Annotated in this window: 53 protein-coding genes and 2 riboswitches (2 of these 55 cut by a window edge); of the genes, 16 read left to right on the forward strand and 37 right to left on the reverse strand. The window is 70.7% G+C overall.

Annotated elements, in window-relative coordinates; all coding sequences use genetic code 11:
• On the reverse strand, positions 1-198 hold the beginning of the coding sequence (locus tag ACGFI7_RS24170) for a hypothetical protein (protein WP_393408298.1). Its footprint begins 705 nt before the window's first position; only the first 198 of its 903 coding nucleotides appear in the window; the start codon lies at positions 196-198; the stop codon falls past the left edge of the window.
• Between the two features lie 62 nt (positions 199-260).
• On the opposite strand from ACGFI7_RS24170, the gene ACGFI7_RS24175 reads away from it, so the two are divergent.
• Positions 261-1784, forward strand: coding sequence for a hypothetical protein (locus ACGFI7_RS24175; RefSeq protein ID WP_393408300.1), 1524 nt, complete (start codon positions 261-263; stop codon positions 1782-1784).
• A 473-nt stretch (positions 1785-2257) separates the two neighbouring features.
• Here the strand turns inward: ACGFI7_RS24175 and ACGFI7_RS24180 are convergent, their stop codons facing one another.
• The 7 genes from ACGFI7_RS24180 to ACGFI7_RS24210 all read right to left on the reverse strand — a co-directional run bounded on the left by ACGFI7_RS24180 (position 2258) and on the right by ACGFI7_RS24210 (position 9108).
• Positions 2258-2539: a metal-sensitive transcriptional regulator gene (locus ACGFI7_RS24180; RefSeq protein ID WP_393408302.1), complete on the reverse strand. Its 282-nt coding sequence runs from the start codon at positions 2537-2539 to the stop codon at positions 2258-2260.
• A 29-nt stretch (positions 2540-2568) separates the two neighbouring features.
• On the reverse strand, positions 2569-3630 hold the full coding sequence (locus ACGFI7_RS24185; protein ID WP_393408304.1) for a glycosyltransferase: 1062 nt from the start codon (positions 3628-3630) through the stop codon (positions 2569-2571).
• A complete protein-coding gene (locus ACGFI7_RS24190; protein WP_393408306.1) occupies positions 3627-4451 on the reverse strand; it encodes a hypothetical protein in 825 nt (274 codons plus the stop codon). Before ACGFI7_RS24190 ends, ACGFI7_RS24185 begins: the two co-directional genes overlap by 4 nt.
• Before the next feature lie 117 nt (positions 4452-4568).
• Positions 4569-6677, reverse strand: a complete 2109-nt coding sequence (locus ACGFI7_RS24195; RefSeq protein WP_393408309.1) for a (Fe-S)-binding protein — start codon at positions 6675-6677, stop codon at positions 4569-4571.
• A 139-nt stretch (positions 6678-6816) separates the two neighbouring features.
• On the reverse strand, positions 6817-7401 hold the full coding sequence (locus ACGFI7_RS24200; protein ID WP_393408311.1) for a TetR family transcriptional regulator: 585 nt from the start codon (positions 7399-7401) through the stop codon (positions 6817-6819).
• A gap of 4 nt (positions 7402-7405) precedes the next feature.
• The gene (locus tag ACGFI7_RS24205) at positions 7406-8287 is read right to left on the reverse strand and encodes a class I SAM-dependent methyltransferase (protein WP_393408314.1); all 882 of its coding nucleotides are present in this window, start codon (positions 8285-8287) and stop codon (positions 7406-7408) included.
• An 11-nt stretch (positions 8288-8298) separates the two neighbouring features.
• Positions 8299-9108 carry a sugar phosphate isomerase/epimerase family protein gene (locus ACGFI7_RS24210; RefSeq protein WP_393408316.1) on the reverse strand — a complete coding sequence of 270 codons (810 nt, stop codon included), beginning with the start codon at positions 9106-9108 and terminating at the stop codon, positions 8299-8301.
• A gap of 56 nt (positions 9109-9164) precedes the next feature.
• Between ACGFI7_RS24210 and ACGFI7_RS24215 the strand changes: the two genes are divergently transcribed.
• The 6 genes from ACGFI7_RS24215 (at position 9165) to disA (ending at position 16524) form a co-directional block, all read left to right on the forward strand.
• Positions 9165-9863, forward strand: coding sequence for a class I SAM-dependent methyltransferase (locus ACGFI7_RS24215; RefSeq protein ID WP_393408319.1), 699 nt, complete (start codon positions 9165-9167; stop codon positions 9861-9863).
• Between the two features lie 42 nt (positions 9864-9905).
• Positions 9906-10280 carry a MerR family transcriptional regulator gene (locus tag ACGFI7_RS24220; RefSeq protein ID WP_393408321.1) on the forward strand — a complete coding sequence of 125 codons (375 nt, stop codon included), beginning with the start codon at positions 9906-9908 and terminating at the stop codon, positions 10278-10280.
• Positions 10277-10582 (forward strand): thioredoxin, encoded by a 306-nt coding sequence (trxA, locus tag ACGFI7_RS24225; protein WP_393408323.1) that lies wholly within the window; start codon positions 10277-10279, stop codon positions 10580-10582. Before ACGFI7_RS24220 ends, trxA begins: the two co-directional genes overlap by 4 nt.
• 71 nt (positions 10583-10653) lie before the next feature.
• Positions 10654-13080: a M20/M25/M40 family metallo-hydrolase gene (locus ACGFI7_RS24230; RefSeq protein WP_393408325.1), complete on the forward strand. Its 2427-nt coding sequence runs from the start codon at positions 10654-10656 to the stop codon at positions 13078-13080.
• A 38-nt stretch (positions 13081-13118) separates the two neighbouring features.
• Positions 13119-14525: a DNA repair protein RadA gene (radA, locus tag ACGFI7_RS24235; protein ID WP_393408328.1), complete on the forward strand. Its 1407-nt coding sequence runs from the start codon at positions 13119-13121 to the stop codon at positions 14523-14525.
• A 916-nt stretch (positions 14526-15441) separates the two neighbouring features.
• On the forward strand, positions 15442-16524 hold the full coding sequence (disA, locus tag ACGFI7_RS24240) for a DNA integrity scanning diadenylate cyclase DisA (protein WP_393408331.1): 1083 nt from the start codon (positions 15442-15444) through the stop codon (positions 16522-16524).
• Positions 16525-16698: 174 nt separating this feature from the next.
• Here disA and ACGFI7_RS24245 read toward each other — a convergent pair whose 3' ends face one another.
• Positions 16699-17583 carry a sigma-70 family RNA polymerase sigma factor gene (locus tag ACGFI7_RS24245; protein WP_393408334.1) on the reverse strand — a complete coding sequence of 295 codons (885 nt, stop codon included), beginning with the start codon at positions 17581-17583 and terminating at the stop codon, positions 16699-16701.
• Positions 17584-17708: 125 nt separating this feature from the next.
• Between ACGFI7_RS24245 and ACGFI7_RS24250 the strand changes: the two genes are divergently transcribed.
• A complete protein-coding gene (locus ACGFI7_RS24250) occupies positions 17709-18197 on the forward strand; it encodes a carboxymuconolactone decarboxylase family protein (RefSeq protein WP_393408336.1) in 489 nt (162 codons plus the stop codon).
• A gap of 16 nt (positions 18198-18213) precedes the next feature.
• On the opposite strand, the gene ACGFI7_RS24255 is transcribed toward ACGFI7_RS24250, so the two are convergent.
• Positions 18214-18882: a hypothetical protein gene (locus ACGFI7_RS24255; RefSeq protein ID WP_393408339.1), complete on the reverse strand. Its 669-nt coding sequence runs from the start codon at positions 18880-18882 to the stop codon at positions 18214-18216.
• A 79-nt stretch (positions 18883-18961) separates the two neighbouring features.
• Between ACGFI7_RS24255 and ACGFI7_RS24260 the strand changes: the two genes are divergently transcribed.
• Positions 18962-19834, forward strand: a complete 873-nt coding sequence (locus ACGFI7_RS24260) for an A/G-specific adenine glycosylase (RefSeq protein WP_393408342.1) — start codon at positions 18962-18964, stop codon at positions 19832-19834.
• A gap of 167 nt (positions 19835-20001) precedes the next feature.
• On the opposite strand, the gene ACGFI7_RS24265 is transcribed toward ACGFI7_RS24260, so the two are convergent.
• Positions 20002-20409: a cupin domain-containing protein gene (locus ACGFI7_RS24265; RefSeq protein ID WP_393408345.1), complete on the reverse strand. Its 408-nt coding sequence runs from the start codon at positions 20407-20409 to the stop codon at positions 20002-20004.
• Positions 20410-20469: 60 nt separating this feature from the next.
• Here ACGFI7_RS24265 and ACGFI7_RS24270 point away from each other — a divergent pair, with 60 nt between their 5' ends.
• Complete coding sequence (locus ACGFI7_RS24270) at positions 20470-20940, forward strand: MarR family winged helix-turn-helix transcriptional regulator (protein WP_393408347.1); 471 nt, start codon at positions 20470-20472, stop codon at positions 20938-20940.
• A 220-nt stretch (positions 20941-21160) separates the two neighbouring features.
• On the opposite strand, the gene ACGFI7_RS24275 is transcribed toward ACGFI7_RS24270, so the two are convergent.
• From ACGFI7_RS24275 to ACGFI7_RS24300, 6 genes are all read right to left on the reverse strand, one after another.
• Entirely contained in the window at positions 21161-22099 is a 939-nt protein-coding gene (locus tag ACGFI7_RS24275; RefSeq protein ID WP_393408350.1) for a TIM barrel protein, read from the reverse strand.
• 301 nt (positions 22100-22400) lie between these two features.
• Positions 22401-24902 carry an ATP-dependent Clp protease ATP-binding subunit gene (locus ACGFI7_RS24280; protein WP_393408352.1) on the reverse strand — a complete coding sequence of 834 codons (2502 nt, stop codon included), beginning with the start codon at positions 24900-24902 and terminating at the stop codon, positions 22401-22403.
• Between the two features lie 1018 nt (positions 24903-25920).
• Positions 25921-26253 (reverse strand): Lsr2 family protein, encoded by a 333-nt coding sequence (locus ACGFI7_RS24285; protein WP_393408354.1) that lies wholly within the window; start codon positions 26251-26253, stop codon positions 25921-25923.
• A gap of 513 nt (positions 26254-26766) precedes the next feature.
• The gene (locus ACGFI7_RS24290) at positions 26767-27255 is read right to left on the reverse strand and encodes an RDD family protein (RefSeq protein WP_393408357.1); all 489 of its coding nucleotides are present in this window, start codon (positions 27253-27255) and stop codon (positions 26767-26769) included.
• A gap of 108 nt (positions 27256-27363) precedes the next feature.
• Positions 27364-28536: an RDD family protein gene (locus tag ACGFI7_RS24295; RefSeq protein ID WP_393408359.1), complete on the reverse strand. Its 1173-nt coding sequence runs from the start codon at positions 28534-28536 to the stop codon at positions 27364-27366.
• 205 nt (positions 28537-28741) lie between these two features.
• Positions 28742-29299 carry an amino-acid N-acetyltransferase gene (locus ACGFI7_RS24300; RefSeq protein WP_393408362.1) on the reverse strand — a complete coding sequence of 186 codons (558 nt, stop codon included), beginning with the start codon at positions 29297-29299 and terminating at the stop codon, positions 28742-28744.
• 287 nt (positions 29300-29586) lie between these two features.
• A riboswitch (cyclic di-AMP (ydaO/yuaA leader) is annotated at positions 29587-29739 on the forward strand.
• 7 nt (positions 29740-29746) lie between these two features.
• On the opposite strand from ACGFI7_RS24300, the gene ACGFI7_RS24305 reads away from it, so the two are divergent.
• Positions 29747-30733, forward strand: coding sequence for a C40 family peptidase (locus ACGFI7_RS24305; protein WP_393408365.1), 987 nt, complete (start codon positions 29747-29749; stop codon positions 30731-30733).
• A gap of 15 nt (positions 30734-30748) precedes the next feature.
• On the opposite strand, the gene ACGFI7_RS24310 is transcribed toward ACGFI7_RS24305, so the two are convergent.
• On the reverse strand, positions 30749-30961 hold the full coding sequence (locus ACGFI7_RS24310) for a LuxR family transcriptional regulator (protein ID WP_393408367.1): 213 nt from the start codon (positions 30959-30961) through the stop codon (positions 30749-30751).
• A 191-nt stretch (positions 30962-31152) separates the two neighbouring features.
• On the opposite strand from ACGFI7_RS24310, the gene ACGFI7_RS24315 reads away from it, so the two are divergent.
• Positions 31153-32334, forward strand: a complete 1182-nt coding sequence (locus ACGFI7_RS24315) for a cytochrome P450 (protein ID WP_393408370.1) — start codon at positions 31153-31155, stop codon at positions 32332-32334.
• Here ACGFI7_RS24315 and lysX read toward each other — a convergent pair.
• Positions 32331-33788 (reverse strand): bifunctional lysylphosphatidylglycerol synthetase/lysine--tRNA ligase LysX, encoded by a 1458-nt coding sequence (gene lysX, locus ACGFI7_RS24320; RefSeq protein WP_393408611.1) that lies wholly within the window; start codon positions 33786-33788, stop codon positions 32331-32333. The two genes, ACGFI7_RS24315 and lysX, sit on opposite strands and share 4 nt — an antisense overlap.
• Positions 33789-33951: 163 nt before the next feature.
• On the opposite strand from lysX, the gene ACGFI7_RS24325 reads away from it, so the two are divergent.
• The gene (locus ACGFI7_RS24325) at positions 33952-34446 is read left to right on the forward strand and encodes a hypothetical protein (RefSeq protein WP_393408374.1); all 495 of its coding nucleotides are present in this window, start codon (positions 33952-33954) and stop codon (positions 34444-34446) included.
• A gap of 75 nt (positions 34447-34521) precedes the next feature.
• On the opposite strand, the gene ACGFI7_RS24330 is transcribed toward ACGFI7_RS24325, so the two are convergent.
• The 4 genes from ACGFI7_RS24330 to ACGFI7_RS24345 form a co-directional block, all read right to left on the reverse strand.
• On the reverse strand, positions 34522-35304 hold the full coding sequence (locus ACGFI7_RS24330; protein ID WP_393408377.1) for a type III pantothenate kinase: 783 nt from the start codon (positions 35302-35304) through the stop codon (positions 34522-34524).
• A 3-nt stretch (positions 35305-35307) separates the two neighbouring features.
• Positions 35308-37833, reverse strand: a complete 2526-nt coding sequence (locus ACGFI7_RS24335) for an L-aspartate oxidase (protein WP_393408379.1) — start codon at positions 37831-37833, stop codon at positions 35308-35310.
• 75 nt (positions 37834-37908) lie between these two features.
• Positions 37909-38742, reverse strand: a complete 834-nt coding sequence (gene panC / locus ACGFI7_RS24340; RefSeq protein WP_393408382.1) for a pantoate--beta-alanine ligase — start codon at positions 38740-38742, stop codon at positions 37909-37911.
• 42 nt (positions 38743-38784) lie between these two features.
• Positions 38785-39675, reverse strand: a complete 891-nt coding sequence (locus ACGFI7_RS24345) for a Rossmann-like and DUF2520 domain-containing protein (protein WP_393408385.1) — start codon at positions 39673-39675, stop codon at positions 38785-38787.
• 327 nt (positions 39676-40002) lie between these two features.
• Here ACGFI7_RS24345 and ACGFI7_RS24350 point away from each other — a divergent pair, with 327 nt between their 5' ends.
• Positions 40003-40965: an SAM-dependent methyltransferase gene (locus ACGFI7_RS24350; RefSeq protein WP_393408387.1), complete on the forward strand. Its 963-nt coding sequence runs from the start codon at positions 40003-40005 to the stop codon at positions 40963-40965.
• 103 nt (positions 40966-41068) lie between these two features.
• On the opposite strand, the gene ACGFI7_RS24355 is transcribed toward ACGFI7_RS24350, so the two are convergent.
• The gene (locus ACGFI7_RS24355; RefSeq protein ID WP_393408389.1) at positions 41069-42259 is read right to left on the reverse strand and encodes a cytochrome P450; all 1191 of its coding nucleotides are present in this window, start codon (positions 42257-42259) and stop codon (positions 41069-41071) included.
• Complete coding sequence (locus ACGFI7_RS24360; RefSeq protein WP_393408392.1) at positions 42259-43002, reverse strand: TerC family protein; 744 nt, start codon at positions 43000-43002, stop codon at positions 42259-42261. The genes ACGFI7_RS24355 and ACGFI7_RS24360 overlap by 1 nt, the downstream gene beginning before the upstream one ends.
• Before the next feature lie 103 nt (positions 43003-43105).
• A riboswitch (SAM riboswitch) is annotated at positions 43106-43221 on the forward strand.
• Positions 43222-43266: 45 nt separating this feature from the next.
• Between ACGFI7_RS24360 and ACGFI7_RS24365 the strand changes: the two genes are divergently transcribed.
• Positions 43267-44559: an aminotransferase class V-fold PLP-dependent enzyme gene (locus ACGFI7_RS24365; protein WP_393408394.1), complete on the forward strand. Its 1293-nt coding sequence runs from the start codon at positions 43267-43269 to the stop codon at positions 44557-44559.
• A gap of 111 nt (positions 44560-44670) precedes the next feature.
• On the opposite strand, the gene ACGFI7_RS24370 is transcribed toward ACGFI7_RS24365, so the two are convergent.
• Complete coding sequence (locus tag ACGFI7_RS24370) at positions 44671-45315, reverse strand: DoxX family protein (RefSeq protein ID WP_393408397.1); 645 nt, start codon at positions 45313-45315, stop codon at positions 44671-44673.
• A 138-nt stretch (positions 45316-45453) separates the two neighbouring features.
• Between ACGFI7_RS24370 and ACGFI7_RS24375 the strand changes: the two genes are divergently transcribed.
• Positions 45454-46599, forward strand: coding sequence for an NADH-quinone oxidoreductase subunit D (locus tag ACGFI7_RS24375; protein ID WP_393408399.1), 1146 nt, complete (start codon positions 45454-45456; stop codon positions 46597-46599).
• 1 nt (position 46600) lies between these two features.
• Here the strand turns inward: ACGFI7_RS24375 and ACGFI7_RS24380 are convergent, their stop codons facing one another.
• From ACGFI7_RS24380 to dacB, 11 genes are all read right to left on the reverse strand, one after another.
• On the reverse strand, positions 46601-47056 hold the full coding sequence (locus ACGFI7_RS24380; protein ID WP_393408401.1) for a DUF3180 domain-containing protein: 456 nt from the start codon (positions 47054-47056) through the stop codon (positions 46601-46603).
• Complete coding sequence (gene folK, locus ACGFI7_RS24385) at positions 47053-47556, reverse strand: 2-amino-4-hydroxy-6-hydroxymethyldihydropteridine diphosphokinase (protein ID WP_393408403.1); 504 nt, start codon at positions 47554-47556, stop codon at positions 47053-47055. Before folK ends, ACGFI7_RS24380 begins: the two co-directional genes overlap by 4 nt.
• The gene (folB, locus tag ACGFI7_RS24390) at positions 47553-47918 is read right to left on the reverse strand and encodes a dihydroneopterin aldolase (protein ID WP_393408406.1); all 366 of its coding nucleotides are present in this window, start codon (positions 47916-47918) and stop codon (positions 47553-47555) included. Before folB ends, folK begins: the two co-directional genes overlap by 4 nt.
• The gene (locus ACGFI7_RS24395; protein WP_393408408.1) at positions 47908-48354 is read right to left on the reverse strand and encodes a nuclear transport factor 2 family protein; all 447 of its coding nucleotides are present in this window, start codon (positions 48352-48354) and stop codon (positions 47908-47910) included. Before ACGFI7_RS24395 ends, folB begins: the two co-directional genes overlap by 11 nt.
• Positions 48351-49157, reverse strand: a complete 807-nt coding sequence (folP, locus tag ACGFI7_RS24400) for a dihydropteroate synthase (RefSeq protein WP_393408613.1) — start codon at positions 49155-49157, stop codon at positions 48351-48353. The genes ACGFI7_RS24395 and folP overlap by 4 nt, the downstream gene beginning before the upstream one ends.
• A gap of 158 nt (positions 49158-49315) precedes the next feature.
• Positions 49316-49894, reverse strand: a complete 579-nt coding sequence (gene folE / locus ACGFI7_RS24405) for a GTP cyclohydrolase I FolE (protein ID WP_148035629.1) — start codon at positions 49892-49894, stop codon at positions 49316-49318.
• Positions 49891-51885 (reverse strand): ATP-dependent zinc metalloprotease FtsH, encoded by a 1995-nt coding sequence (gene ftsH, locus ACGFI7_RS24410; RefSeq protein ID WP_393408411.1) that lies wholly within the window; start codon positions 51883-51885, stop codon positions 49891-49893. Before ftsH ends, folE begins: the two co-directional genes overlap by 4 nt.
• A 251-nt stretch (positions 51886-52136) precedes the next feature.
• Positions 52137-52688, reverse strand: a complete 552-nt coding sequence (hpt, locus tag ACGFI7_RS24415; RefSeq protein WP_393408414.1) for a hypoxanthine phosphoribosyltransferase — start codon at positions 52686-52688, stop codon at positions 52137-52139.
• A gap of 10 nt (positions 52689-52698) precedes the next feature.
• A complete protein-coding gene (tilS, locus tag ACGFI7_RS24420; protein WP_393408416.1) occupies positions 52699-53691 on the reverse strand; it encodes a tRNA lysidine(34) synthetase TilS in 993 nt (330 codons plus the stop codon).
• Positions 53692-53746: 55 nt separating this feature from the next.
• On the reverse strand, positions 53747-54823 hold the full coding sequence (locus ACGFI7_RS24425) for a zinc-dependent metalloprotease (RefSeq protein ID WP_393408419.1): 1077 nt from the start codon (positions 54821-54823) through the stop codon (positions 53747-53749).
• 73 nt (positions 54824-54896) lie between these two features.
• Positions 54897-56010: the 3' portion of a D-alanyl-D-alanine carboxypeptidase/D-alanyl-D-alanine-endopeptidase gene (gene dacB / locus ACGFI7_RS24430; RefSeq protein ID WP_393408421.1), read on the reverse strand. The gene runs 296 nt beyond the window's last position; only the last 1114 of its 1410 coding nucleotides appear in the window; its start codon lies beyond the right edge, outside the window — the gene reads right to left on this strand; it ends in the stop codon at positions 54897-54899.

The following is a 56010-nucleotide window of genomic DNA, read 5'->3' on the forward strand; positions in this document are numbered from 1 at the left end:
CTTGAGCCACATCGACAGGTCCTTGGCGGTGGCGAACTCGGTGGAGGCGCCGCCCACCTCACCGCCCGGCGTGGGCGGCTGGGCCTTGTCGAGGGTGAGCACACCGGGGCCTTCCAGCGGTTGCTGGGCCGCCGTCACCGTCCCGCACGCGCTCACCACGCCCACGACCGCCATCATGCCCGCCAGTCTCGCCCTCATAGCGGACATTCTGCCGTGTACTGCCACCTGCCGGTTGCGGACGGGCTACTACGATGGCCGCCGTGCGCCCCTGGAATGCGTTCAACGCCGCCGAGGCCGAGATCCGCGCGATGGTCGAGGACCCGCGCTGGCAGGAGCTGCCCGACCACACCCGCGCGCACGCGATCGCCGCCAGGACCCTCGTGACCCGTGACGGCGACCGGTGGCTGTTCGGCGCGCACGCGCGCTGGCACCTGCACGACCCGGCCGACGGCCGCTGGCACCCGGCGCCGCCGCCCCGGCGGGTGCGAGCCCGTCAGGTGGGCCACTCCGCGGCGGCGCTGCCCGAGCCGGTGGTCCCGCGTGGTCCCGACTTCGCCGCCGAGCCGGGCTCCACCCAGGCCTTCGTCGGCCCCGACGTGCCGCGGCGGCTCTGCGAGCAGATCAGCGAGGTGCTGCGGGCCAACTGCCGCAAGAGCGAGCTGGACTACCCGCTCGCCGCCTTCGACGACATCTTCGCCGCCGACGTGCCGAGCACGGTCGCCGCGATCTGGGGCACGATCATGTGGTGCGCCTACGCGCCCGCCTTCGACGGCAACGAGCGGCTGATCACCATGTTCGGCGAGTTCCTGCGCCGGTCGCTGCCGGGCGACGAGTGGGTGCGCTGGCTGCCCGCGCCGCCGCTGTCGGGCCTGGTCACGCTGGTCGCCGAGCGGCAGCGGGCCGGTCATCCGCGCACCTCCCTGCGCCTGGCCGCGCTGATCGCCGACACCGCGCACCTCCTGCTGTCCGACACCCGGTTCAGGCCGCGGGCGCTGGCGCTGCTCACCATGGTGGAGCCCGCGCTCAGGAAGCCCGGCCTGGACGACGAGGCGGCCGCGCGCGGCGACGAGGAGCTGCGTGCGGCCTGGCTGCGCCGCTGCCCGCCGCGGCTGGCCCGGGCGGTGATGGTGGAGACCGACCCGGAGGCCCACCTGGCGCACACGGTCTACGACCTCGTCGAGGCGCTGGCCTACACCCCCGACCCGCCCCGGGCCGCCGCCGCCTACCTCGCCGACCTGTCCGACTCCAAGGGGAAGCTGCCGCCCCGGCTCGACCACCGGCTCCGGCACGCGTACGAGGAGCTGCTGCGGGCGGGGCTGACGAGCACGGCGGCGGGCGAGCACACCGAGCCCGAGGGTTTTCCGGTGCGGCCCGCGGCGTCGTATTCCGATCAATACCCGCATACCGGTTCCTTTAGCGGGCCGCTTCCCGCGCCCGGGGGGCCCGATACACGAACGGGCGGCTTTACGGGGCCCAATAAGTTGAGTACAGGTCACATTTCGGGCACGACTTCGGACGGCACCGGGGAGGGGCGGCTCGGGCTGCCGGGAATCGCGCTGCTCGACCAGCGCGGCGGGTTCACTCATGTGCGCGACGAGGCGGGCACCGGCCTGATGCCGCCCGACCGTGACAGCACGGCCGCGGTGCTGGGAGCGGCGTACGCGGTAGGGCTGGCCTGGCAACGGATCACCGGGGCGCGGGTGCCGGAGCGGGGGTTCGCGGGGTCGGCGGCGCTGGTGCGCCGGTTGATCACGGAACGCGATGACCCCTGTGGTCCCACGTAAACCACTAATGCCGCTATTTCACCCTAACTCCGCCTATATCGTTCTAACACTTAAGATCACGCGTTATTAGCTGAATTGTGATCTCTACTCGGGGAAATGATCCTCCTGGGGCCTCAGAGGCGACGAAAGGAATGACTCCGATGGGCCATGTCGCCGGAAGGGCCCGCGCCGTAACCTCGAAGAGGGTGTGGGCTGCGGAAGGAAGGACGACGCGGTGGGGCACGAAGACTTGGACACTCGGGTCCATGACCGTGTCGCGTTGGACGAGATTGCGCTTTACGCCGAGGTGCTCACCGCCGTCGCTATCAGCGAGCGGCGGCTGACCTTGGACGAGCTCGACGACGCGCTCGGATTGCGGACTTCGGCGAGTCGCTGAAGACGATCACATGACTTGGTCCCGGACTCCTCAGGGGTCCGGGACATGTCATGTCCGGGGTGACTCACGATGACTAGTCCTCCCGGGGGGTGTCCTCCTACGAGCGGACGAGACGCGCGATGGCGGCCGAGGCCTCCTTGACCTTCGCGTCGGCCTCGGGGCCACCGGTGGCGATGGCGTCGGCCACGCAGTGGGAGATGTGCTCCTCCAGGAGCCCCAGCGCCACCGCCTGCAACGCCCGGGTGGCCGCGGAGACCTGGGTGAGCACGTCGATGCAGTAGGCGTCGTCCTCGACCATGCGCTGCAGGCCCCGGATCTGCCCCTCGATCCGCCTGAGCCGGGTGAGATAAGCCTGCTTGTCTCCGCTGTACCCATGCATGCTTCCAACATACCCGCTACCGGTATCACTCAGCGGAGTCCGGCGAACAGCTTCTCCCACTGCTCGCCCACCTCGTCGGCGGCGTGGCGGATGGCGGTGTCGAGCGCCCCGGCGGCCAGCGAGCGCCGCCTGCGCTCGTCGCCGATGAGCGCCAGCATGGCCCCGGCGAACGTCTGCTCGTCGGCCTCCGGCACCAGCACCCCGTTGTAGCCGGTGGCCACGAACTCGGCGGGCCCGTGGGCGCCCTCGAACGCCACTACCGGCACCCCGCAGCCCATCGCCTCCAGCACGGTCATGCCGAGGTCGGCGGCGTGCGAGGTGTTGGCGACGATGGACGCCTTGGCGAACTCGCCGGTCAGGTCGGGGGTCGTGCCCATGAAGTAGACGTGGTTGTGCAGGCTCAGCTCGTCGACCAGGGCGCGCAGCCGCCGCTCCTCGGGGCCGCTCCCGTACAACCTGAGCCGCCAGTCGGGACGCTCGGCGGAGACGAGGGCGAAGGCGCGGATCAGTCTGTCGTACGACTTGGCCGCCACCCACCGGCCGCCCGCCGCCACGATGCGGTTGTCCATCCGCGAGCGCGGCCACGGCGAGCCGGGCAGCGCGTCGGGGATGGCGTGCACCGGCGGCCCGGAGTCGAGCAGCCCGGCCCACTCGTCACGGGCCGGCTCGGTGGCCGCCACGACCGCGTCCAGGCGCGGGTAGAGCTTCTTGACCGGCCCGGGGACCGCGGGCCTGCCCCACTCGCGGGCGATGCGCAGCGTCTCGCGCGGGGCGTGCCTGGCGACCTGCACGCTGAGACCCGGCCTGGCGGTGATGAGCACGTCGCACTTGAGCGAGCGCAGCACCCGCCACAACGCCACCTCGGTACGGACCTGACCCTGCGGGAACAGCCGCCTGACGCCGGGACGGGCGTCGACGACCGAGCGCATCCCCACGTCCGCGGCGACCGGGAAGAACGGCTTCTCCCGGTGCCTGCGCAGACTGATCACCTCGACCTCGTGCCGCTGGGCCAGCGCGCCGGCGAGGTTGAGCATGGAGCGCACGTCCCCCCGCATGGCGTAGGCGGAGGAGAGCAGGAAGCTGACCTTCACCCGCCCACCTCGATGCGCAGCTCATCGTCGGCCGTGTAGGAGGGCCGGATGGGCACGCCGTCGACGCGGGCCGACGGATACTGCAGGCGCCGCCGCTTGCCGTCGACGTCGTCGAGCCAGCCGCCCAGCCGCAACGGCTCGCCGACCCCGTCCACCTCCAGCGACGGCTCCCACGTACCCGAGGCCTCGGGGTCGGCGGCGAGCACGTCGACCAGCGAGACCGCGGCGTGGAAGCGCACGCCCTGCACGGTGGCGGTGGCCGACACCCGGGCGCCCGTCTGCCTGCGGTGCAGCGCCAGCATGGCCTCGTGGCGGGACTCGTCGTCCTCCAGGCCGGTGAAGGCGAGCAGGCCGGTGACCTCGAAGCGGCCCTCCCTGAACCAGACCGCGCGCACCTCCGCCACCGGCGTCGCGTCGTCGATCTTCAGCGCGAGATAGCCGTTGCGGGTGCGGTAGGAGCGGTAGGCCAGGGTGCGCTTGCAGAGCGCGTACGCGTCGAGATGGTCGAGCGAGAAGCCGGGGTCGATGCTGCGCAGCCGGCTGCGCTTGCCCTCGTGGCGCAGGTAGGTGTCCCAGCGCCCGGCGGTGAGCAGCAGCGGGGCCAGCGACACGGCGACGGTCGCCTCGCGGGCCACGGCGCCGGGCGTGCCGAGCGTCACCTCGCGCTCGACGCCGCTGGTGCGGTGGCGCAGCACCAGCTCGGTGCCGCTCTTCAACGGCTCCTCCATGGCCAGCCGCAGGGAGAGGACATCGGCGAGGGTGACTTCCGCGTCTGTCACCACGACGCTCACCGCGACCCCCTCCCCGTCGAATAGAGCCATGCGACGTTGAGGTTACCGTGATTTTCCCGTTATGTGGATGCCGGATTTCCCGGGATCACCCCTCTTGACCGGCGAAACTCCTCCACACGGGCGTGTGGAGGAGTTTCACTTTCCGAGTCAGGCAGGGGTCTTGACCGATTTGATCAGGAGCTGCGCGACGTCCACGACTTCGAGCGACTCCTTGGCCTCACCGTTGTTCTTCTTCTCATTGATCGCGTCGCCCAGCATGACCATGCAGAACGGGCACGCCGTCGAAACGGTGTCGGGATTCGTGGTCAGCGCCTCGTCCACCCGCTCGGTGTTGATGCGCTTGCCGATGCGCTCTTCCATCCACATCCGGGCGCCGCCCGCGCCGCAGCAGAACCCGCGGTCCTTGTGGCGGTGCATCTCCTGGGTCTGCACGCCCGGCACCTTCGCCATGATGTCGCGGGGCTGGGAGTAGACCTTGTTGTGACGGCCCAGGAAGCACGGGTCGTGGTAGGTGATCTTCTCCTCGATCGGCGTGACCGGGGTCAGCTTGCCCTCGTCCACCAGCTTGGCCAGCAGCTGGGTGTGGTGCACGACCTCGAAGGTGCCGCCGAGCTGCGGGTACTCGTTGGCCAGGGTGTTGAAGCAGTGGGGGCAGGTGGCCACGATCTTCTTGACGCCCGCCTCGTTCAGCGTCTCGATGTTCTGCTGGGCGAGCATGTTGAAGAGATACTCCATGCCCAGGCGGCGGGCCGGGTCACCGGTGCAGGCCTCCATCGGGCCGAGCACCGCGAACTTCACCCCGGCGATGTGCAGCAGCTCCGCCACGGCCTTGGTGGTCTTCTTGGCCCGGTCCTCGAGCGCGCCGGCGCAGCCCACCCAGAACAGGTACTCGGTGTCCTCGGGCATCTTGTCGTCGATCAGCTGGACCTCGAAGTCGAGCTCCTCGATCCAGTCGGCCCGCTTCATCTCGGACATGCCCCACGGGTTGCCCTTGTTCTCCAGGTTCTTGACCATCACCCCCGCCTCGGACGGGAACGACGACTCGACCATCACCTGGTAGCGGCGCATGTCGATGATGTGGTCGATGTGCTCGATGTCGACCGGGCACTGCTCGACGCAGGCGCCGCAGTTGGTGCACGACCACAGCACGTCGGGGTGGATCACGCCGTCCTCGCCGACCAGCGGCTTCTCCAGCAGCGCGAGCACGTCGGTGTCCTTGTGCTCGGCGCCGCCGTTCTGGGCGGCCATGAGGTAGGGGGCGACGGCGAAGGCGTGGTCGCGCTGGTCGAGGATGAGCATCTTCGGCGACAGCGGCTTGTCGGTGTTCCAGGCCGGGCACTGCGACTGGCAGCGGCCGCACTCCGTACAGGAGTAGAAGTCGAGGAAGCCCTTCCAGGTGGTGTCGCCGATCTTGCCCCGGCCCAGCCGCTCGGGGTCGAGGTCCTCGTCCTCGAAGTCGACCGGCTTGCCGTCGACCCGCATCTCGGGCACCGCGCCCATGCCGTCGGGCCGCCGCGAGAACAGCACGTTCAGCGGCGCGGTGAAGATGTGCAGGTGCTTGGAGTTCACCACGATGACCAGGAACACCAGCATGAAGCCGATGTGCAGGAGCAGCGCGATGTCCTCCAGCAGGGCGCTCTGCGGCAGCACCTCGCCCAGCGGGATCGACACGAACGCGCCGGAGGTGTAGGGCAGGTTGCCGTTGGCCGAGGCCGCGCCCCTGGCCAGGAAGAGCGTCCAGATGATGTTGAAGATCATGAACAGGACGAGCCACGCGCCGCCCAGGTGGGAGCCGGAGAACCGGGACTTGCGGCCCAGCGTCTTCGGCGAGTTCTTCACCCGGATGATCCCGAAGGCGACCAGGCCGAGGAGACAGGCGACGGCGATGAAGTCCTGCAGGAACCCGAGGACCGGCCACTGCCCGATGAGCGGGATGTGAAAGTTCGGCCGGCCGGTGAACGCACCCTGGATGATCGCGCCGTACGCCTCGATGTAGACGGTCAGCAGGATGAAGAACGCCCACATGACGAAGAAGTGCGCCACGCCGGACGGCGTCCACTTCAGCAGCTTCTTCTGGCCGAACACCTCGACCAGCTGTGCCTTGGCCTCGGCTCCCGCGTTGGCCTTGGCGTACTCGACGCGCTCAGGGGCCGGCGGGCCCACCGTGGCGAGTCTGAACAGGAATAGAGCCCTGCGGCCCGCCACGGCCACCGCCACGACGGTCATCACGAGCCCGATGATGGCTACCCAGAGCACGGGTCCTCCCACAACGACGTTGGCTTGCCAGCGTACGGTCACCGCGCTGACCTGGCCCCTCCGGGATCCTACCCGCGAGTAACTTCCAGAGGGTAACCGCGTTTCACCTTATGGGGCGGAGTCACTCCAGAACAATGCTCTACGTTGTGAGATAGCGCTGAATCGTCGGCGCCAGCAGCTCCACCAGCTCCTCGCGGCCGGCGCTCGCCATGGGCTCCAGCCGGAGCACGTAACGAGCCATGAGCACGCCGAACATCTGCGCGAACGCGGCCTCCACCCGCAGGTGCGGGATGCCGAGCCGGTCGGCCACCCGGTAGAGCATGGCGTTGGTGATGAACTCGCGGAACATCGTCCGCGCCTGCTCGTGGGTCATGGCCGAGCGGATCAGCGCGACCAGCGGCTCGCGGGTCTCCGGCTCGCTCGTCACCGTCAGCATCATCGTGACCAGTCGCCTGCCGAGCTCCTCACGAGGGCCGTCGAGCACCACGGAGTAGACCAGGTCGGGCGAGAACGGCAGCTGCATGGCCGCCGCGAACATGCCCTCCTTGGTGGAGAAGTAGTGGTGCACCAGCGCCGGGTCGACCTGCGCCTCCCTGGCGATGCCGCGCACCGTGGCCTTGTCGAAGCCCTTCTCGGCGAACACCTTACGGGCCGCCGCCAGGATCTCGCCGCGCGTGTCGGCCGAACCGGGACGCCGCCCGGGACGCCGCTTGATGGTGCTCACCGCCTCACCGGCCCACCGCCAGGTAGACCCGCATGGGCACCGACACCACGCCCTCGGGGAACTCCCTCGTCAGCTCCGCCCGCTGCCGCTCCACCAGCGCGTCGGCCTCCTCCGGCGACAGCGCCGCCATGTAGGAGTGGGAGCGCAGGTCGAGCAGGAAGTCCTCGATCCCGACCAGGCGGGTCCACGGGATCCAGCGCTCCTCCACCACCTCGAACGCCGCCGCGATCGGCGGCACCGACCACTCCTCCGTGGCCGGACCCCAGTAGGTGGGACACGCCCTGGCGAGCCGCTCCTCGTAGGCGGCCAGCCACTCGGCCTGGGCCGCGTGCGCGAGATTCCAGCAGGCGGCGATGGCCCCGCCGGGCCGCAGCACCCGCCGGGCCTCACCGATCGAGGTCACCGGGTCGAGCCAGTGCCAGGACTGGCCGTACGTCACCAGATCGGCGGAGCGCCCGGCCAGCGGCAGCGCGTTGCCGTCGGCCCGCACCGCGGCCACCCCCGCCGTGCCCTTGGCCCGCAGCCTGGCCAGCATCTCCGCGCCCGGATCGACCGCCACGACCCGGGAGCCGCGCGCCCGCAGGGCGTGCGCGAGCCGGCCGGTGCCGGCCCCCACGTCGACCGCCGTGGCGCCGTCCAACGGCACGCCGGACACCTCCGACAGCGCGTGGTAGAGCTCGTCGGGGTAGCCGGGCCGGCCCGCGTCATAGGCGTCGGCCACCCGGTCGAACACCCGCCCGAGCTCCCGGCTCGGCCCCGTACGCACCTGCCCGGAGCTCGCCTGGTGGGGGCGCGCCGACTCGGGCCGGGCGTGCTCGGACCGTACGTGCCCGGAGCTCGCCTGGTGGGGGTGCGCCGGCTCGGGCCGCACGTGTTCGGAACGCACGTGCTCGGAGCTCATCGGGAGGCCGCCAGGTAGAGGCGGGCGAAGGCGAGCGCCTCGGCGAGGTCGTCGATGCGCTCGGAGCGGCTGGCCGCCTTGCGGGTGTTGATCTCCAGGACGACCAGGCCGTCGTAGCCGTTGCGGGCCAGGCGCTCCAGCATCGGCGCGCACGGCTGGTTGCCCCGGCCGGGCACCAGGTGCTCGTCCTTGTTGGTCACGCCCATGCCGTCGGCCAGGTGGAGGTGCGCCAGCCGGTCGCCGAGCTTGGCGGCCATGTCCATGGCGTCGGACCCGGACACGGCGGTGTGCGACAGGTCGAGCGTGACGTGCGGGAAGTCGTAGTCGATGGGGTTCCAATCGGGTGAGTAGGGGACCACGTCGTTGCCACGGGCCCGGAGGGGGAACATGTTCTCGACCGCGAAGATCACGTCGGTCTCGTCGCGCATGCGGGCCAGACCGGTCTCGAAATCGCGGGCGTAGTCACGCTGCCAGCGGAACGGCGGGTGCACCACGACAGCGGAGGCGCCGAGGCGCTCGGCCGCCTTGCGCGCGCGGACCAGCTTGGCCCACGGATCACGCCCCCACACCCGCTGGGTGACGAGCAGGCACGGCGCGTGAATGGCGAGGACGGGCACCTCGTAGTGGTCGGAGAGCCGCTCGATCACGTCGATGTCCTGGCTCACCGGGTCGGCGCCGACCATGATCTCGACGCCGTCGTAGCCCAGACGGGCCGCCAGCTCGAACGCATCGGGCGTGCGTTCCGGATATACCGAAGCGGTGGACAATGCGATCTTCGCATTGGGCACGCGGATGACATCAGCCACGTTGCCAGCCTAAGCCGGATGTCCGGTGCGAGCGCGCCACCCCGTACGGTTGTCGCATGCCCAGGACGGTCCGCGGCGCGATCCCGAGCCCCAACATCTGGCACACACCCCACGTGTACGAGCTGGAGAACCGCGCCGTCGACCCCGGCGACACCGCCGGCGCGGCGATGCGCGAACTGCGGCCGTGGCGCGGCGCGACCCTCCTCGACATCGGCTGCGGCACCGGCTACCACCTGCCCGGCTACGCCGCCGAGGCGGCCCGGGTGATCGGCGTGGAGCCGCACCGCGGCCTGGCCGCCGCCGCCCGGCGCCGGTGCGCCGTGCTCCCCTCCGTCGAGGTGCACGACGCCGCCGCCCAGGATCTGCCGCTGCCCGACGCCTCGGTCGACGTCGCGATCGCACGCTGGGCGTACTTCTTCGGTCCGGGCTGCGAGCCCGGCCTGCGCGAGCTGACGCGGGTGGTGCGGCGCGGCGGCGCGGCCTTCGTCCTCGACCTCGACGCCTCCAGGGGCGCGTTCGGCCGGTGGTTCCAGCGCACGGTCCCGACCTACTCCGCGCCGCAGGTGGAGGCGTTCTGGGACCGCCAGGGCTGGCAGCGGCGGCCGCTCGACCTGCGCATGGTCTTCGAGCGTCGGGCCGACCTGGAGGCGGTGCTGCGCATCGAGTTCGCCCCCGAGGTCGCCGAGCAGGCCATCGCCGAGACGCCCGGCCTGGAGCTGGCCTATCCGAACGTGCTGCGCTGGCGGTTCTTCTGAGCGCTTGACCTTGACGCCGGTGTCAATGTTTACCGTGTCATCATGCGCATCGGAGAGCTGGCCCGGCTGACGGGGGTGAGCACCCGCTCACTCCGCTACTACGAGCAGCACGGGCTGTTGCGCGCCCGCCGGGGCGCCAACGGCTACCGCCACTACGCGGAAGAGGACGTCCGGCTGGTGTCGGAGATCCGCGCCCTGCTGGCGGTGGGGTTCACGCTCGAAGACACCCGCCCGTTCGTCGACTGCCTGCGCTCCGGTCACGACAGCGGCGGGTCCTGCCCCGAGTCGGTCGCCGTCTACCAGCGCAAGCTCGCCGAGATCGACGACGACATCCGGGTGCTGCTCGCGCGCCGGGCGGAGGTCGCCGCGCAGCTCGCCGACTCGTGCGAAGGCTGCTTCTTCAGAGGAGAAACATGATCACGCTCACCACGGACAACTTCGAGGAGCAGGTGCTCGGCGCCGACAAGCCGGTGCTGGTCGACTTCTGGGCCGAATGGTGCCCGCCCTGCAAGATGATCGCCCCCGTGCTGGAGGAGATCGAGGCCGAGCTCGGGCTCACCATCGGCAAGCTCGACACCGACCAGTACCCCGACATCCAGGCTCGCTACGGCGTCATGAGCCTGCCCACGCTGCTGCTGTTCGAGAACGGCCGCCCGGTCAAGCAGATCGTCGGCGCCCGTCCCAAGCGCATGCTCGTCCGTGAGCTGGGCCTGGAGTAATCCCATGGGCTGACGCTGATTCGTTCCCTGGGCTGATCCGCTCGCCCGGTCCCACGACTTAACGTGTGCCCATGCCCCGTACCGCCCTGGCCGGCCTCGTGGCGCTGGCAGGTCTGCTCGCGCTCACCCTGTTCGACCTCGCACCCCCCAGCCCGGTGAGCGCGTCCGCGCCTTCCGGCGCGTTCAGCGCCGAGCGCGCGTACGCACACGTCCAGGCCGTCGCCAAGGCGCCCCACCCGACCGGCTCCGCCGAGCACGCCCGCGTCCGCGACCACCTGGTGGCCGAGTTGCGCGCCCTCGACCTCGACGTCCGCGTCCAGGAGGGCGTCGGCGTGCTCCCGATCGACCACACCGGCGCGATCCCGATGGGCACGATGCGCAACATCGTCGCCGTCCGCCCCGGCACCGCATCCACCGGCCGCGTCGTGCTGGCCGCCCACTACGACTCCGTCGCCGCCGCCCCCGGCGCCGCCGACGACGGCGCGGGCGTGGCCACCATCCTGGAGGTCGCCCGCGCGCTCCCCCGCGACCACAAGAACGACGTCGTCTTCCTCATCACCGACGGCGAGGAGCAGGGCCTGCTCGGCGCGGAGGCGTTCGCCCGCGAGGACCCCCTGGCCAAGGGCACCGTCGTGGTGGTCAACAACGAGGCGCGCGGCGTGCGCGGCACCGTCCAGACGTTCCGCGCCGCGCCCGGCGCGGGTCCGCTGATCTCCCTGTACGGGGCCACGGTCCCGCATCCGTCGGCCGACTCGGCCTTCGCGGCCCTGCTGACCCTGCTGCCCAACAACACCGACTTCCACGTCTTCGACGAGGCCGGCTGGCTGGGCCTCGACTCCGCCTTCATCGGCGGCGGCGCCTACTACCACACGCCGCTCGACGACCCCGCCCACCTCGACCGGGCCAGCCTCCAGCAGATGGGCGACAACTCGCTGGCCCTCGTCCGCGCCCTGGCCGACGCCGACCTGCCGGCGCTGCGGACGGGCGAGGACGCGGTCTACTTCACCGTCCCGGGTCTCCTGGTGCGCTATCCCCTCGGGCTGGAGCTGCCGCTGGCGGCGGGCGCCGTGGTCCTCGCCGGAGTGCTGGTGTGGCGGCTGCGCCTCCGTCGTGACGTCACGCTTCCCCGCGTAGCGGCCGCCACCGGGCTGGCCCTGGTGCCCGTCCTGGCGGCCGCCGGCCTGGGTTACGCCACGATGCCCCTGCTGGCGGTGTTCCGGCCCGAGTATTCCGGCCTGCTCCTGGGCGACCCCTACCGTCCGTGGCTCTACCAGGCGGCTCTCCTGGTCGCCACCCTGGCCGTGGTCCTGACCTACCGCGTCGCCCTGCGCCGCCTCGGTCCCGCCTCCCTGGCCGTGGGCGGCGTCCTCCTGGTCGCCGTCCTGGGCCTGGCCTCGGCCGCCGCGTTGCCGGGCGGCGCCCACTCCTTCACCTGGCCCGCCCTCTTCGCCGCCCTCGGCTGGCTGGTCCACCTCCGCCTGGGCCGAACGGCGCAGAAGCCGGCCTCCGCCGACGACGCCCCGCGGGCCGGATGGCGTGCCTCACTCGGGCCAGTGGTCGCTCTCACCCTCGGGCTCGTGCCCGCGGCCATCCTGCTCGGCGGCACCGCCGTGGCGTCGCTAGACGTGGGCCTGACGATCGGCGGCATGATCGCCGCCCCGCACTTCGCGCTGATGCTGCTGCTCATGCTGCCGTTGATCGAGCGTGCCCTCCCCGCCCTCGACCGCCGCCGCGCCCTGCGGTCGCCCGCCGTGGCCGTGGCGCTCACCGCCGCCCTGGTGGCCGCCGGGCTGGCCGTCGACCGCTTCGACGCGGCCCATCCCCGGCAGGCGCGCGTGGCGTACGCGCTCGACACCGCGACCGGGCAGGCCCTCTGGGGCAGGCGCGGCGAGGCCGCCAAGCCTGAAGACAGCGTGCGGTTCTTCGGCGACGACGGGTGGACGACCACCCCCGCGCGGGCGGCGGCGCTGAAGTCCCCCGAGGTGCAGGTGCTCAAGGACGAGACGACCGGCGACCTCCGCACCCTCACCCTCCGCCTGACCCCGTCCGGCGCCACCCCCATCGTGGGCCTCGCCATGGAGCCGTCCGATCCCGCGAAGGGCTCCCCACCCCGCACGGACGCAACCGGCTCCCCGCCCGGCACGGACGCAACCGGCTCCCCGCCCGGCACGGACACGCCAGGCTCCTCGGCCGCCGCGGGCGCACCCGGCTCCCTGACCGACGCGGACGCACCCGGCTCGCTGGCCGACGCGGACGCACCCGGCTCTCTGGCCGGGCCGATCACCGTGGCCGGCCGGGAGCTGGCCACGGCCACCGGGTTCACCTATCACGCCCCTCCCGGCCCGCTGGAGGTCACGCTCGTCCTGCACCCCGGCCCGGCCCTGGTCCGGGTGTTCGAGCGCACCCCCGACCTCTCCTCCATGCCGGGGTTCGCCCCCGAACCTGAGACGGTGAACATGTCCCCGGCGGCAACCGCCTTCCGCGTCCACACCTTCTGATCGGCGGAATGTCGGTCCGGCCCGCTAGCCTGCTCGCCATGGCCAAGACTGCGCAGAAGCCCGGATACCGCTGCGCCGAGTGCGGCTGGCGCACCACCAAGTGGGTGGGCCGGTGCGGCGAGTGCCAGGCGTGGGGCACCGTCGACGAAGAGGGCGGCCGCGCCGGCGCCCACGTCGTCCAGGCCGGCGCCACCACCTCACCGGCGCTGCCGATCGGCCAGGTGAAGGCCGAGGTCGCCGCCGCCCGCACCACCGGCGTCGGCGAGCTCGACCGGGTGCTCGGCGGCGGCCTGGTGCCCGGCGCGGTCGTGCTGCTGGCCGGCGAGCCCGGCATCGGCAAGTCGACGCTGCTGCTGGAGGCCGCCGCCCGCATCGCCGAGCGCGAGACCGTCCTCTACGTCACCGGCGAGGAGTCGGCCGCCCAGGTCCGGCTCCGCGCCGACCGCATCGGCGCCGTCCGCGACCACCTCTACCTCGCCGCCGAGACCGAGCTGTCGGCCCTGATCGCCCACGTGGAGAAGGTCCAGCCCCGGATGCTCGTGGTCGACTCGGTGCAGACCGTCGGCTCCGCCCAGGCGACCGGCGTGCCCGGCGGCGTCACCCAGGTCCGCGAGGTCGCGGCCAACCTCGTGCGGCTGGCCAAGGAGCGCAACATGGCCACCGTCCTGGTCGGCCACGTCACCAAGGAAGGCTCCATCGCCGGCCCCCGCACCCTTGAGCACCTCGTCGACGTCGTGCTCAACTTCGAGGGCGACCGCCACTCACGGCTCCGCATGGTACGAGCGATCAAGAACAGGTTCGGCCCCACCGACGAGGTGGGCTGCTTCGACCTGCACGAGGGCGGCATCGAGGGCATCACCGACCCCAGCGGCCTGTTCGTCTCCCGCCGCACCGACCCGGTGCCCGGCACCTGCGTGACCGTCACGGTCGAGGGCACCCGCCCGCTGCCCGCCGAGGTCCAGGCCCTCGTGGCGCGCACCGAGGCCCAGCAGCCCCGGCGCACCTCCTCCGGCCTCGACACCTACCGCGTCCAGATGGTCCTCGCCGTGCTGGAGCGCCGGCTCAACGCCCGGCTGGGCGGCTGCGACGTCTTCACCGCCACCGTCGGCGGCATCAAGCTGAGCGACCCCGCCGTCGACCTGTCGGTGATGCTCGCCGTAGCCAGCGCCGCCGGCGACAAACCCCTCCCGCCCGGGCTGGTCGCCCTCGGCGAAGTCGGCCTCGCAGGCGAGCTCCGCCCCGTCAAGGACGTCCGCCGCCGCCTCACCGAAGCGGCCCGCCTCGGTTTCAAACGCGGCCTCGTCCCCCGCGGCTCCCTCGACGAAGGCCCCCGCAAGCCCAACGGCCAACGCTCCCTCGTCCCGGTCGGCCCCGTCTCCTTCGCTCCCGGCTTCGAGGTCGTCGAAGCTGAAAACGTCTGGGACGCCCTCACCCACGTAACCTGACCCCCGGTCCTAGACCGCGCTCCGGCCCCCGGCCCGAGGCACCAACTTCGGAACCGGGTCACGCCCCGAACCGGGGCACCTACTCCGGAACCTGGTGTCACGCCCCGAACCGGGGCACCTACTTCGGAACCTGGTGTCACGCCCGGACTGCGCCCCTGAGCGACCCCGGAACCACGTCACCTCGGGCCGAACTCCTCTGGAGCCGCGCCGCCTCCCCAGACCTCAGAGCCGCACCCTTACGTCCGAGACAGCCGGCACGCACCGTCTTCCTCAGGTCACCCGGCACCACGCCGCCTTGCCCGGGCTCACCCCCGTGTACCACGCCGCCTGTCCTCCCTCGGAACCTGGACTCGGGCCACCTCAGAGCCACGCCACCCAGCCCAGGAGCACCCGGCTCACTCCGGGACTTGGAGCACTGACGCGGAGACTTGCCAGGCGCGACGACTCAGCCGTCGCGGTCCACCGGACCACCCACCTCAGAACTCGGGCTTTCACGCACCTCACAACTCCCCCGGAAGGCCAGAACGTGCAGCCTGGGGCGAGGAGACGACGGCGCTGACGCCGGGAGCTTGGTGTGGGACGGCGACACAGCCGTCCCGGACCACCCGGACCACGTCGAAACCCCGGAGGGCTACGGAACCACGCACACCTCCCGCCTCCCGCAGAGGTCCTGACCGTGTGGGCTGGGACGGGAGCTTGCCGGAGGGGTGGTGGGACTGCTGGGGCGTTCCGAAGGTGCAAAGGTGTTGGTGGTGGGAAGGCCGACAAAGGATCGGTTCACGTGAAGTTCGTCCCCCTGGTGCCGTTGAAATCACTCCCAGGGGAGTCGCTACGGTGGTATGCCTCGCCCAAAGGCGGAGGAGAGAGTGGGACCGCGCAGCTAAGCTGAGCTTGACTATTTCGACACGGGGGTCAGGTGCCAAACGACCGGAGTCTTGACGACCGTCGTCGGGAAGCCCTGGCCGCAGTGGCGCCGGGCACACCCCTTCGCGACGGTCTGGAGCGGATCCTGCGCGGGCAGACCGGCGGCTTGATCGTGCTGGGTCACAACAAGACCGTCGAGCGTCTCTGCAGCGGCGGTTTCCATCTGGATGTCGACTTCTCCGCCACCCGGCTGCGCGAGCTGGCCAAGATGGACGGCGCGATCGTCGTCAGCGACGACGACAAGATCGTGCGTGCCGCCGTCCACCTGGTGCCCGATCCCACCATCCCGACCGACGAGTCCGGCACCCGTCACCGCACCGCCCAGCGCGTGGCCAAGGAGACCGGCCTGCCGATCATCGCGATCAGCAAGTCCATGCGGATCATCGCCCTCTACCTCGACGGCATCCGCTACGTGCTGGAGGAGTCGGCGGCCATCATGTCCAAGGCCAACCAGGCCCTGGCCACCCTCGAGCGCTACAAGCACCGGCTCGACGAGGTCTCCGGCACGCTCTCCGCCCTGGAGATCGAGGATCTGGTGACCGTGCGCGACGTGGCGGCGGTGGCGCAGCGGCTGGAGATGGTGCGGCGGATCTCCGACGAGATCAAGGGGTACGTGGTCGAGCTCGGCACCGACGGCCGGCTCCTCTCCCTGCAGCTCGACGAGCTGGTCTCCGGGGTCGACTCGGAGCGGGAGCTGGTGGTGCGCGACTATCTCCCGGCCCCGTCGGGCCGCCGTCAGCGCCGCCTGTCCGATGCCCTGCACGATCTCGACGCGCTGTCCGGCAACGAGCTGCTGGACCTGACGGTGGTCGCCGACCTGCTCGGCCACAACGGCAGCGAGAAGCTCGACAGCCCGGTGAGCCCGCGCGGCTTCCGCCTCCTGGCCAAGGTGCCCCGCCTGCCGGCCACGGTGGTCGACCGGCTGGTCAACCACTTCGGCAGCCTGCAGAAGCTCCTGGCGGCCAGCATCGACGACCTCCAGGCCGTCGGCGGCGTCGGCGAGTCCCGCGCCCGCAGCGTCCGCGAGGGGCTCTCCCGCCTCGCCGAGTCCTCGATCCTCGAACGGTACGTCTGACCACCTGCCGCATCCCGAACGGCCCGTACAACCGGTCACGCCCCCGGGCGGCGGTCAGAACTCCAGGCCGGTCACAACCCCACGCCAGTCGCATCCTCAGGCCGGCCACACCCCCGCACCGGTTACGCCTCCACGCCGGTCACAACCCCACGGCCGTCACGGCCCCGCAGCAGGTCACAACCCCACCCCGGTCACCCTCAGGTGGGACAGACGGTCGGGGTCCGAGAGGATGTCGATCTCGGCGATCCTGCCGTTCATGACGGTGAAACTGAGGACGGAGATCAACCGTCCGTCCAGCGTGTTGACCAGCCCGGCCTGGCCGTTGACGAGGGCCGGGTGGCAGGTGGTGGCGGTGGCCATGCGCTGGAAGGTGGAGGCGCGTCCGGCCACGGCCGTGATGCCGCGGAGGACCTGCCTGCCGCCGAGCGCCCCGCTGTCGGCGCGCAGCACCACGTCGGGGTCGAGGATGGACACCAGCGCGTCGAAGTCGCCGCCTCGCGCGGCAGTGAGGAACGCGTCCACGGCCCGGCGCTGCCCGGCCGGGTCGGGGTCGGGGCTCGGGGCCGCGCCGCGGACGCGCCCGCGGGCTCGGCTGGCGAGTTTCTTGGCCGTAGCCGGGGTGCGGTCGACGATGGGCGCGATCTGCTCGAACGGCAGGCCGAACATGTCGTGCAGGACGAACGCCAGCCGTTCGGCCGGGTTGAGCGATTCCAGCACCACCAGCAGCGCCAGCCCGACGGAGTCGGCCAGCAGCGCTTCCTGTTCCGGGTCGGTCACGCCGTCACGGCTGATCACCGGGTCGGGCAGGCGGTCCTCCAGGGACTCCTCGCGGCGGGCCTTGCGGGTGCGGAGCATGTCGAGGCAGACCCGGCCGACCACGGTGGTCAGCCAGCCGCCGAGGTTGTCGATGGCGCCCGGGTCCGAGCGCGCCAGCCGCAGCCACGCCTCCTGCACCGCGTCCTCGGCCTCGGTGAGCGAGCCGAGCATGCGGTAGGCGACCGCCTTCAGGTGGGGGCGGTGGCCCTCGAACTCACCGGCCAGGAAGTCAGGGTGCGTCACGGTCTCGGTCCTCTCCTTCACCTACGTCATACAGCTGACGTGGCGAACGGCCGAAAGGTGACCGGTCACCTTCGCCGCGCGGGTTCCGTCAATGCGGCGGAACACCGTACGGAAGGGAACCCACCATGACCACCACAGAGCCCCAGGCCCGTCTCGTCGACCCCATCACGCTCGTCCCCGAGCTGAAGGACATCGGCGGCGCCCTGTACAAGGCGACCTCGAACGGCACGATCCCGCGGACCACCATCAGCCTGGTCCAGCTGCGGGCCGGCCAGCTCGTCGGCAGCACGTACCTGACCGTCCTGCACACCCGCAACCTGCGCCAGGCCGGCGCGACGGAAGAGAGCATCACCGCCGTGGTCTCCTGGCGGGACGCGCCGTACTTCAGCGACGCCGAGAGGGTGGCGCTGGAGCTGGTCGAGGCCGTCCTGACGCCGAGCGCGGGAGCTGAACGAGTCCCCGACGAGCTGTACGCGCGAGCGTCCGGGCACTACGACGACAAGGCGCTCGCCACGCTCATCATGGCCATCGGCCAGGTGTGCTTCTTCCTGCCGCTGGCCCTGATCGGCAAGCCGCTGCCCGGGGTGGCCCCCTCGCGGCAGTGGCGGAGCTGACCCTCGGCGGGGACGCCTAGCGGAGGTGGAAGACGCCCTTGGGGCTCCGGTGCTTGCCCATGCGGGCCACCGCGACGTACGTCCCGGGGAGGGCGTCGGGCGGGTCCGCCCGGCAGCTCCCGCTGGAGCGGCGCCGGTTCCAGTCGAGGGCGCGGACGTAGGGCACGCCGCGTTCCAGCTCGCGCGTCTCCACCCCCGGCCCGCTCACGCAGTCGGCGGTGGACCAGATGCGATCCTCGCCCGAGGTGATGCGGATCTCCAGGGCGCGCGGGCCGACGTCGGCCTTGCACATCACCGGCCCGGTGTTGACCACCGTGACGATGAAGTGCGGGCGCGTGCCGCTCGCGTAGATCTCCTGTTTGCCCTGGAGGTGGAGCACCAGGTCGTCCTCTTCGCAGGCCTCGCCCGCACGCCTGGCGCGCGGGGTCTTGCTCGGGCTGGGCGTGGGGGACGGGCTCGCCGTTCCCATGGCCAGCGTACGCAGCCCCGCGAGCAGAGGGTCCGTGACCGGGGCGGGGCTGTGCGAGGTCTTGGCGTCCGAGGTCTCGGCCGGGCCTCCCGAGCTGGAACAGGCCCACGCCACCACCGCCACCACGACGAGCACCGCGATGAGCAAGCTCATACGCCGCCGCCAGTAGACGTCGCCCCCGAGTCCCGGTTCTCCCCGCATGGTTTCCGGATCCATGTGGCCAGGATGGGTAACCATCTGATGACGGGCGGTGACGACACGCCGGACCTTGCCATCTCGTCATACGCTGGGCCGCGTGATCGAGCCGAAACTCCTACACCTTCCCATTCTGGAGTGGTACGAAAACAACGCCCGGGACCTCCCGTGGCGCGCCCCCGACCGGTCTCCGTGGGGAGTGCTCGTCAGCGAGATCATGCTGCAGCAGACGCCGGTGGCCAGGGTGCTGCCGACCTGGAACGACTGGATGACCCGCTGGCCCACCCCGAAGGCCCTGGCGGCGGAGCCCTCCGGTGAGGCGGTGCGGGCGTGGGGGCGGCTCGGCTACCCGCGCCGGGCGCTGCGCCTGCACGCATGCGCCACGGCCATCACCGAGCGGCACGACGGCGAGGTCCCGTCCGACCACGCGACGCTGCTCGCCCTGCCGGGCATCGGCGAGTACACCGCCGCCGCGGTCGCCAGTTTCGCGTACGGGGGCCGGCACGCGATCCTGGACACCAACGTGCGACGGGTCTTCGCCCGGGCGGTACGGGCCGAGGAGTATCCCCCGACGGCCACCTCGGCCGCCGAACGCCGCCTGGCCGAGGCGCTCCTCCCCGAGCTGGGCGCGGCCCGCTGGGGCGTGGCGGTGATGGAGCTGGGCGCGCTCGTCTGCACCGCCCGCGTCCCCCGGTGCGAGAGCTGCCCGATCGCGGCGGTGTGCGCGTGGCGGCTCGCCGGCAAGCCGCCGCACGCGGGCCCGGCCCGCAAGGGGCAGACCTACGCGGGCACCGACCGCCAGTGCCGCGGCCGCCTCCTCGCCGTCCTGCGCGAGGCCCACGGCCCGGTGCCGAAGGCGGCACTCGACGCGGTCTGGGACGACGCGGTACAGCGCGAGCGGGCCCTCGACGGCCTGATCGCCGACGGCCTCGCCGAGGTCCTCGACGACGGCACCTACCGCCTGCCCGCCTGACCCCGGCCGCGGATTCACACCCGCGCCGCCTGCCCCCTGACCCCACACCCACGCCGCTCCCCTGCCTGATCCCTGGCGCGGTTTCAGACCCGCGCCGCGTCCCGGCAGGCATGGGCAGGCTTCGTACGTACGAGATCATCGCGACGGCGGCGAGCACCGGCCGGTGGCTATTCGGCCCAGAGCAGCGGCATGGTGACGGTGCCCGCGGGGACGAGGTCGCAGGCCTCCAGGCCGTCCGGGTTGTAGACCTGGACTCCCGCCGGGGCGGCCACGATCGCGGCGAACCCGTCGCGTTCGTCGGCCACGAGCTGCCGCAGCACGCCCGCGGGCAGCACCATGGTGTCGCCCGCCGCCACCTCGACCTGGTCGGCGCCGAGCCGGACGGTGCACGTGCCCGCGAGCCACGTCCACACGGACTCGGTGTCGAAGGCGTGCAGCGGACCGGTCGAGCCGGGGGTGGCGTCCACCCGCCACACCGCCTGGCCCGACTCGCCCTGGGTGGGCGAGGCGAGGGTGGTCATGGTGCCGTTGGGCGTCTCGATCCGGCGTGCCTGCGCGTCACGGATGACGGTCATGGGGAAGCTCCCTTAGGATAGACAATGTCGTTGTCTAGATAGTGAACCAGGTTGTCTATTGTGTCAAGCACACCACCGGGCTTCGAGCTTCCGCTCCGCCTGTTCATGGCCTTCCGGACGCTCATCGACGAGCTCCACGCCGAGCTGGGCCGTCAGGGGCATCCCGACATCAGGCCCATGTACGGGTTCGTCATGCAGGCCATCGGCCCCGACGGCACGACGGCGGTGGACCTGGGCCGCGCGCTCGGCGTCACCAAGCAGGCCGCGGGCAAGACCATCGAGACGCTGGAACGCATCGGGTACGTCGAACGCACCCGCGATCCGGCCGACACCCGCCGCAAGATCGTCCGCCTGACCCCGTACGGCCGGGACGCCCTGACCCGCTCCGCCGCCATCTTCGACGACCTGCGCACCCGCTGGGCCACCGAGCTGGGCGAGGACCGCCTGCGCGCCCTGGAGGACGACCTCCGCAAGCTCACCCCGGCCAACCCGTGGCGCCTCGACGTCCCCGGCTGGTTCGGCACCGCCTGATCTCCAAGGCACGCGTCCCGTACGGGAACAGAAGAGCTCGGCCAAGCTCCTCCGGTACGGTCCCGTACGCGAAACAGAAGAATCCGGCCGGGCCCCTCCGCTACGCGTCCCGTACGCGAACGAAAGAGCTCGGCCGAGGCCCCCAGCACGGGCCCCCATACACGAACGAAAACCCCGGCAGCGCCCCCTCAGGAGCGCTCCAGGGTCTTCGGAATGGAGGTCAGGCGGCCAGTTGGAGGCCCAGGTTGGTGAGGCTGGTGCGGGCCCAGTCGAGTTCCTGGGCCAGCAGGGAGACCAGGGCGCCGGGGCCCTTGGCGCGGCCGGGGACCGCCAGGTTGTGGGTCTCCACCTCGATGTGCGCGCTGCCGGTGACCGCGCCGGAGAGCATCGCGGTGAGCGTGTCGTGCAGGACGCTGCCGGGGTTGGGCGCACCGCCGGTGTGGTGGTGGACGTGGCCGAGCTTGACGACCGGTGCGCCGGTCTTGGCCAGGCCGCGCAGCGCCTCGCCGGTCTCCTCCGCGCCCCCGGCGAGGTGGCAGGCGTCGAGGCAGACTCCCAGATGGTCGGAGTCGATGCCGCGCACCCGCTCCAGGGCCTGCTCCGTGGTCTCCAGCACGCAGCCGGGCCACGGCTCGAAGCCGACCCTGACCGTCTTGCCGGTGACGCTGTAGAGGCCGCGTAGCTCGCGGGCGAGCCGCTCCAGCCGGCGGGTGGCGATGGTCTGCAGGTCGGACGGCCAGTCGCGGCGCCAGCCGATCGGGATGGTGGAGATGCTGCCGGACTGGACGTCGTCGGGCAGCAGGAACGCGAGGATCTTGGCCAGCGCCATCGTGTAGCGGTAGCGCTCGGGCTTGGCCCAGTCGGGGCCGGGCGCCTCCTGGTTGCGGCCGCCGGTGCCGTTGAGGCTGACGACCTCCAGGCCGCGCTCCTCAAGAGAGCGGCGCAGGCGGACCAGCTCGATGCGGTCGGCGGTCAGGTGGTCGGCGACGGTCGGCGAGAGCCACAGACCGATCCCCATCCGCTCGACGCCGAGCCGCTTACGCACCGGCACGGCGTAGCGGGTGAGGTGGGCGATGAGGTTCTCCAGGTCCTCCGCGGGGTGCACGCCTGCGTTGTAGGCGAGGTGAACGAGCGTTCCGTCATCGTGACGCAGGCGCATCGACTTCCTCCACGACTTCCACTGGTTTCCCTCGCCCGCTGGTGCACTCCGAGCATGGCGGCTCGTGAGCGGCGTGCGCGTCAGCCCTGGGTTGATTCCTTACTACTCCCCAGGGAGCAGCCCCGACCGTAGGGACTCGCTCTTGCGAATCACTTGGACAGGACTTGGCGAAGCTCTACACAGTGTAGTACTACCTCCGGTGGCGGGCTAGTCGGAGCTCCAACGATTCGGCAACACTTCCGGTGAGCGGACACGAAAAACCCCCACGTGCCGGAGCACGCGGGGGTTTCCCGGAAATCCGTCAGTTCTGGATCGAACCGGCGATGGCAGCCGCGGAGTCGGGCACCTGGTTGACGTTCTCGCCCACGAAGACGAACGTGGCGTCGTCGCCCTCGCCCTCGATGCTCACCTTGACGACCTGCCCCGGACGGAGCTCGCCGTAGAGGATCTTCTCCGACAGCGAGTCTTCCAGCTCACGCTGGATCGTACGGCGCAGCGGCCGCGCGCCCATGACCGGGTCGTAGCCGCGGTCGGCGAGCAGCTGCTTGGCGTCGGGCGACACCTCGAGCCCCATGTCGCGGTCCTTCAGCCGGTCGGCCACCTGCGCGAGCATCAGATCCACGATCTTGATGATCTCGTTCGGCGTCAGCTGGTGGAAGACCACGATGTCGTCGACACGGTTGAGGAACTCGGGCCGGAAGTGCTGCTTGAGCTCCTCCTGGACCTTGGCCTTCATCCGCTCGTAGTTGGACTCGGTGTCGTTGGACTTCGCGAACCCGACCCCGATGCCCTTGGAGATGTCACGGGTGCCGAGGTTGGTGGTCATGATGATGACCGTGTTCTTGAAGTCGACCACCCGGCCCTGGGCGTCGGTCAGGCGACCGTCTTCCAGGATCTGCAGCAGCGAGTTGAAGATGTCGGGGTGGGCCTTCTCGATCTCGTCGAACAGGACCACGGAGAACGGCTTGCGCCGCACCTTCTCGGTGAGCTGACCGCCCTCCTCGTAGCCGACGTAGCCGGGAGGCGAGCCGAACAGCCGCGAGACGGTGTGCTTCTCCATGAACTCCGACATGTCGAGGCTGATCAGAGCGTCTTCGTCGCCGAAGAGGAACTCCGCCAGAGCCTTGGACAGCTCGGTCTTACCGACACCGGAGGGACCCGCGAAGATGAACGAGCCGCCGGGACGCCGCGGGTCCTTCAGGCCGGCGCGGGTGCGCCGGATGGACCGCGACAGGCCCTTGATGGCGTCGTCCTGGCCGATGATCCGCTTGTGGAGCTCGTCCTCCATGCGGAGCAGGCGCTGCGACTCCTCCTCGGTCAGCTTGAAGACCGGGATGCCGGTGGCGGTGGCGAGGACCTCGGCGATGAGCTCCTCGGTCACCTCGGCCACGACGTCCATGTCGCCGGCCTTCCACTCCTTCTCGCGGCGCTCGCGCTTGAGCTGGAGCTGCTTCTCCTGGTCGCGGAGGGCAGCCGCCTTCTCGAAGTCCTGCGCGTCGATCGCGGACTCCTTGTCGCGGCGGACGTTGGCGATCTTCTCGTCGTACTCGCGAAGGTCCGGCGGCGCGGTCATGCGGCGGATGCGCATCCGCGAGCCGGCCTCGTCGATGAGGTCGATCGCCTTGTCGGGAAGGTAGCGGTCGCTGATGTAGCGGTCGGCCAGCTGCGCGGCGGCCACCAGCGCGCCGTCGGTGATGGACACGCGGTGGTGCGCCTCGTAGCGGTCGCGCAGACCCTTGAGGATCTCGATCGTGTGGCTGAGCGACGGCTCGGCCACCTGGATCGGCTGGAAGCGGCGCTCCAGCGCGGCGTCCTTCTCGAGGTACTTGCGGTACTCGTCGAGAGTCGTGGCCCCGATGGTCTGCAGCTCGCCGCGGGCCAGCATCGGCTTGAGGATGCTGGCGGCGTCGATCGCGCCCTCGGCGGCGCCCGCACCCACGAGCGTGTGGAGCTCGTCGATGAACAGGATGATGTCGCCGCGGGTGCGGATCTCCTTGAGCACCTTCTTCAGGCGCTCTTCGAAGTCGCCGCGGTAGCGGGAGCCGGCGACCAGGGCGCCGAGGTCAAGCGTGTAGAGCTGCTTGTCCTTCAGCGTCTCGGGCACCTCGCCCCTGACGATCTTCTGCGACAGGCCCTCGACGACGGCGGTCTTGCCGACGCCGGGCTCGCCGATCAGCACCGGGTTGTTCTTGGTCCTCCGGGAGAGGACCTGCATGACCCGCTCGATCTCCTTCTCGCGGCCGATGACCGGATCCAGCTTGCCCTCGCGGGCGGCCTGGGTCAGGTTGCGGCCGAACTGGTCGAGCACCAGGGAGGTGGACGGGGCCGACTCCTGGGGACCACCCGCGGCGGCCGGCTCCTTGCCCTGGTAACCGTGGAGCAGCTGGATCACCTGCTGCCGGACCCGGTTGAGATCAGCTCCAAGCTTGACCAGCACCTGGGCGGCCACACCCTCACCCTCACGGATGAGCCCGAGCAGGATGTGCTCGGTGCCGATGTAGTTGTGACCCAGCTGCAAAGCCTCACGGAGCGACAGCTCGAGGACCTTCTTGGCCCGCGGGGTGAAGGGAATGTGCCCCGACGGAGCCGACTGGCCCTGGCCGATGATCTCCTCGACCTGCTGACGCACGCCCTCAAGGCTGATGCCGAGGCTCTCCAGAGCCTTGGCGGCCACGCCCTCACCTTCGTGGATCAAACCAAGAAGAATGTGCTCAGTGCCGATGTAGTTGTGGTTGAGCATCCTGGCCTCTTCTTGGGCCAGGACGACAACACGCCTCGCTCGGTCGGTGAACCTCTCGAACATCTCGTCGCTCCTCACAGAGCGGTCAGTCAGGCCGGTAAATCCGGTCCCGTCATCCCGCATGCTAGCCCTGGCTCGGCGAACCGTGCCCTCTGCCGCTGACACGCTCTATAGCAGAGAGCGTTCCCCGAGAGCAGGGCGTTCACCCTCCATCCAACTATGGTTCGGGGGTGACGTGTTCCCGATACGCCGCAAGCGAACGAGGTTTAGGACGCTTGGGTGACTGCGGCTAATTCGCCGCCGGCGGCGCTGGCAGATCACACGGATCGGCGATTGGGGAACGTCCGTCGGGCCGGCCCTTGGGGCGGGTCGGCGCCCGTCGTCATGCCACGCGCCCTGAGACGCCGCGTCCGTATCTCTTGCTCCTGCCATGGTATGCGGCGATGCAAACGGCGGCCAAGCGGATGTGGAACGCATCACCCAGGGCGAAATCCCGGTCTGGTCAGCGCCGTTACCAGAGTTGCGCGATCGTCGGGCCGTGCGGGCGGGGCGAGTGATAGGGAACCTTGGGAGCGCGCCCATTACCCGAACAGGACGTACGACTTCCCGTAGGACCCGCACGGATCACTTCTGGAGACGTACGACTTCCGCAGGCCCGCACGGATCACTTCCTGAGACGTACGTCTTCCTGAGAGATACGTCTTCCGAAGACCGCACGGGCGACTTCCCCAGACTGTGCGCCACTTCACCGGCCCGCGACCGACTTCACGGCCCGCGATGGCGCCATACCCGAAGAGACTTCACGCGATCACTCACAGGACTTCTTCAGAGAAGCCGCGATACAGAGATGGGGCCCCAGACCGCCCGAAAGCGCTGGAGCCCCGCCATCCCCGACAAAACCGTCAAAAGCACGCGCTCGACGGTTCGATGCGAAGACCCAAATGCCCACTTTCAGGCGAAACCCAAGATCGCCGGAACAAAGTGTCCACGATCTGAGATTCGCCCTCACGATCATGCGCTTATGGCGGTCGCCGGGGTCCTTAGGCGAGCGGCATAAGCGCATGGTCGACCACGACTCTCTTTAGTGAGCCGCTTCGTACTTCTCGACGACGGTGGAGGCGATCCGGCCTCGCTCGCTGACGGGCAGACCGTGAGCCTTGGCCCACTGCCTGATCTCGGCGCTCTTCTCGCGGCTCATCGCCCGCTGCCCACCCCGGCCTCGACGGCGCGTGGTGACGGCCCCTGCCCTGCGAGCGTGCTGCACGAAAGGCGAGAGGGCGTCCCTCAGCTTCTTGGCGTTAACGTCGCTGAGGTCAATCTCATAGGAAGCGCCGTCAATAGCGAAGCTGACCGTCTCATTGGCCTCGCCCCCATCGAGGTCATCGATGAGAATCTCCTGGATCTGCTTGGCCATCTACGCAATCCTTTCCGGAGCATTGTTTCATTCGCTCGCCCAAACATATACCCGGAAAGACGTTAAGACAATTCAGCTCAGCAACGATTCCGCTGAGTCGTCGATCAGTTGCTCTTCTCGGCCTGATCCTGCCGGTTTGGCCGCCGCCCGGGACCCTCCGCGCGCACCAACTTCACGACCCCAAAGATGAAGGCTCCCCCCACCACGACCGGCGGGATGAGCGCCGACAATACCTCTCCGACAACTTCCATTCGTCCTCGCCTCCACAGCGGACGGGGGGTTTCCTGGCGCTTTATACACGCGCGGCGCGGCGGGACACGGCTTGACCGGCCCGATGTCGCCGTGGCCGGCGACCTTCGCACCGCTGACCATAGCGGCACACAGATGCCCATAGCCTGGCAGGGGCATCAACATCCGGCAACCCGGACGCCCCATAGCCTAATGCCAGTCTCTCCAGGTCCCTTACCGGATCTCCCTCAAGTTTCCTGAAAAGCGTGCCGTGACGGGCGTCGCTCAGGAATGATCTTTAACGACCAGCGTCCCGGCCAGCCTGTCATGGGGCCCACGCTGCAGCGGCTTGTCCATCAGGATGAGCAGGCCCACCGCGAACACGAACATTCCGGCCAGCACATTGAGCACCGGAATCCCCATCACGACGGCCGGCGCCGGATAGCCCAGGACCCGTTTCCACGCCTCACGCGGCCCGAGCCGGGCGGGCTTCACCCGAATGCGCATGATCGCCTTGCCGAACGTGCGCCCGCCTCGGGAAAGAGTGACCCAGTCGTAGACCGTATAACCGAGCCCCACGAACACCCATGCGAACACGCCGGGCAATCGGCCCTCGAAGAGCCCCAGCAGCCCGACAGTCCGGAAGATACCCCACAGCGCAATGAACAGAATGTAATAGAACACCCCGAAGACGAGCGCTTCAATGAGCCGGGCGACGAGCCGTTCCCACCATTCCGCGGGCACCGGATCGGCCCGTGGCGGCGTCGCGCCCATAACCTCACCTCGCCCCATCAGTGACCCGACCGTTCCCATTCTGGTACGAGGCACACACGAAAACAGGGGCCGGTGGATCACCGGCCCCTGTTTTCCGCGCTGCCCGGGTTACTTGATCTTCACCACGACGGTGCCGGCGAACTTGTCGGCGAACGTCTGCTGCAGCGGCTTGTCCCACAGGTGGGAAACGGAGTTGAGCACGACCGCGAGCCAGCCCACGAAGAAGCCGATGATCGGAACGATCCCCAGGACATAGCCGCCCCAGGTGACCGCCGCCCGCTTCAGCGCCAGGCCGTTGGGCAGCCCGCCCGGCGGCAGCGCCTGCCCCACGGGCACGACCTTGATCCCCATGACCATCTTGCCGAGCGTCTGCCCGTTCGCCTTGGTCATGAAGTACTCGTAGGCCACGTAGATGCCGCCGACCACCAGCCAGAACAGCAGACCGGCGAGGAACGACGTGAGGAAGCCCGACGAGACGCCCGTCGCGGAGTTGTACGAGACGAACAGCAGGCTGTAGAGGATGAAGTTCGCCACCCAGTAGACGATGCCGAACAGCACGAAGTCGATGAGCCGGGCCACCAGCCGCTGCCACCACTCCGCCAGCGGCGCCGGGGCGCCCGGCGGCTGCACGCCGACCGGCTGACCGTACTGCTGCCCGTAGCCCGGCTGGCCGTAGCCCGGCTGGCCGTACTGCGACTGCTGGCCGTAGCCCTGCTGTCCGTATTGGGGCTGCTGACCATAACCCTGCTGCCCGTACTGCTGCTGGCCGTAGCCCTGCTGGCCCGACGTGGGCTGCTGGCCGTACTGCTGCCCGTAGCCCGGCTGGGACTCGGGCTGCTGGCCGTAGCCCTGCTGGCCCGACGTGGGCTGCTGACCGTAACCCTGCTGCCCATAGCCCTGCTGCCCGTAGCCCTGCTGACCCGAGGCGGGCTGCTGGCCGTACTGCGGCTGCTGGCCGTAGCCCGGCTGGGACTGCGGCTGCTGACCGTACTGCTGACCGTAGTCAGGCTGGGACGGGCCCTGCTGGCCGTACTGCGGCTGCTGACCGTAGCCCGGCTGGGACTGCGGCTGCTGACCGTACTGCTGGCCGTAGTCAGGCTGGGAGGAGCCCTGCTGGCCGTAGCCCTGCTGACCGTAGTCAGGCTGCTGGCCGTAGCCCGGCTGGGACGCGCCCTGCTGGCCGTAGCCCTGCTGACCCGGCTGCCCGTACTGCTGCTGGCCGTACTGCTGCTGCTGGCCGTACTGGCCCTGGCCGTAAGGGTCGTCGGCCCGATAGCCCACGACCGTCGCGTCGGGATCCTCGCCTTGGGGGCGTCCCGGGTTATGCCCGTATCCAGGATGATTCTCGCCGGATTCATCCTGCGGATACGGCGGCTGTCCGGTGCTCACCGTGTCACCTCGCTTCGCGTGCGCATGTGGCACGTGTCAGGGCACATGCCTGTCCTGGACAACGTATCGACATGGGTATCAACAATCACCTTTTCTGTCAGTCAAGATCCGTATCACCCGAGGTCAGGTGAAGCAACATCCTGGTGTTGCCCAGGGTGTTCGGCTTGACGTGTTCCAGGTCCAGGAACTCGGCCACGCCCTCGTCGTACGAGGCCAGGAGTTCCGCGTAGACCTCGGGCGAGACAGGGGTGCCCTGGATCTCACGGAATCCGTGCCTCGCGAAGAAGTCGACCTCGAACGTGAGGCAGAATACGCGCCTTAGCCCGAGTTCTTTCGCCGTGGCGATGAGAGCGGTGACGATGCGGTGTCCGATCGCCAGCCCGCGCGCCTCCGGGTGCACCGCGACGGTGCGGATCTCCGCCAGGTCCTCCCAGAGCACGTGCAGCGCGCCGCAGCCCACGACCCTGCCGTCGCGCTCGGCGACCCAGAACTCCTGCACGTCTTCGTACAGGGTGACGGCGGCCTTCTCCAGCAGTCGCGGACCGGCTCCCGCATAGGTGTCGACCAGCAGTTTGATGGCCTTGACATCGGGAGTCCGGGCACGCCGGACCAGGACCTCCGTCTCGGGTAGGGGACGTTCCGCGACCTGCTCCATGGCTATCCAGCGTACCGATTGCGATTACGGCTCACCCCTAACCCCGGACTTCCGTCCAACTTGTAACGTCTCGTGACCGATGGGACGACGCAGGCCGTTATAGGTTTCCTCCAGGTTCACGCCCGGATCGAGCTAGGGCAAAGACGACATAAAGTCTTTGCTGGACGCGGGTCCGCGAGATCACCTTGTGACCTGTCGGTTGTGAAACCTCTACAGACTCGGCAGTTCCGGTTGAGCAGGAACCCGGGGTGCATTAGTGTCCAGCGTCGATGTCCCCGTGCATGTCGCACGGAGACGCGCCCAATCCCCGCAAGGGGAGCCGGGGACCCGTCGGCGGCGTTCCAGCAGCGCCACCAGGGGTGAATCCGAGCAGCTCGCTCGGTAGGGCTGCTCCGGCCCGAACCCGTCAGCTAACTCGGTCGGCGCCAACGGAAGGAGCTTTGATTGGTGAAGCGCACGCGCGATCGCAGGATGGCCATCGCGGGCGCCGCCCTCGCCGCCCTGGTGCTCGCCGTCTCCGCCGGTCCCGCCGCCGCCGACCCCGAACCCTCGCTCAAGGAGCTCTCCGAGAAGGTGGAGAAGATGCACCTGGAGATCGAGACGCTCACCGAGCAGTACAACGGCCAGCGCGAGAAGCTCAAGACCGCCCAGAAGGCCGTCGAGAACGCCAAGAAGAGACTCGCCGACAGCGAGGCCGACCTGTCCGCCAAGAAGACCAAGGCGACCCTGCTCGTCGAGGCCGAGTACATGTCCGGCGGCCTCAACCGCACGCTCAATTTCGCCGGCAGCGGCGACCCCGACACCTACCTCGACCGCGCGGCCACCACCTACGCCCTGCGCCAGCAGCAGGCCGAGGAAGTGCTCAAGCTCACCAAGGCCATGAACGCCGCCGAGCGCGCCAGGGCCGGCGCCGAGAAGCGCATCGCCGAGGTCAACGAGATCGTCGAGGACCTCGGCGCCAAGCGCGAGCGGATCTCCGGACTCGTCACCAAGGTCGAGAGCCGGCTGTTCCAGCGCGCGCTCGGCGAGGCCGGACGGCCCGGCACCCGGGCCGTCAAGGTCAACCTCCCCATCGCCGGCGACGGCAAGGCCGCCCAGGCCGCCCGCTGGGCGCTCACCCAGCAGCTCAAGCCGTACGTCTGGGGCGCGGAAGGCCCCAACGGCTACGACTGCTCCGGCCTGGTCATGGCCGCCTACCAGCGCGTCGGCATCTCGCTGCCGCACTACACCGGCGACCAGTGGACCGCGGGCAGGCACATCTCACGTGAGGAGCTGCGCCCCGGCGACCTGGTCTTCTTCTACAGCGACCTGCACCACGTGGGCATCTACCTCGGCGGCGGCATGATGGTGCACGCTCCGCAGACCGGTGACGTCGTCCGCATCGCCTCGATCGCCCGGCGCCCCTACGCCGGCGCGGTGCGCATCGCCGACTGACCGCCCGGCGGCGGGTCAGATCAGCTGGCGGCGCGCCGCCCAGGCCACGGCCTCGATGGCCGTGGCCACGCCGATCCGGTCGCAGATCCCCCTCAGTCTTCGGCGCACCGTACGGCCGCTGCAATCAAGGCGCCGCCCCACGCGGTCGACCGTGACGCCTCTGGCGAGCTCCGCCAGCAACGCCAAATCTGCATGGCTCAGTTCGACGTTTTCACTGAGCACATCCATCTGGAGCCCTCCCCCACCAACAGCACTACTCGGTGACGTCCCGGCCCGAGCAAATGGCTGCTCGTCCCGGACTACGTAAACGCATCCAGGAAAGACCGTCAAGCACGAGATCTGCCGCACTTGACGACAGCCATTGACATGATCCGATGTACATGAAGTACTCGCCATATGTCGGCACATTTCGCGGCACAATGATCGATCACAACGCCTCTGACAGCGCGCCGACGCCCGCCTCGTCAGCCGGCGACCTGCTGGGTTTCGATCCGCACGACGACGGGTTCCTGCGTGACCCGTATTCCACCTACGGGAAACTTCCACGGCCGTGCTACCGGACGCGCGGCGGGCTGCTCGTCGCCACCTCCCACGAGCTGTGCTCGGCCATCCTGCGCGACCCCCGGTTCGGCCACGGCCCCACTCCGGCGGGCGGACCGGACGAGCCGGTCCGGTCGTTCCTCATGATGGACCCGCCCGACCACACCCGCATGCGCGGGCTCGTCAGCAGAGCGTTCACGCCCGGCATGGTGCGGCGGCTGCGCCCGCGCATCGAGGCGATCACCGCGGACCTGATCGCCGCGCTGCCCGACGAGGCCGACCTGGTCCGCGACTTCGCCTACCCGCTGCCGGTCATGGTGATCAGCGAGATGCTGGGGGTGCCGCCCGAGGACCATGAACGGTTCCGCGGCTGGAGCCAGACCCTGGCCCGCAGCCTCGACCCGATCGTCAGCGACGAGCTGGCCGAACGCACCCAGCGCGACCGGCGCGAGTTCCACGACTACTTCCAGGGCCTCATCGCGCTGCGGCGCGCGCGGCCCGCCGACGACCTGCTCAGCGCGCTCGTCCAGGTCTCGGAGCTGACCGAGCGCGAGCTGCTGGCCACGTGCGTGCTGCTGCTCGTGGCCGGGCACGAGACGACCGTCAACCTCATCGCCAACGGCGTGCTCAACCTGGTCAGGCACGGAGTGCTGCGGGAGGCGGCCGAGCGGCCCAGGGAGGTCGTCGAGGAGGTGCTCAGGTATGACCCGCCGGTCCAGCTCACGGCGCGCACCGCGCTGGCGGACGCCGAGCTGGACGGTGTCATGGTGCCCGCGGGCACCATGACGATGGCGCTGGTGGGCGCGGCCAACCGCGACCCGGCCGTCTTCCCCGACCCGGACCGGTTCGACGTGGGGCGGGCGCCGGGCCGGCATCTGGCGTTCGGCCTCGGCATCCACTTCTGCCTGGGCGCGCCGCTGGCCAGGCTGGAGGGCGAGGTGGCGCTGGCCGCGCTGGCCGGAACGGCGCCGGACCTGGAGCTTGCCGACCCGGATCCCCCGTACAGGGAGAACCTGGTGCTGCGCGGGCTCGCCCGGCTGCCGGTCCGGCTCAACCGTTAACGGGTGGGTTTGACCAGCGGGAACAGGATGGTCTCGCGGATGTTCTTGCCGGTGAAGGCCATGATCATCCGGTCGATGCCGGCGCCCATGCCGCCCGTCGGGGGCATGCCGTACTCAAGAGCCTGCAGGAAGTCCTCGTCGAGCTGCATGGCCTCGACGTCGCCGCCGGCGGCGAGGAGGGACTGCGCCTCCAGCCGGCCGCGCTGGTCGAGCGGGTCGATCAGCTCGGAGTAGGCGGTGCCGAGCTCGGTGCCGAAGCCGATGAGGTCCCACTTCTCGGTCAGCAGCGGGTCGTCGCGGTGGATGCGGGCCAGCGGTGAGGTCTCCACCGGGTAGTCCATCACGAACGTCGGCTGGATCAGGGTGTGCTCGACGAGCTCCTCGAACAGCTCCTGGACGAGCTTGCCCTGGCCCCACTTCGGGTCCCACTGGACGTCGTGCTTGTCGGCCAGGGCGCGGACGCGCTCCAGCGGGGTCTCGGTGGTGACCTCCTCGCCCACGGCGCCGGACACCAGGTCGTAGAGCTTGATCCGGGGCCACTCGGGCAGCCCGAGGTCGACCTCGACGCCGTCGTGGACGACCACGGTGGTGTCGAGCGCGGCCACCACGGCCTTCTGGTACATGCGCTGGGTGAGGTCGGCCATGTCGTGGTAGTCGAGGTAGGTGCCGTAGGCCTCGAGCATGGTGAACTCGGGGTTGTGCGTGGAGTCGGCGCCTTCGTTGCGGAAGTTGCGGTTGACCTCGAAGACCTTCTCCAGACCGCCGACCACGAGCCGCTTGAGGTAGAGCTCGATCGCGATGCGGAGGTAGAGCTCCATGTCGTAGGCGTTGATGTGGGTCACGAAGGGCCGGGCCGCCGCGCCGCCGTGGATGGGCTGCAGCATGGGCGTCTCGACCTCGAGGTAGCCCTCCTCGTGCCAGAACTCGCGCACCGCGCGCACGGTGGCGCTGCGGATGCGGGCCATCTTGCGGGCGTCGTCGTTGACGATGAGGTCGACGTAGCGCTGGCGGACCCGCGCCTCGGGGTCGGTCAGGCCGACGTGCTTCTCCGGCAGGGGGCGCAGGCACTTGGAGGTGATCTGCCAGCGGTCGGCCAGGATGGACAGCTCGCCGCGCCTCGACGTGATCACCTCGCCCTCGACCCCGACGTGGTCGCCCAGGTCGACGTCGCGCTTCCAGGACGCGAGCGACTCCTCGCCCACCTTGTCGAGCGAGATCATGACCTGCAGGTCGCCGCCGCCGTCGCGCAGCGTGGCGAAGCAGAGTTTGCCGCCGACGCGGTTGAGCATGACGCGCCCGGCCACGCCGACCCGGTCGCCGGTGGCGGTGTCGGGCTCCAGGCCCTGGTATTTCTCCCTGACCTCCGCGTTGGTGGTCGTGCGGGGGAAACTCACCGGGTAAGGGTCGACGCCTTCGGCGCGAAGGCGGTCGAGCTTCTCCCTCCGGATGCGCATCTGCTCGGGAAGTTCGTCACTCACACCACCAAAGGGTAGGGGATACGGCCGCCTGCAAGGGCTCGTCGGTGCCCTGCAGGGGGCCTGCAAGCACGCTCCGTTACCAATGAGTCACGAGCTCGAAGGGGGGATCCGGCAGCGGGCCGGCCCAGGGGAGGGGCTCATGGGAGAGATCATGATCAAGAAGATCGCGACCGGCCTGCTCGCCGTCGCCGCCACCGGTGCCGTCGCCCTGTCCATGCCCGCCGCCGCGAGCGCCACCACCACGTCGAACGGGTTCGACTACTCCGACACCTGGGGCTCCGTCTACGCCAAGCACCACCTCGCCAAGGCCAAGGGCTGGATCGGCGTGAAGTGGGACGAGCACCAGCAGTCGAACACCGCCTACGTCAGCGGCCGGCTCTACGATCTCGACCAGCGGACCTACGGGCAGGGCGGCAAGTGCGCCTACGTGAAGTTCCAGGCGGCCGACTTCCACCACGACTGGGACGACGTCTACGCCCGGAAGTTCTGCGGCTACCCCGGCTACAAGAAGTTCTCGTTCGACGTCGACGACGTCTCCGCGGTGCGGGTGAAGGTCTGCCAGATCCACCCGCACAAGCACTGGGTGACCAAGTGCGGTCACTGGGAGTACCTGTACGCCGCCGAGGCCGAGTAGCCTCCGGCGAAGAGCCGCAAGCGGTCCCCTACCCGAGCGGGGGGCCGCTTGCTCCTTTTCCGCGGTCCATGCGGTTTACGCGGTGTTGCGCTGGTAGATGAGCCGCAGCCCGATGAGGGTGAGCCACGGCTCCTGGACGTCGATGGAGCGCGACTCGCCGACGACCAAGCCGGCGTGGCTGCCGGTGGCGACGACGGTCACGTCGTCGGGGTCGTCGGCCAGCTCCGCGGCCATCCGCTCGACGATGCCGTCGACCTGACCGGCGAAGCCGTAGATGATGCCCGCCTGAAGCGCTTCGACGGTGTTCTTGGCGATGACGGAGCGAGGCCTGATCAGCTCCACCTTGTGCAGCTGGGCGCCGGCGGCGGCCAGGGCGTCGACGGAGATCTCGATGCCGGGGGCGGTGACCGCGCCGATGTACTCGCCCTTGGCCGACACCGCGTCGAACGAGGTGGCGGTGCCGAAGTCGACGATGATGCACGGGCCGCCGTACTGGTCGATGGCGGCCAGCGCGTTCACGATGCGGTCGCTGCCGACCTCCTTGGGGTTGTCCATGCGGACCGGCACGCCGGTGCGGACGCCGGGCTCCACCACGACGGCGGTGACGTCGCCGTAGTAGCGGCGGCACATCTCGCGCATCTCGTTGAGCACGCTGGGCACGGTCGAGCAGATCGCGATGCCGCCGATGTCGGCGCCCTTCAGCAGGGGCGACTGGGCGAGCAGTCCCTGGAGGACGACCGCGATCTCGTCGGCGGTGCGGCGGGCGTCGGTCGCCAGCCGCCAGTGCTCGATGACGTCCTCACCCTCGAAGAGCCCGAGCACCGTGTGCGTGTTGCCGACGTCGATCGTGAGCAGCATGTGTTACCCCCGTAGATCCAGTGCGACGTCCAGGGCCGGCGCCGAGTGGGTCAGGGCGCCTACCGCAAGGTAGTCCACGCCAGTCTCCGCCACGTCACGGGCCGATTCCAAGGTCAATCCCCCACTCGCTTCGAGCGCAACCGCCTTGTTGGCACGATTTTTCGTGATTTGGACGGCTTGGGTGGTTTGTTCCACAGTGAAGTTGTCCAGCAAGATCACCTCGGCTCCCTCGGCCAGCGCCTCCTCCAGCTCGGCGAGGCTGTCGACCTCCACCTCGATCGGCAGGTCCGGATACCGCTCGCGCACCGCGCGGAACGCCTGCGCCACCCCGCCGGCGGCCACCACGTGGTTGTCCTTGATCAGGGCCGCGTCCGAGAGCGACATCCGGTGGTTGACGCCGCCGCCGCAGCGCACCGCGTACTTCTCCAGCGCGCGCAGCCCCGGGAGCGTCTTGCGGCTGTCGCGCACCCGCGCCCGGGTGCCGGCGATCGCCTCGACCCAGCGCCCGGTCAGCGTCGCGATCCCGGACAGGTGCGTGACCAGGTTGAGCGCCGTGCGCTCGGCCGTCAGCAGGGCCCGCGTCGGGCCCTCCACCGTCATCAGCACCTCGCCCTTGCGGACGCGCTCGCCGTCCTTGGCCTTCCTCTCGGTACGGGTCGCGCCCAGCCGCAGGAACACCGCCTCGGCCACGGCGAGCCCGGCCACCACGCCGTCGGCGCGGGCCACCAGGTCGCCGGACGAGAGCTGACCCGCCGGGATCGTGGCGACGCTGGTCACGTCGCCCGCCTCCGACAGGTCCTCGGCCAGTGCCCGGTCGATCACCTCGTCGACGCCGGCCGGGTCGAGCCCGGCGGCGGTCAGCTCCTGGGCGAGCCGCCGCGGCATCGCGTCGCCGTGCGGGGTGTAGGTCATGTGCAGGCCCTCCTCGGTCAGGGTCACGTCCAGGTGACCGAGCCACTCGTGATCGTCGCGCTCGGGGTGGTCCTCGCGCCAGTGGGAGCCGCGGGTCTCCAGGCGCGCCGCCGCCGTGCCCGCGAGCACGGTGGCCACCGTGAGCAGGTTGGTGGTCTCCCAGGACTCGGTGCACGGCGGCACCGCCACCGGGGTCCACCGGGCGTCGCGCAGCGCCCTGGCCGTGGCCAGCAGGGAGTCGCGGTTGCGGAGCACCCCGGCGCCGGTGCTCATGTGGCCCTGGATCCGGGCGCGGGCCCGCGGGTCGATCAGCCCGGCCGGGGCGGCGGACCGCACCGGCTCGCCGGGCCGAGGCCGGGCGCGGTGGATGTCCTCGGCGATGCGCTCGGCGAACACCAGCCCTTCGAGCAGCGAGTTGGAAGCCAGCCGGTTGGCGCCGTGCACGCCGGTGCAGGCGACCTCGCCGCACGCGTACAGGCCCTCGATGGAGGTGCGGCCGTGCAGGTCGGTGCGGACGCCGCCGCTGGCGTAGTGCGCGGCCGGGGACACCGGGATCGGCTGGGTGACCGGGTCGATGCCGTGCTCGCGGCAGACGGCCTCGATCGTCGGGAACCTGGCCCGCCACTTGTCCGCCCCGAAGTGGCGGCCGTCGAGGAACACGTGGTCGCGCCCGGTCTCCCGGATCACCCGCATGATCGCCTTGGCCACCACGTCGCGCGGCGCCAGATCGGCCAGCTCGTGCACGCCGGTCATGAACCGGTTGCCCTCGTGGTCCACCAGGAAGGCGCCCTCGCCCCGGACCGCCTCCGAGATCAGCGGCTGCTGCCCGGTGGAGCCCTCGCCCAGCCAGAACACGGTCGGGTGGAACTGGACGAACTCCAGGTCGCGCACCACCGCCCCGGCCCGCAGCGCCAGCGCCACCCCGTCGCCGGTGGACACGACCGGGTTGGTGGTGGCCGCGTACACCTGGCCCATGCCGCCGGTGGCGAGCACGACCGCGCGGGCCCGCACCGCGCCCACGCCGTCACGCGCGCCCTCCCCCATGACGTGCAGGGTGACGCCGGTGGCCCGGCCCGCGGCGTCCTTGAGCAGGTCGAGGACGAGCGCGTGCTCGATCACCTCGATGCCGCTCGCCCGCACCGCCTCGACCAGCGCCCGCTGCACCTCGGCGCCGGTGGCGTCGCCGCCGGCGTGCACGATGCGGTCGCGCCGGTGACCGCCCTCCCGGGTGAGCTGGAGCCGGCCGTCGGGGGTGCGGTCGAAGCGGGCGCCGCGGTCCATCAGCCGCCGCAGCGCCCCCGGGCCCTCGGTCACCAGCGTGCGCACGGCCCTCGTGTCGCAGAGCCCGACACCGGCCAGGAGCGTGTCGTTGAGGTGCTCGTCCGGGGTGTCGCCGGGGTCGAGGACGGCCGCGATGCCGCCCTGCGCCCACCGGGTGGAGCCGGAGGAGAGCACGTCCTTGGTGACGACGAGGACCCGGTCGCCCGGGGCCAGCTCGGCATGGCGCAGCGCCACCGTGAGCCCGGCGATCCCGGACCCGACGACGACCACGTCGGCCTCGGCGGTCCAGCCAGGATCGGGCGCCGCCAGCCGCAGGGGGATAGCCGGTGCACTCATGGGCCCTCCTCGATCGGGCGATTTCGTCACTATGACGATAACGCCTCGCCGAGAATGCCCGAGCCCCGGGGGCCGCTACCGGCCCAGCCGCACCACCACGTTGTCGATCAGCCGGGTCGCCCCGACCCGGGCGGCCACCGCCAGAACCGCTTCTCCCTCGTACGTGTCGGGGATCTCCGCGAACGTGGCCGGGTCCACCAGCACCAGGTAGTCGACCCGCAAGGCCGGCGGAGCCTCGGCCAGCGCCTTGGCGGCCGCGGCCCGGATCGCGGCCGGGGTCGGCTCGTCCGCGCCCGCGCGCAGGGCGCGGGACAGCGACAGCGCCACCTCGCGCTCGTCCGCCGACAGGTAGCGGTTGCGGCTGGACAGGGCCAGCCCGTCGGGCTCCCGTACGGTCGGCGCGCCGACGATCTCGACCGGCACGTCCAGGTCGGCGACCATGCGGCGGATCATGGACAGCTGCTGGGCGTCCTTCTGCCCGAACACCGCCACGTCCGGCCGCACCAGGTTGAACAGCTTGAGCACCACGGTCAGCATGCCGTCGAAGTGGCCCGGACGGGAGGCGCCCTCGACGATCCGCCCCATCTCGCCCGCGCACACGCTCACCTGACGGTCAGGGAGGTACATGTCACCGGCGTCCGGGGCGAACACCACGTCGACCCCCTCCTCCCGGCACGCCCGCAGATCGGCGTCGAAGGTGCGCGGGTAGCGCGAGTAGTCTTCGCCGGGGCCGAACTGCAGCGGGTTGACGAACACGCTCACCACGACCTCGTCGGCGCGCTCACGGGCCAGCCTGATGAGCGAGCGGTGCCCTTCGTGCAGGGCGCCCATGGTGGGGACGAGGGCCACGGTCCCGCCTGCGCGGGCCTTGATCAGATCAGTGCGGTTCCTGGCGACGATCGGGTCCATGCGCTGCCTCCGGAGACGATCCATGCCCGTCGCGGGTCACGGTCACGTCCATATGTTGCCACCCAGCGCGTCGAGCAACCGCTCGGCCTCCTCCGGCTTCAGCAGACCCGCGGCGAGCGCCCGGTCGGCCGTGAGCCGGGCCAGGGCGACGTAGGCGTCGGCCGCTTCCGGGGCGGCCAGGATGAGCGCGTCGACGTGCTTGCGCACGGTGCCGGCGTCGCCGCGGACCACGGGCCCGGTGAGCGCGCTGCGGCCGAGCCTGAGCACGTTGTCGAGGGCCGCGCCGAGCAGCGGCCCGAGCATCCGCCCGGGGTGCTCGACGCCGATGTGGGTGAGCAGGTCCTCCGACTCGGCGATCAGCGTCACCATGTGGTTGGCCGCGTTGGCCAGGGCCGCGTGGTAGAGCGGGCGGTCGGCGTCGGCGATCCACACCGGCTCGCCGCCCATCTCGATGACGAGGGCCTCGGCGATCGGCCGCAGCGGCTCCGGCGCGGTGACGCCGAACGAGCAGCCGGTGATCCGGTTGAGGTCGTCGTCGCGGCCGGTGAAGGTCATGACGGGGTGCAGCGCCAGCGGCAGGGCGCCCGCGCGGGCCGCCGGTTCGAGCACGGACAGGCCGTACGCGCCGCTGCAGTGGACGAGGATCTTGCCGTGCAGGTCGGCGCCGGTGGCGGCGAGTCCGCCCACGAGATCGGGCAGCGCGTCGTCGGGCACGGTGAGCAGGATCAGCTGGGCCGCCGCCACGACCTCGTCGGGCCGTACCGGCTCCACCCCGAGCCGGGCCGCGGCCCAGCGCTGGGAGGCGTCGGAGACGCCGCTGGCGGCGACGACGCGATGGCCGGCCTGCGCCAGCGCGGCGCCGAGCGCGGAGCCGACCTTGCCCGCTCCGAGCACACCGACGCCCAGGCGTGCCGGGCGATCAGCAGCCTCCATGACGTCACACCCCCGTCGACCTGATGGCACTGGCGACCAGCGTAACCGGCGGCTTGCCGAAGGGATGTGACCGGGGTTTTGCCACCCGTGGCGTTACCGACAAACCAGACAAGGGCAGCTAAATGGTGCACCCCCTGTCGGATGAGATGAGGAGAGGGGTTCACCGCTAGGAGCGGGCGCCGGTCCCCACGCGGGACCCGACGCCCGCACTGTGCCGGGGCCTCTTGGGCGGTGCGCATGGCCGCCTCCGCCGACTGGCGGCCATGGCGGGAGTCCGGGCCGGTCGAACGGCCCGGGCCTCCGCGCCAATCATGAGATAGTCCAACCATGTGGCTCACCTGGCGCGCCGCCATCCAGCGCGCGCTGTACGGCGAGGGGGGCTTCTACCTCCGCGAGCGCCCCTCCGGTCACTTCCGCACGTCCGTCTGCGCGTCACCGGCGTTCGCCGAGGCCGTGCTGACCCTGCTGCGCGAGGTCGACACCGAGCTGGGCGGCCCGCCCGCCCTCGACCTGGTGGACGTCGGCGCGGGCGAGGGGCTGCTGGTCGGCCACGTGTTCGGCATGGCCGGCCGCGAACTGCGGGCCAGGCTCCGGGTCACGGCCGTCGACCTGTCCCCCCGCCCGGACGACCTGCCCGGGGAGATCGCGTGGTCCGCCCGGATCCCGTCCGGCATCCGCGGCCTGGTCGTCGCGAACGAGTGGCTCGACAACATCCCCGTGGACGTCGCCGAGCAGACGGCCGAGGGGCCCCGGCTGGTCATGGTCGACACCGAGACGGGCGAGGAACGGCTGGGCGGCGAGCCGGCGGAGGCCGACCGCGAGTGGCTGAAACGGTGGTGGCCGCTGTCGTGCGTGGGCACCCGGGCCGAGATCGGCCGCACCCGCGACGCGGCCTGGGCGGCGGTGCTGAACCGGCTCGACCAGGGGCGGGCCGTCGCCGTGGATTATGCACACCCTGTGGATAACCGGCCGCGTTGCGGGACGCTCACCGGATATCGCGACGGCGCGGTCGTTTCCCCCATACCCGACGGGACCTGCGACATCACCGCACATGTCGCGCTCGACGCATGCGCGGAGGCCGGACGGCAGGCGGGCGCGATATCCACAACCTTGTCCACACAGCGCGCCGCGCTGCGCGAGCTGGGGATCACCGGCGCCCGGCCCGCGCTCGACCTGGCCCGCACCGACCCGCGGGCTTATCTGAGGGCGCTGGCCCGCGCCTCGGAGGAGGGCGAACTGATCGATCCGGCGGGGCTGGGCGGGTTCGGCTGGCTCAGCCAGAGCCGATGAATCGGCCTCGGCCGGAGCCCTTGAGTCTGCCCCAGCCTGACCCGGTGAGCCGGCCTCGGCCGGGCCCGGTGAGCCTGCTCCGGCCGGGCCCGGTGAGCCGGTCTCAGCCGGTGCGCAGTTCCAGTCCCCGCAGCCCGCGGATGACGTAGCCGGGCTTCCACTCCGGCTCCCTGACGAGCTCCAGCTCCGGCGCCCGGGCGAGCAGCGCGCCGAACGACTCCACCATCTCGATCCGGGCCAGCGGCGCGCCCAGGCAGTAGTGGATGCCCAGCCCGAACGAGATGTGCGGGTTGTCCACCCGGCCCGCGTCGAACCGGTCGGGGTCCTCGAACACCTCGGGGTCGCGGTTGGCCGAGCCGAACAGCAGCGCCACCTCGGCCCCGCGCGGGATCCGCACCCCGCCGACCTCGATGTCCTCCAGCACCCAGCGCTCGAACATCTGCGCCGGCGTGTCCCAGCGCAGCACCTCCTCGATCGCGGTGGGCAGCAGCGAGCGGTCGGCGCGCAGCCGGGCCAGTTCGCCCGGGTTCCTGAACAGGGCCCACCAGCCGTTGCCGGTGGCGTTCACGGTGGCCTCGTGACCGGCGTTGAGCAGCAGCACGCAGGTGCCGATCAGCTCGTCCTCGGTCAGCTCGGGGATCTGCGCCAGCAGGCTGATCAGGTCGTCGCCCGGCCGTCCGGAGCGCTCGCGGGCCAGCGTCCTGAGGTACTCGGCGAACTCCTCCGCCGCCCTGACGGCCGTGTGCTGCATCTCCTCGGTCGGGTTCAGCTCGTACATCAGGCAGATGTCGGACGACCAGGGGCGCAGCAGGTGACGGTCGGCCTCGGGGATGCCCAGCATCTCCGCGATCACCGTCACCGGCAGCGGCTCGGCGACGTCGGCGATCAGGTCGCCGCCGCCCTTCTCCACGTACGTGTCCACGAGCCCTTCGGCGACGGCCCGCACGCGCGGCCGCAGCGACTCGACCATGCGCGGGGTGAACGCCTTGGACACCAGGCGGCGCAGCCGGGTGTGCACCGGCGGCTCGACGTCGAGCATGCCGGCTCGGACCACGCGCCAGAACGGCTCCTGGAACTCGGGCTCCGGCGGCCTGCCGAACTCCTCGTGCGTGGCCACGTGCAGGTAGGAGCGGCCGAGCCTGCGGTCGCGCAGCAGCTCGTCGACGTCGGCGTGGCGGGCGATCAGCCACTGGTCGGTGGGCTCGAAGTAGCTGACGGGAGCCTCGCGCCGCAGCTCGGCGTAGGCGTCGTAGGGATGAGCTACGAAATCCGGATTCCAGGGATCAAAGCGCACTATTTCATAGTAGGAGGTGCCTCTACCTGCCGGTTCCTCCTGCTCCGGACCCGGATGTTGAGCAGTTCGACGACGACCGAGAACGCCATCGCGAAGTAGATGTACCCCTTCGGGATGTGCTGGTCCAGCCCCTCGGCGATGAGCACCACCCCGATCAGCACCAGGAACGCCAGCGCCAGCATCTTGATGCTCGGATGCGTGTCGACGAACCGGCTGATCGGCCCGGAGGCGAACAGCATCACCACCACGGCCACCACCACCGCCGCCACCATGACGCCGAGCTCGTCCACCATGCCCACCGCGGTGATCACCGAGTCGAGCGAGAACACGATGTCCAGCAGCATGATCTGCACGATCACCGAGGCGAACGACGCCGCCGCGACCCGCTTGCCGTCCTTCTCGTCGGCCACGTCCATGCTGTGGCCGATCTCGGTCACGCTCTTGGCCAGCAGGAACAGCCCGCCCAGCAGCAGGATCAGATCCCGTCCCGAGATCTCGTGCCCGAGCACCTCGAACAGCGGCGCCGTCAGTTGCACCACCCACGACAGCGCCAGCAGCAGGAGCAGCCGGGTGACCAGCGCCGCGCCCAGGCCCAGCACCCGCGCCCGGTCACGCTGCTCGGGCGGCAGCTTCCCGGCCAGGATGGAGATGAAGATGATGTTGTCGATGCCCAGGACGATCTCCAGGGTCACCAGGGTCAGGAACCCTATCCAGATCGCCGGGTCGGCCACCCAGTCAAGCATCGCCGCCTACTTTCGTGGTCGGGGGGACGTACCACGGGCCAACGAGCGACCACCCGGAGAAGTTCGCGATCCGGAGGATTCATCAGTTATAGTCCGGGACGTAGGTCATGAGTGCCAGCGCCAAGCCCCGGCTCGCTGGCCGGCAACCCTCGCGTCCGCGGCGGGGTGCCCCGGGTGAAGACCTGGTCCGCCACGCAGGGTGGCGGGCAAGCGCGGGCTCCGTGGGCTGCTTCCAGGGGTCCGGTGACCCCTGAGGAGGCTGCCATGTCCACATTGACGATCTTCGACGCCGCCCGTACCGCTCCCGAGGAGCGCCCCGAACCCCGAGCGGCGGCCCGCGAGATCCCCGCCGTGCTCGGCGCCGACCTGCGGGTCCCGGTCAAGGGCGGCAGGCTCGTCGGGTACGCCAACCTCGACTACGCCGCCAGCGCCCCCTGTCTGGAGCCGGTCAGCGCCGCCGTCGCCGCCGCGCTCCCGGCCTACTCCAGCGTGCACCGCGGCGCGGGGTACGCCTCCCAGCTCACCACCGCCCGCTACGAGCAGGCCCGCCACACCGTACGGGCGTTCGTCGGCGCCCGCCCCGACGACGCGGTGGTCTTCACCCGCAACACCACCGACGCCACCAACCTGCTCGCCGGCTGCCTGCCCGAGGGCGCCACCGTGGTCGTCTTCGACACCGAGCACCACGCCTCGCTGCTGCCGTGGCGGCAGGTGGTCAAGCTGGCGCCGCCCGCCTTCCCCGGGGAGGCCGTCCGCGCCGCCGACGAGGCGCTGGCCGAGATCGACGGGCCCAAGCTGCTGGTCGTCACCGCCGCCTCGAACGTCACCGGCGAGCTGTGGCCCATCGCCGCCCTGGCCCACATCGCGCACCGGCACGGCGCCCGCATCCTGGTCGACGCCGCCCAGCTCGTCCCCCATCGGCCGCTCAACCTGACCGCCCTCGACCTCGACTACGTCGCCTTCTCCGGGCACAAGCTGTACGCGCCGTTCGGGGCCGGGGTGCTGATCGGCCGGGGCGACTGGCTCGCCGCCGGCGACCCGTACCTGAAGGGCGGCGGCGCGGTCCGCACGGTCGGCGAGGACGGCGTCGACTGGCACGACGACCCGGAGCCCCGGCACGAGGCCGGCACCCCCAACGTGCTCGGCGCCATCGCGCTGGCCGCCGCCTGCGACGCGCTCACCGCCACCGGCTGGACCGCGCTCGCCCGCGAGGAGGAGCGGCTGGTCGCGCGGCTGCGGGCCGGGCTCGCCGGCATCGAGGGCGTACGGGAGCTGTCGCTGTGGGGGCCGGGCCATCCGCGCGTCGGCATCGTGTCGTTCACCGTGGACGGCCACCCGGCCCGCGAGGTAGCCGAGACGCTCTCCGCCGAGCATGGCATCGGGGTGCGCGACGGCAAGTTCTGTGCGCACCCGTTCGTCCGCCACCTGCTCGGCGCCCAGGAAGGCGGGTGCGCCGACGGGACCGCCTCGGCCGTGCGCGCCTCCATCGGCATCGGCACGACCGACGAGCACGTCGACCGCCTGATCACCGCCCTGCGCGAGCTGGCGGGCCACTGAGCGGGCCACTGAGCGGGCCACTGAGCGGGCGACTGGGCGGGCGACTGAGCCGGCGACCGGGCTGAGCGGCCGGGCTGAGCGGCCGGGCGGGCGGCTGGGTGGGCGCGGCTGCTACCGGTTGTGCGGGTTCGGCCGGGTCGGTTCGTCGGAGAGCAGCCGGTCCACGTCGCCCATGTCGCGGTCGCTCAGCCCGCTCGCCCGGCTGTCACCCGATCCCGGGCGGCCGCGCGGGTCGTCCGTCGCGATCGGGCGGGTGGGCGAGTCGTCCAGCGACGAGCGGTGCGGGTCGGTGCGGCCGCCCGTCGCCGGTCCGGTTCCGTAGCCGGTCAGGTCACGGTCGGAGCGCCGCCGCCGGAACGCCGCGTTGATGATGCCGTCGACGCCGATGCGGCCGCCGCCGGTAGCGAGCAGCAACAGGCTGGCCGCGCCCAGCGCGGCCGCGAGCTCCCACCCGTTGTCCTGCACGAACACCCCGTTGCCGAGATGCGCGAACAGCACCGCCCCGACCATGTCGACCAGCAGCAGCAGCGCCACGATCCGGACCCCGAGGCCCAGGATCAGCAGCGCCCCGCCGACCACCTCGACGATCGTCGCGAACGCGGCCGAGGCCTGGGGCAGGGGCACGCCCATCTCACCGAACCCGGCCCCGGTGGCGGCCAGGCCCTGCGTCCATTTCTGCAGCCCGTGCGCCACGAAGATGACGCCGATCACCACCCGGGCGACCAGGGCCGCGACATCCAAGCCGATCTTCTTCATGTCAGTTCCCCCGTTCCCGATGACCCTCCCCCGCACCGGCCCTGGTGATGCGTTTCCTTACCCTTCCTTGACCGTCGGCGGCGAGGACCCCCGGCGCACCCGTTCCTCGGCCAGGTCTCCGATGAGAGCATGGGCCGTATGACGGAACGCGTGGTGGGAATCGGCGCAGGGGCCAAGGAGCTGGCCACCGAGGACATGATCCTCAACATCGGCCCCCAGCACCCGTCGACGCACGGCGTGCTGCGCCTGCGCCTGACGCTCGACGGCGAGCGCATCGCCACCGCCGAGCCGATCGTCGGCTACATGCACCGGGGCGCCGAGAAGCTGTTCGAGGTGCGCGACTACCGGCAGATCATCGTGCTGGCCAACCGCCACGACTGGCTGTCGGCCTTCGCCAACGAGCTCGGCGTGGTGCTCGCCACCGAACGCGTGCTCGGCATGGAGCCGCCCGTCCGCGCCGTGTGGGCGCGCACCCTGCTGGCCGAGCTCAACCGGGTGCTCAACCACCTGATGTTCCTCGGCTCCTACCCCCTGGAGATGGGCGCCATGACGCCCATCTTCTACGCCTTCGACGGGCGCGAGCGCCTCCAGGCCGTGATGGAGGAGATCTCCGGCGGCCGCATGCACTACATGTTCAACCGGGTCGGCGGGCTCAAGGAGGAGCTCCCGTACGGCTGGCTCGACCGGGTGTCGCAGACCGTCGACGAGGTCCGCCGGAAGATCCCCGACATCGAGAACCTCATCCTGCACAACGAGATCTTCCTCGCCCGCACCCGCGGCGTCGGCGTGCTCACCCGCGAGCAGGTCATGCAGTACGGGGTCAGCGGCCCGATCGCCCGGGCCTCGGGCGTCGACCTCGACCTGCGCCGCGACCAGCCCTACCTCGCCTACCCCGAGCTGCCGGTCAAGGTCGTCACCCGCACCGCCGGCGACTGCCACTCACGCTTCGAGGTGCTGCTGGAGCAGGTGAAGGTCTCGCTCGACCTGGCCGACGCGTGCGTCGACCGGCTCCGCTCGCTGCCCCGGGGGCCCATCAACCAGCGCCTGCCCAAGGTGCTCAAGGTGCCGGAGGGCCACACGTACGCCTGGACGGAGAACCCCCTCGGCATCAACGGCTACTATCTGGTCTCCAAGGGCGACAAGACCCCGTGGCGGCTCAAGCTGCGCTCCGCCTCCTACAGCAACGTCCAGGTGCTGCGCGAGATGCTGCCCGGCAACCTGGTGTCGGACATGGTGGCGATCCTCGGCTCGATGTTCTTCGTCGTGGGCGACATCGACAAGTGACTCACTCCGGCCGCGGGCCCTCCGGGTCACCGGGGATGCGGCAGGAGTGCTCCAGGAAGAGCGCGGCGCAGACGAGGACCACGCAGGCCAGCATCGAGCCGCCCGTCACGAAGAACTCGCTCCGCGGCGTCTCCTTCTCCAGCTGCGTCGCCGTGTGCAGGACGAACCCGCCGAACAGGCCCGCGAACAACGCGCCGCCGTAGGCCGACGCCTTGCCCAGGGCCGCCAGCCGGGCCACCGCCAGCGGCTCCACCGGTTTGGTGTCGGGCCGGCGGGCGATCCGGGCCCGGGTCATCCATCCGGTGTAGGCCTCGCCGACGGCCAGCAGCAGCACCGTCGGGATGGCGGTCCACGGCACCAGCCACAGGCCCGAGTAGGACCGGCTGACGATCAGCCAGGTCACGAGCGCGACGACGACCAGGACGGCGACCAGGACGGCGGGGCGGGTCGGCCTCAATCGGGCTCCTGCAGCTTCAGGTCCTCGCGGAGCCGCACGCCCCGCTGGTCGAGCCCCGCGAGCAGCTCGGCGACGCGGCCCTTGCCCGGCAGCTCGGCCTCGGGATCGGCGCGCACCCACGGCAGCAGCACGAAGGCGCGGTCGTGGGCCAGCGGGTGCGGGAGGGTCAGATCCTCGTCGGCGCAGACCTCCTCGCCCACCACGATCAGGTCGATGTCGAGCGTGCGCGGCCCCCACCGCACGTCGCGGACCCGGCCGAAGGCGTTCTCGGTGCTCTGGGCCCGCTCCAGCAGGGTGTGCGGCTCCAGCGTGGTCTCCGCGACCACCACCGCGTTCAGATAGGGACGCTGCCCCTCCGGCCCGCCCACCGGGTCGGTCTCGTAGACGGGCGAGGCCGCCACGAACTCCAGCCCCGGCGCGTCGAACAGCGCGTCGACGGCTCCTTGCAGCGTCTGGAAGCGTCTGCCCAGGTTGCTCCCGAGCGCCAGCACGGTCTTCATCGGCGTCTCCGTTCGATCGTCACCACCACGTCGTCGAACGGCAGCGGGATCGGCGCGGCGGGCTTGTGCACGCTCACCTCCGCGGCCTGGACGAGCTCCCGGTCCAGGCAGACCTCCGCCAGCCGCTGGGCGAGCGTCTCGATCAGCGCGACCGGCTCGCCCTCCACCACCTTCACCAGAGCCTGCGCCAGCTCGCCGTAGTCGACGGTCTTGGCCAGGTCGTCGCCCGCCGCGGCGGGCGCGGTGTCGAGGTGGAGCGTCACGTCCACGACGAACTCCTGGCCCAGCTCCCGCTCGGCCGCCAGCACGCCGTGTCTCCCCCGGGCCCGCAGGCCACGCAGCGCGATCCGGTCAGTGCTCAAGCTCGCCGTCCTCCTCCTCGTCCTCGTCGCCCTGCAGCACCGGCGAGCCGTGGTGCATCCACAGCCGCCAGCCCTGCGGGGTGCGGATGTAGACGTTGCTCGCCACCACCTTGCCTGCGGCGAAGCTGGACTCGCCCTCCTCGCCCGCCGTGAGGATGTTCTCCACGCAGGTCAGCACCGCCAGGTCGCCGAGGACCGTGGTGTTGACGTCGGTGAGCACGAACTGGATGTAGGTCGTGTTGGCCATGATCAACGCCCACGACCGCAGCACCTCCGACCGGCCCGCCAGCAGGCTCCACCCGGGGTGCACGCAGGTGACCTGGCCGTCGGTGGTGTCCTCGGCCCAGATCTCGGTCATCCGATCCAGGTCGGCGTCCTCGATGGCGGTATAGAACTCCTGGTTGACGGTCTCGATCGCGGCGGTGTCGACGCTCATGTGTCAGCTCCGGCTCTCTTCCATGCTGCTGCCACGCGCACGGCATCGGCATTCGGACCTACGGTGTGCACTCGTACGCACCAGGCGCCGTCACGGGCGGCCAGAGCCGTCACGGCGAGCGTGGCGTCGTCGTTGCGGTCGAACGGGCGGGGCGTGCCGTCGGCGCCGGCGAGCAGCCGCCCCAGGAATCTCTTGCGTGAGGCGCCGATGAGCACCGGGTAGCCCAGCTCGGTCAGGCGGGGGAGGGCCCCCAGCAGCGCCCAGTTGTGGGTGGCGTTCTTCGCGAAGCCGAGCCCGGGGTCGAGCACGATCTGGTCGCGGGAGACCCCCTCGGCCAGCACCAGCTCCACCCGCTTGACGAGCTCCTCGCAGACCTCGGTCACCACGTCCTCGTAGACCGCGTGGCTCTCCATGTCGCGGCTGTGGCCGCGCCAGTGCATCACCACGTAGGGCACGCCCGAGGCGGCCACCACGCGCGGCATCTGCGGGTCGGCCAGACCGCCGCTCACGTCGTTGACCAGGCACGCGCCCGCGTCGACCGCGGCCCTGGCCACCTCGGCCCGCATCGTGTCGACACTGACCTGGACGCCCTCGGCGGCCAGCGCCCTGATCACCGGGACCACGCGGGCCAGCTCCTCGTCGAGGGGCACCCTGGCCGCTCCCGGCCTGGTGGACTCGCCTCCCACGTCGACGATGTCGGCGCCCTCGGCCACCAGCTCGAACCCGTGGCGGATGGCCGCCGCCTCGTCGAACCAGAGCCCGCCGTCGGAGAAGGAGTCGGGGGTCACGTTGACCACGCCCATGACGAGGCACCTGTCGGCGTCCTTGAGGCCCGGCACTCTCGTCATGTGACCAAGCCTAGGCGCTCGTCCATTCCCGGCGATATCGCGGGTGCCCCGATGCGGATAACGATCCACTCGCGCTTGCGGCGCGTGCGGATCTCGCCCGGCGAGGCCAGCCGTCAGCGCCCCAGGATCAGCGCCATCGCCTCGGCGCGCGTCTTGTCGCTGGTACGGAAGTCGCCGCGGACGGCCGAGGTGACCGTCTTCGCGCCGGGCTTGCGCACCCCTCGCATGGTCATGCACAGGTGTTCGGCCTCGACCACCACGATCACGCCGCGGGGCTCCAGCACCCGCATGATGCCGTCGGCGATCTGGGAGGTCATCCGCTCCTGCACCTGCGGCCGGCGGGCGTAGACGTCGACCAGCCTGGCGAGCTTGGACAGGCCGGTGACCTGGCCGTGCTCGTTGGGGATGTAGCCGACGTGCGCCAGCCCGTAGAAGGGGACCAGGTGGTGCTCGCAGGTCGAGTAGACCTCGATGTCCTTGACCAGGATCATCTCGTCGTGGTCGACGTCGAAGACCTTGTTGAGGACATCCTCAGGGGTGAGGCCGAGGCCGGAGAACTGCTCCGCGTAGGCGCGGGCCACCCGGGCGGGCGTCTCGAGAAGGCCGTCGCGGTCGGGATCCTCGCCGATGGCGTAGAGGATCTCGCGGACGGCCTTCTCGATCCGTCCGAAATCTACTTCGTGCGCTTTCACGCAGTGTCTCCAGAGGGCAGCGCACCCTGGTGACCCTGCCCGAGCGAGCCGTTGCCGGACTGCTCCTTGGGCGTCAGGATGGGCGGCCGGTCGGACGGGAGCCGCTTGCCGTAGCCCGCGTAGGACGGGCGGTGCTCCTTGACCACCACCGGCGAGAAGATCCGCAGCACCTGCTCACGGGAGAGGGTCTCCTTCTCCATGAGCTCCAGGACCAGGTTGTCGAGCACGTCGCGGTACTCGACCAGGATGTCCCACGCCTGGTCGTGCGCCGTCTCGATCATCCGGCGGACTTCCTCGTCGATCGTGGAGGCGATCTTCTCGGAGTAGTCGCGCTCGTGGCCCATCTCGCGGCCGAGGAACACCTCGGCCTGGCCGCTGCCGAACTTGCGGGCGCCCAGCGCCTCGCTCATGCCGTACTCCGTCACCATGCGCCGGGCGACGGCCGTGGCCTTCTCGATGTCGTTGGAGGCGCCGGTGGTGGGCTCGTGGAAGACGAGCTCCTCCGCCGCGCGGCCGCCCAGCAGCATCGCGAGCTGGTCCATCATCTCGGACCTGGTGGCCAGGAACTTGTCTTCCATGGGCAGCGTCATCGTGTAGCCGAGCGCCCGGCCCCGGGACAAGATCGTGATCTTGTGGACCGGGTCGGAGTTCGGCAGCGCGTGCGCCACCAGCGCGTGACCGCCCTCGTGGTAGGCGATCATCTTCTTTTCCTTGTCGGACATGACGCGGGTCTTGCGCTCAGGCCCGGCCATGACGCGGTCGATGGACTCCTCCAGCATGTCCATCGTGATCAGCTTCTCGTCGGCGCGCGCGGTGAGCAGCGCGGCCTCGTTGATCACGTTGGCCAGGTCGGCGCCGGTGAAGCCGGGGGTCCGCCGGGCGATGACGTCGAGGTCGACGTCCGGCGAGAACGGCTTGCCGCGGCCGTGGACCTTGAGGATGCCCTTACGGCCCTCCAGGTCGGGACGGTCGACGGTGACCTGGCGGTCGAACCGGCCGGGACGCAGCAGGGCCGGGTCGAGGATGTCGGGCCGGTTGGTCGCGGCGATGAGGATCACGCCGCCCTTGACGTCGAAGCCGTCCATCTCCACGAGCAGTTGGTTGAGCGTCTGCTCGCGCTCGTCGTGACCGCCGCCCAGGCCGGCGCCGCGGTGGCGGCCGACGGCATCGATCTCGTCGATGAAGATGATCGCCGGGGCGTTCGCCTTGGCCTGCTCGAACAGGTCGCGCACCCGGGAGGCGCCGACACCGACGAACATCTCGACGAAGTCGGACCCGGAGATCGAGTAGAACGGCACGCCCGCCTCACCCGCGACCGCGCGGGCGAGCAGGGTCTTGCCGGTGCCGGGCGGGCCGTAGAGCAGGACGCCCTTGGGGATCTTCGCGCCGATCGCCTGGAACTTGGCCGGGGCCTGCAGGAACTCCTTGATCTCCTGGAGCTCCTCGATGGCCTCGTCGGCGCCCGCGACGTCGGCGAAGGTGGTCTTGGGGGTGTCCTTGGTGATCAACTTGGCCTTGGACTTGCCGAAGTTCATCACCCGGCTGCCGCCGCCCTGCATCTGGTTCATGATGAACAGGAAGAGCAGCACGATGATGACGATCGGCAGGAAGCTCACCAGGATGCTCAGCAGGATGTTCTCCTGCGGCACCTCGGTGGTGAAGCTGTCGGTCTTGCCGGACTGGACCTGCGCCTGCAGGTCGTCGGTCAGCTTGGCGCCATAGCCGGTGACCCAGTCGGACTGGATCATCTTGGTGGACTGGTCGCCGGGCCTGACCTCGATCGCGTTCTTGAGCGTCAGCTCGATCCGCTGATCCTTGTCAATGATCTTCGCGTTGCTGACGTTGCCGGTGCGAATCTGCTCGAGGACCGTGGACGTGTCGGCCTGCTTGAAGTTGCCCCCGCCGCTCCACAATTGGGTGACGAGCAGGAGCAGCACGACGATGCCCAGGATCCACAGCAGTGGCCCACGTGTAAATCGCTTGAGATCCATCCGATGCGGAACCCCTGGCGGGCCCGTCCCTTCCCTGACCATGGCCTGGAACCCCGGGTAGGACCCGGGGCCGCGGCATCCCGACGCCGCGACTTCTGACTACCCGAAGGGGACGCTCGGTCACCCTCCCGTCGTCAGAAGGTACACCGGAGAAGCACGCGGAGGGACCGCCCGCCGCAACCGGCCTTGCCCTACCAACGTACGTCACGGTCCGCAGTGTTCCCGGCGGTTCGCGGTGGTTCGCGAGATCGCTAGGCGTACACGTGAGGGGCGAGGGTCCCGATGAACGGAAGGTTGCGGTAACGCTCGGCGTAGTCGAGCCCGTAGCCGATCACGAACTCGTTGGGGATGTCGAAGCCGACGTACTTGACGTCGATGGGCACCTTGACCGCGTCGGGCTTGCGGAGGGCGGCGCAGATCTCCAGCGAGGCGGGGTTGCGCGACTTGAGGTTCTCCAGCAGCCAGTGGAGGGTCAGGCCGGAGTCGATGATGTCTTCCACGATCAGCACGTGGCGGTTCATGATGTCGGTGTCGAGGTCCTTGAGCACCCGCACGACGCCCGACGACTTGGTGCCGGCGCCGTAGGACGACACGGCCATCCAGTCCATCTGCACGGGCACGTGCAGGGCTCTGGCCAGGTCGGCCATCACCATGACGGCGCCCTTGAGCACGCCGACGAGCAGCAGCTCCCGCCCGGCGTAGTCCTCGTCGATCCGACCGGCCAGCTCCTTGATCCTGGCCTGGAGGTCGTCCTCGGGGATGAGGACTTTCTCGAGGTCCTCGCCCATGTCGGCAGCGTCCACCTGTGGTTCCTTACGCGATGGGAGTGATGGCGAGTATCAGGGTGCCATACCGCCGAACGGCGGTCAGACCCCCGGGCAGATCCACCGCCTTCTGCCCCCGCCAGGCCGTCACGAGACGGTCCACCGCGCGCACGTGGGTGGCCGAGAGCGCCCCGGACGGCGCTCCGGCGGCGACCGCCGCGAGGCGCAGCACCCGCCGCCGCACGGCGCCGGGAAGGCGCTCCAGGGGCTCGACGGACAGCTCCACTCGTCCGGAAATATCGCTTAGAGCGCAATCTCGGTACGCCGCCCCGGCCCACTCGTCGAGCGCGTCCGCGTCGTCCCTGGCGAGCCCGGCCGTCCGCGCGAGCGCCTCGGCGATCCCCGGCCCGAGCTCCTTCTCCAGCACGGGCAGCACCCGCGAGCGCACCCGGACCCGGGTGTAGCGGGGATCGTCGTTGTGCGGGTCGTCCCACGGCGTCAGGCCGAGCGCCGCGCAGGCGGCGACCGTGGTGCGGCGCGGCAGCTCCAGGAAGGGACGGCGGTAGAGCCCGCTCACCGGGGCCATCCCGGCCAGCGACCGAAGGCCGCTCCCCCGCGCCAGCCCGAGCAGCACGGTCTCGGCCTGGTCGTCGCGGGTGTGGCCGAGCAGCACGGCGGCGGCCCCGGCCCGCCCGGCGGCCTCGCCGAGCGCGTGATATCTGGCCTCACGGGCGGCGGCCTCGGGCCCTCCGGCCGTGCCCACCGTGACGGTCAGCACCTCGCCGGACTCCAGCCCCAGCTCCCCGGCCAGCGCCGCGACCCGTCCGGCCCGTACGTCCGAGCCTTCCTGCAGTCGGTGGTCGACGGTGAGCAGGGCCGCGCGCAACCCGGCGCGCGGCGCGACGAACCCGAGCGCGGCGGCCAGCGCGAGCGAGTCGGCGCCGCCGCTGCAGGCGACCAGCACCGGCCGCCCGCCGTCGAGATCGGCCACCGCCTCCCGCACGGCCCGGCGCACGTCGGCTACGGCCGGATGTGGTCCCACACCTCTATTGTCCCGGCGCGCCCGTCCCTTCTCTCCAAGAAGGGACGGCCGTGACTCAGTTGGGCAGGGCCGGGGTGCCGATGACGCGGCGGACCCAGGCGTCCGGGTCGGAGATCTCCGCCGGGGTCGGGAGGGTGTTGGGCGAGGTCCAGACCCGGTTGAAGCCGTCCATGCCGGCCTTCTCCACCACGCGGCGGACGAACGCCGAACCCTCGGCGTACTGCTTCATCTTCAGGTCGATGCCCAGCAGGCGGCGGATCGTCTTGTCGAGCTTCGAGCCGCCCTCGCGGCGCTGGGCGAACTTGGCCCGGATGTCGGCCACCGACGGCACCACGGAAGGCCCGACCGCGTCCATCACGTAGTCGCCGTGGCCCTCGACGAGGGTCATGACGGCGGTGAGCCGGTCGAGGATCTCCTTCTGCTGCGGCGACTGGATCACGTCGATGAGGTTGCCCTCACCGCCCCTGACCACGTCCTGGATGGTGTCGGCCGCGTTGCGCAGGCGCTCGACCAGCGTCGGCAGGTCGAGGTCGGAGGCGAGCAGGAACTCGGTCATCTGCGAGCGCACGTACTCGCGCAGCCAGGACACCCCGGTGAACTGCACCCGATGGGTCTCCTCGTGCAGGCACACCCAGAGCCGGAAGTCGTGCGGGTTGACGTTCATCTCGCGCTCGGCGTGCACGATGTTGGGCGCGACGAGCGTGAGCCTGCCGGTGGCCTCGCGGCCCGTCGGATCGGGCGGCAGGAACAGCTCGTACTGACCCAGCACCCTGGTCGCCAGGAAAGCGAGCACGGCGCCGACCTCGACGCCGGTGATGCGCGAACCCACGGCGCTGACGATCGCCGGCGGCTGGTTGGCGCCGTTGGAAATCCGCTGGGTGAGCGGCTCCAGCACGACGCGGAAGCCTTCCACGTTGGCTCTGATCCACCCGGGGCGGTCGACGACGGTCGCCGCCTCCGGAGCGGTCTCAGCATCGATCTTGGTGAACTCCCGCACGTGCCCTTCGGCCTCGCGTGAGAGTGTGCGGAGCTCGGCGACGGCCTGCCTGGCCTCCTCGCGGGTCACTTGAGGACCGGGGCGCACCAGGCGCGTGCCGGTCGAGACGGCCAGATCCCAGTCGATCACCTGCATACACACCACCGTACGTGCTTCCGGTCGAGCCCGCGAAGAAGCCGGCGCCGACCCGCCTTCCGAGGGACCGCCGTCAGGCGCGCGCGACGATGGCCGCGAGGCGGTCGAGCACGGGTTCGGCGTAGCTGGGGACGCGGTCGGCCATGAAGGCGAAGGCCAGCACCCGGCCGTCCTTGCTCGTGGTCAGCCCGGCCAGCGTGTTGACGTTGTTGAGGGTGCCCGTCTTGGCGCGGACCAGCCCGACCTGGCCCTTGCTGTCGGAGCCGGTGAAGCGGCGGCCGTTGCCCAGCGTCCCGGAGAACCCGGCGATCGGCATGCCGGAGGCGATCGCGTGCAGACCGGGCCGGTCGGGCGAGGCGGCGAGGGCGATGAGGCCGGCCATGGCGGCGGCGCTGATGCGGTTGCTGGTCGACAGGCCGCTCCCGTCGTACACCTGGATGCCCCGCCCGGCGCCGATCCGCGCCAGCACCTGGGGGACGGCCTTGGCGACGCCCGCGAACGAGCCCGGCTTGCCTTCCTTGATCGCCACGTGCCGGGCCAGCGCCTCCGACAGGTCGTTGTCGCTGTAGGTGAGCGCGTGCTCGACGAGGGCGTAGACGGGGGCCGACTCGACCCGGGCCAGCTCGGCGGCGCCCGCCGGGGCCCGCGCGGGCTTGACCGCCCTGGCGACGCCGATCCCCTTCTTCTTCAGCAGGCCCGCGAAGGCGGCGGCGGCGTGACCGGCGGGATCGGCGACGCGCGGGATGTTCTGGCCGGGATTCTGCCGCCCCTCGTCGATCGCCAGCGCGTGCACCGGGGCGACGTGGCCGTCGGGGATGTAACTGGACTTCCAGCCCGGCCCGGTGTCGGGGCCGGTGAAGAGCGAGTCGTCGTACGAGAGCGTGACCTGTCTCACACCCTGCTGTTTGAGCGCGGCGGCGGTACGGGTGGCGAGCGTGGTCATCGACGCCGGGGCGGGATAGCCGGTCGGCTTGGCCTTCGGGCCGGCGAGCAGCGGGTCGCCGCCGCCCACCAGGACGATCGCGCCGGCCGTCGCGCCCCGCACGACGCGGGTGGCCAGGCGGGTGTCGGGGCCGAGCGAGGCGAGCGCGGCGGCGCTGGTGACGACCTTGGTGGTGGAGGCGGGCACGATGCCGGTGTCGGGGGCGGAGGCGAAGACGCGCTGCCCCGTGGAGGCGTCGACGACG

The organism is Nonomuraea sp. NPDC048826 (genome assembly GCF_043198225.1).
In the GTDB taxonomy this organism is placed as follows: Bacteria; Actinomycetota; Actinomycetes; order Streptosporangiales; family Streptosporangiaceae; genus Nonomuraea.

Bases quoted from the DNA above. Each gene is read 5' to 3' on its own strand.
- ACGFI7_RS24180 (WP_393408302.1), bottom strand. From the start codon at position 2,539: ATGCATGGGTACAGCGGAGACAAGCAGGCTTATCTCACCCGGCTCAGG.
- ACGFI7_RS24190 (WP_393408306.1), bottom strand. From the start codon at position 4,451: ATGGCTCTATTCGACGGGGAGGGGGTCGCGGTGAGCGTCGTGGTGACA.
- ACGFI7_RS24215 (WP_393408319.1), top strand. From the start codon at position 9,165: ATGCCCAGGACGGTCCGCGGCGCGATCCCGAGCCCCAACATCTGGCAC.
- ACGFI7_RS24220 (WP_393408321.1), top strand. From the start codon at position 9,906: ATGCGCATCGGAGAGCTGGCCCGGCTGACGGGGGTGAGCACCCGCTCA.
- trxA (WP_393408323.1), top strand. From the start codon at position 10,277: ATGATCACGCTCACCACGGACAACTTCGAGGAGCAGGTGCTCGGCGCC.
- ACGFI7_RS24230 (WP_393408325.1), top strand. From the start codon at position 10,654: ATGCCCCGTACCGCCCTGGCCGGCCTCGTGGCGCTGGCAGGTCTGCTC.
- radA (WP_393408328.1), top strand. From the start codon at position 13,119: ATGGCCAAGACTGCGCAGAAGCCCGGATACCGCTGCGCCGAGTGCGGC.
- ACGFI7_RS24250 (WP_393408336.1), top strand. From the start codon at position 17,709: ATGACCACCACAGAGCCCCAGGCCCGTCTCGTCGACCCCATCACGCTC.
- ACGFI7_RS24255 (WP_393408339.1), bottom strand. From the start codon at position 18,882: ATGGATCCGGAAACCATGCGGGGAGAACCGGGACTCGGGGGCGACGTC.
- ACGFI7_RS24265 (WP_393408345.1), bottom strand. From the start codon at position 20,409: ATGACCGTCATCCGTGACGCGCAGGCACGCCGGATCGAGACGCCCAAC.
- ACGFI7_RS24275 (WP_393408350.1), bottom strand. From the start codon at position 22,099: ATGCGCCTGCGTCACGATGACGGAACGCTCGTTCACCTCGCCTACAAC.
- ACGFI7_RS24280 (WP_393408352.1), bottom strand. From the start codon at position 24,902: ATGTTCGAGAGGTTCACCGACCGAGCGAGGCGTGTTGTCGTCCTGGCC.
- ACGFI7_RS24285 (WP_393408354.1), bottom strand. From the start codon at position 26,253: ATGGCCAAGCAGATCCAGGAGATTCTCATCGATGACCTCGATGGGGGC.
- ACGFI7_RS24290 (WP_393408357.1), bottom strand. From the start codon at position 27,255: ATGGGCGCGACGCCGCCACGGGCCGATCCGGTGCCCGCGGAATGGTGG.
- ACGFI7_RS24300 (WP_393408362.1), bottom strand. From the start codon at position 29,299: ATGGAGCAGGTCGCGGAACGTCCCCTACCCGAGACGGAGGTCCTGGTC.
- ACGFI7_RS24310 (WP_393408367.1), bottom strand. From the start codon at position 30,961: ATGGATGTGCTCAGTGAAAACGTCGAACTGAGCCATGCAGATTTGGCG.
- ACGFI7_RS24315 (WP_393408370.1), top strand. From the start codon at position 31,153: ATGATCGATCACAACGCCTCTGACAGCGCGCCGACGCCCGCCTCGTCA.
- lysX (WP_393408611.1), bottom strand. From the start codon at position 33,788: ATGCGCATCCGGAGGGAGAAGCTCGACCGCCTTCGCGCCGAAGGCGTC.
- ACGFI7_RS24325 (WP_393408374.1), top strand. From the start codon at position 33,952: ATGGGAGAGATCATGATCAAGAAGATCGCGACCGGCCTGCTCGCCGTC.
- ACGFI7_RS24330 (WP_393408377.1), bottom strand. From the start codon at position 35,304: ATGCTGCTCACGATCGACGTCGGCAACACGCACACGGTGCTCGGGCTC.
- ACGFI7_RS24335 (WP_393408379.1), bottom strand. From the start codon at position 37,833: ATGAGTGCACCGGCTATCCCCCTGCGGCTGGCGGCGCCCGATCCTGGC.
- panC (WP_393408382.1), bottom strand. From the start codon at position 38,742: ATGGACCCGATCGTCGCCAGGAACCGCACTGATCTGATCAAGGCCCGC.
- ACGFI7_RS24345 (WP_393408385.1), bottom strand. From the start codon at position 39,675: ATGGAGGCTGCTGATCGCCCGGCACGCCTGGGCGTCGGTGTGCTCGGA.
- ACGFI7_RS24350 (WP_393408387.1), top strand. From the start codon at position 40,003: ATGTGGCTCACCTGGCGCGCCGCCATCCAGCGCGCGCTGTACGGCGAG.
- ACGFI7_RS24360 (WP_393408392.1), bottom strand. From the start codon at position 43,002: ATGCTTGACTGGGTGGCCGACCCGGCGATCTGGATAGGGTTCCTGACC.
- ACGFI7_RS24365 (WP_393408394.1), top strand. From the start codon at position 43,267: ATGTCCACATTGACGATCTTCGACGCCGCCCGTACCGCTCCCGAGGAG.
- ACGFI7_RS24370 (WP_393408397.1), bottom strand. From the start codon at position 45,315: ATGAAGAAGATCGGCTTGGATGTCGCGGCCCTGGTCGCCCGGGTGGTG.
- ACGFI7_RS24375 (WP_393408399.1), top strand. From the start codon at position 45,454: ATGACGGAACGCGTGGTGGGAATCGGCGCAGGGGCCAAGGAGCTGGCC.
- folK (WP_393408403.1), bottom strand. From the start codon at position 47,556: ATGAAGACCGTGCTGGCGCTCGGGAGCAACCTGGGCAGACGCTTCCAG.
- ACGFI7_RS24395 (WP_393408408.1), bottom strand. From the start codon at position 48,354: ATGAGCGTCGACACCGCCGCGATCGAGACCGTCAACCAGGAGTTCTAT.
- folP (WP_393408613.1), bottom strand. From the start codon at position 49,157: ATGGGCGTGGTCAACGTGACCCCCGACTCCTTCTCCGACGGCGGGCTC.
- ftsH (WP_393408411.1), bottom strand. From the start codon at position 51,885: ATGGATCTCAAGCGATTTACACGTGGGCCACTGCTGTGGATCCTGGGC.
- ACGFI7_RS24425 (WP_393408419.1), bottom strand. From the start codon at position 54,823: ATGCAGGTGATCGACTGGGATCTGGCCGTCTCGACCGGCACGCGCCTG.